General features: G+C 37.8%; 55 protein-coding genes (1 of these 55 running past the window's edge). 14 read left to right on the top strand and 41 right to left on the bottom strand.

Translation table 11 applies throughout. The features are described from left to right. The 6 genes from glgX to EV200_RS20805 form a co-directional block, all read right to left on the bottom strand. Positions 1 to 328, bottom strand: the 5' end (the start) of a protein-coding gene (glgX, locus tag EV200_RS20830) for a glycogen debranching protein GlgX (protein WP_132536242.1). It extends 1,802 nt beyond the left edge of the window; the window shows 328 of its 2,130 coding nt (coding positions 1–328); its start codon is at positions 326 to 328; its stop codon lies beyond the left edge, outside the window. Positions 329 to 530: 202 nt separating this feature from the next. Then, positions 531 to 1,616 carry a serine hydrolase domain-containing protein gene (locus EV200_RS20825; protein ID WP_229676891.1) on the bottom strand — a complete coding sequence of 362 codons (1,086 nt, stop codon included), beginning with the start codon at positions 1,614 to 1,616 and terminating at the stop codon, positions 531 to 533. A gap of 116 nt (positions 1,617 to 1,732) precedes the next feature. Continuing rightward, on the bottom strand, positions 1,733 to 2,125 hold the full coding sequence (locus EV200_RS20820) for a VOC family protein (protein ID WP_132536238.1): 393 nt from the start codon (positions 2,123 to 2,125) through the stop codon (positions 1,733 to 1,735). Between the two features lie 491 nt (positions 2,126 to 2,616). Next, positions 2,617 to 3,447 (bottom strand): aldo/keto reductase, encoded by an 831-nt coding sequence (locus EV200_RS20815; RefSeq protein ID WP_132536236.1) that lies wholly within the window; start codon positions 3,445 to 3,447, stop codon positions 2,617 to 2,619. Between the two features lie 131 nt (positions 3,448 to 3,578). Further along, positions 3,579 to 4,325: a competence protein CoiA gene (locus EV200_RS20810; RefSeq protein ID WP_132536234.1), complete on the bottom strand. Its 747-nt coding sequence runs from the start codon at positions 4,323 to 4,325 to the stop codon at positions 3,579 to 3,581. 8 nt (positions 4,326 to 4,333) lie between these two features. Next, positions 4,334 to 4,648 carry a hypothetical protein gene (locus EV200_RS20805; protein WP_132536232.1) on the bottom strand — a complete coding sequence of 105 codons (315 nt, stop codon included), beginning with the start codon at positions 4,646 to 4,648 and terminating at the stop codon, positions 4,334 to 4,336. 345 nt (positions 4,649 to 4,993) lie between these two features. Here EV200_RS20805 and EV200_RS20800 point away from each other — a divergent pair, with 345 nt between their 5' ends. After that, positions 4,994 to 7,114, top strand: coding sequence for an HRDC domain-containing protein (locus tag EV200_RS20800; RefSeq protein WP_132536230.1), 2,121 nt, complete (start codon positions 4,994 to 4,996; stop codon positions 7,112 to 7,114). Here EV200_RS20800 and EV200_RS20795 read toward each other — a convergent pair. Beyond that, complete coding sequence (locus tag EV200_RS20795) at positions 7,111 to 7,617, bottom strand: hypothetical protein (protein ID WP_132536228.1); 507 nt, start codon at positions 7,615 to 7,617, stop codon at positions 7,111 to 7,113. The two genes, EV200_RS20800 and EV200_RS20795, sit on opposite strands and share 4 nt — an antisense overlap. 192 nt (positions 7,618 to 7,809) lie before the next feature. On the opposite strand from EV200_RS20795, the gene EV200_RS20790 reads away from it, so the two are divergent. Continuing rightward, positions 7,810 to 8,031: a hypothetical protein gene (locus EV200_RS20790; RefSeq protein WP_132536226.1), complete on the top strand. Its 222-nt coding sequence runs from the start codon at positions 7,810 to 7,812 to the stop codon at positions 8,029 to 8,031. Positions 8,032 to 8,116: 85 nt separating this feature from the next. Here EV200_RS20790 and EV200_RS20785 read toward each other — a convergent pair whose 3' ends face one another. The 3 genes from EV200_RS20785 to EV200_RS20775 all read right to left on the bottom strand — a co-directional run bounded on the left by EV200_RS20785 (position 8,117) and on the right by EV200_RS20775 (position 10,712). Then, positions 8,117 to 8,797 (bottom strand): DUF4142 domain-containing protein, encoded by a 681-nt coding sequence (locus EV200_RS20785; RefSeq protein WP_132536224.1) that lies wholly within the window; start codon positions 8,795 to 8,797, stop codon positions 8,117 to 8,119. Positions 8,798 to 8,924: 127 nt separating this feature from the next. Further along, on the bottom strand, positions 8,925 to 9,761 hold the full coding sequence (locus EV200_RS20780; protein WP_229676889.1) for an ion transporter: 837 nt from the start codon (positions 9,759 to 9,761) through the stop codon (positions 8,925 to 8,927). A 99-nt stretch (positions 9,762 to 9,860) separates the two neighbouring features. Further along, a complete protein-coding gene (locus tag EV200_RS20775; RefSeq protein ID WP_132536222.1) occupies positions 9,861 to 10,712 on the bottom strand; it encodes an SDR family oxidoreductase in 852 nt (283 codons plus the stop codon). Between the two features lie 173 nt (positions 10,713 to 10,885). Here EV200_RS20775 and EV200_RS20770 point away from each other — a divergent pair, with 173 nt between their 5' ends. Beyond that, positions 10,886 to 11,575, top strand: a complete 690-nt coding sequence (locus EV200_RS20770) for a DUF481 domain-containing protein (RefSeq protein ID WP_229676888.1) — start codon at positions 10,886 to 10,888, stop codon at positions 11,573 to 11,575. 4 nt (positions 11,576 to 11,579) lie between these two features. Here EV200_RS20770 and EV200_RS20765 read toward each other — a convergent pair whose 3' ends face one another. Further along, the gene (locus EV200_RS20765; protein ID WP_132536218.1) at positions 11,580 to 12,323 is read right to left on the bottom strand and encodes a hypothetical protein; all 744 of its coding nucleotides are present in this window, start codon (positions 12,321 to 12,323) and stop codon (positions 11,580 to 11,582) included. 202 nt (positions 12,324 to 12,525) lie between these two features. Between EV200_RS20765 and EV200_RS20760 the strand changes: the two genes are divergently transcribed. After that, positions 12,526 to 12,732 (top strand): hypothetical protein, encoded by a 207-nt coding sequence (locus EV200_RS20760; RefSeq protein ID WP_132536216.1) that lies wholly within the window; start codon positions 12,526 to 12,528, stop codon positions 12,730 to 12,732. A 758-nt stretch (positions 12,733 to 13,490) separates the two neighbouring features. Here the strand turns inward: EV200_RS20760 and EV200_RS20755 are convergent. The 16 genes from EV200_RS20755 to EV200_RS20680 all read right to left on the bottom strand — a co-directional run bounded on the left by EV200_RS20755 (position 13,491) and on the right by EV200_RS20680 (position 33,395). After that, complete coding sequence (locus tag EV200_RS20755) at positions 13,491 to 14,792, bottom strand: PepSY-associated TM helix domain-containing protein (protein WP_132536214.1); 1,302 nt, start codon at positions 14,790 to 14,792, stop codon at positions 13,491 to 13,493. 31 nt (positions 14,793 to 14,823) lie between these two features. Continuing rightward, a complete protein-coding gene (locus EV200_RS20750; protein ID WP_132536212.1) occupies positions 14,824 to 16,065 on the bottom strand; it encodes a DUF4374 domain-containing protein in 1,242 nt (413 codons plus the stop codon). Positions 16,066 to 16,084: 19 nt separating this feature from the next. Continuing rightward, positions 16,085 to 18,472 carry a TonB-dependent receptor gene (locus tag EV200_RS20745; RefSeq protein ID WP_132536210.1) on the bottom strand — a complete coding sequence of 796 codons (2,388 nt, stop codon included), beginning with the start codon at positions 18,470 to 18,472 and terminating at the stop codon, positions 16,085 to 16,087. A gap of 338 nt (positions 18,473 to 18,810) precedes the next feature. Next, on the bottom strand, positions 18,811 to 19,512 hold the full coding sequence (locus EV200_RS20740) for a sulfite exporter TauE/SafE family protein (protein WP_132536208.1): 702 nt from the start codon (positions 19,510 to 19,512) through the stop codon (positions 18,811 to 18,813). Continuing rightward, positions 19,509 to 19,943 (bottom strand): FixH family protein, encoded by a 435-nt coding sequence (locus tag EV200_RS20735; RefSeq protein WP_132536206.1) that lies wholly within the window; start codon positions 19,941 to 19,943, stop codon positions 19,509 to 19,511. The genes EV200_RS20740 and EV200_RS20735 overlap by 4 nt, the downstream gene beginning before the upstream one ends. Positions 19,944 to 19,956: 13 nt before the next feature. Further along, positions 19,957 to 21,330 (bottom strand): cytochrome c oxidase accessory protein CcoG, encoded by a 1,374-nt coding sequence (ccoG, locus tag EV200_RS20730; protein WP_132536204.1) that lies wholly within the window; start codon positions 21,328 to 21,330, stop codon positions 19,957 to 19,959. Further along, positions 21,317 to 22,285, bottom strand: coding sequence for a cbb3-type cytochrome c oxidase N-terminal domain-containing protein (locus EV200_RS20725; RefSeq protein WP_229676887.1), 969 nt, complete (start codon positions 22,283 to 22,285; stop codon positions 21,317 to 21,319). Before EV200_RS20725 ends, ccoG begins: the two co-directional genes overlap by 14 nt. Then, positions 22,272 to 22,454, bottom strand: a complete 183-nt coding sequence (locus EV200_RS20720; protein WP_132536202.1) for a hypothetical protein — start codon at positions 22,452 to 22,454, stop codon at positions 22,272 to 22,274. Before EV200_RS20720 ends, EV200_RS20725 begins: the two co-directional genes overlap by 14 nt. Positions 22,455 to 22,458: 4 nt before the next feature. Continuing rightward, positions 22,459 to 24,597 carry a cytochrome-c oxidase, cbb3-type subunit I gene (gene ccoN / locus EV200_RS20715; protein WP_132536200.1) on the bottom strand — a complete coding sequence of 713 codons (2,139 nt, stop codon included), beginning with the start codon at positions 24,595 to 24,597 and terminating at the stop codon, positions 22,459 to 22,461. Positions 24,598 to 24,668: 71 nt separating this feature from the next. Beyond that, the gene (gene ccoS / locus EV200_RS20710) at positions 24,669 to 24,848 is read right to left on the bottom strand and encodes a cbb3-type cytochrome oxidase assembly protein CcoS (RefSeq protein ID WP_132536198.1); all 180 of its coding nucleotides are present in this window, start codon (positions 24,846 to 24,848) and stop codon (positions 24,669 to 24,671) included. A gap of 180 nt (positions 24,849 to 25,028) precedes the next feature. Further along, on the bottom strand, positions 25,029 to 27,419 hold the full coding sequence (locus tag EV200_RS20705) for a heavy metal translocating P-type ATPase (RefSeq protein ID WP_132536196.1): 2,391 nt from the start codon (positions 27,417 to 27,419) through the stop codon (positions 25,029 to 25,031). Positions 27,420 to 27,429: 10 nt separating this feature from the next. Then, positions 27,430 to 28,776, bottom strand: a complete 1,347-nt coding sequence (gene hemN, locus EV200_RS20700) for an oxygen-independent coproporphyrinogen III oxidase (protein ID WP_132536194.1) — start codon at positions 28,774 to 28,776, stop codon at positions 27,430 to 27,432. Continuing rightward, on the bottom strand, positions 28,776 to 29,204 hold the full coding sequence (locus EV200_RS20695; protein WP_132536192.1) for a Rossmann-fold NAD(P)-binding domain-containing protein: 429 nt from the start codon (positions 29,202 to 29,204) through the stop codon (positions 28,776 to 28,778). The genes hemN and EV200_RS20695 overlap by 1 nt, the downstream gene beginning before the upstream one ends. Before the next feature lie 109 nt (positions 29,205 to 29,313). Further along, positions 29,314 to 30,345 carry a response regulator gene (locus EV200_RS20690; RefSeq protein WP_188754134.1) on the bottom strand — a complete coding sequence of 344 codons (1,032 nt, stop codon included), beginning with the start codon at positions 30,343 to 30,345 and terminating at the stop codon, positions 29,314 to 29,316. A gap of 30 nt (positions 30,346 to 30,375) precedes the next feature. Further along, complete coding sequence (locus tag EV200_RS20685; protein WP_132536188.1) at positions 30,376 to 31,560, bottom strand: PAS domain-containing sensor histidine kinase; 1,185 nt, start codon at positions 31,558 to 31,560, stop codon at positions 30,376 to 30,378. 56 nt (positions 31,561 to 31,616) lie between these two features. Then, positions 31,617 to 33,395, bottom strand: a complete 1,779-nt coding sequence (locus tag EV200_RS20680) for a hypothetical protein (protein ID WP_132536186.1) — start codon at positions 33,393 to 33,395, stop codon at positions 31,617 to 31,619. A 229-nt stretch (positions 33,396 to 33,624) separates the two neighbouring features. Here EV200_RS20680 and EV200_RS20675 point away from each other — a divergent pair, with 229 nt between their 5' ends. The 3 genes from EV200_RS20675 to EV200_RS20665 all read left to right on the top strand — a co-directional run bounded on the left by EV200_RS20675 (position 33,625) and on the right by EV200_RS20665 (position 34,993). Beyond that, complete coding sequence (locus EV200_RS20675; protein ID WP_132536184.1) at positions 33,625 to 33,825, top strand: YtxH domain-containing protein; 201 nt, start codon at positions 33,625 to 33,627, stop codon at positions 33,823 to 33,825. A gap of 169 nt (positions 33,826 to 33,994) precedes the next feature. Further along, on the top strand, positions 33,995 to 34,687 hold the full coding sequence (locus tag EV200_RS20670; protein ID WP_229676886.1) for a DUF421 domain-containing protein: 693 nt from the start codon (positions 33,995 to 33,997) through the stop codon (positions 34,685 to 34,687). Positions 34,688 to 34,774: 87 nt separating this feature from the next. Further along, on the top strand, positions 34,775 to 34,993 hold the full coding sequence (locus EV200_RS20665; protein ID WP_132536182.1) for a DUF6965 family protein: 219 nt from the start codon (positions 34,775 to 34,777) through the stop codon (positions 34,991 to 34,993). On the opposite strand, the gene EV200_RS20660 is transcribed toward EV200_RS20665, so the two are convergent. Together EV200_RS20660 and EV200_RS20655 are read right to left on the bottom strand one after the other, a co-directional pair. Then, positions 34,990 to 35,358, bottom strand: coding sequence for a hypothetical protein (locus EV200_RS20660; RefSeq protein ID WP_132536180.1), 369 nt, complete (start codon positions 35,356 to 35,358; stop codon positions 34,990 to 34,992). The two genes, EV200_RS20665 and EV200_RS20660, sit on opposite strands and share 4 nt — an antisense overlap. A 94-nt stretch (positions 35,359 to 35,452) precedes the next feature. Beyond that, positions 35,453 to 36,457 carry an LLM class flavin-dependent oxidoreductase gene (locus tag EV200_RS20655; protein WP_132536178.1) on the bottom strand — a complete coding sequence of 335 codons (1,005 nt, stop codon included), beginning with the start codon at positions 36,455 to 36,457 and terminating at the stop codon, positions 35,453 to 35,455. 305 nt (positions 36,458 to 36,762) lie between these two features. Here EV200_RS20655 and pta point away from each other — a divergent pair, with 305 nt between their 5' ends. From pta to EV200_RS20640, 3 genes are all read left to right on the top strand, one after another. After that, positions 36,763 to 38,850: a phosphate acetyltransferase gene (gene pta, locus EV200_RS20650; protein ID WP_132536176.1), complete on the top strand. Its 2,088-nt coding sequence runs from the start codon at positions 36,763 to 36,765 to the stop codon at positions 38,848 to 38,850. Between the two features lie 8 nt (positions 38,851 to 38,858). Beyond that, entirely contained in the window at positions 38,859 to 40,058 is a 1,200-nt protein-coding gene (locus EV200_RS20645; protein WP_132536174.1) for an acetate/propionate family kinase, read from the top strand. Between the two features lie 228 nt (positions 40,059 to 40,286). Further along, positions 40,287 to 41,369 (top strand): aminotransferase class V-fold PLP-dependent enzyme, encoded by a 1,083-nt coding sequence (locus tag EV200_RS20640; protein ID WP_132536172.1) that lies wholly within the window; start codon positions 40,287 to 40,289, stop codon positions 41,367 to 41,369. Between the two features lie 21 nt (positions 41,370 to 41,390). Here EV200_RS20640 and EV200_RS20635 read toward each other — a convergent pair whose 3' ends face one another. The 10 genes from EV200_RS20635 to EV200_RS20590 form a co-directional block, all read right to left on the bottom strand. Further along, positions 41,391 to 42,365: an L-histidine N(alpha)-methyltransferase gene (locus EV200_RS20635; protein ID WP_132536170.1), complete on the bottom strand. Its 975-nt coding sequence runs from the start codon at positions 42,363 to 42,365 to the stop codon at positions 41,391 to 41,393. A 7-nt stretch (positions 42,366 to 42,372) separates the two neighbouring features. Further along, complete coding sequence (gene egtB / locus EV200_RS20630) at positions 42,373 to 43,521, bottom strand: ergothioneine biosynthesis protein EgtB (RefSeq protein WP_132536168.1); 1,149 nt, start codon at positions 43,519 to 43,521, stop codon at positions 42,373 to 42,375. Continuing rightward, complete coding sequence (locus tag EV200_RS20625; protein ID WP_132536166.1) at positions 43,521 to 45,092, bottom strand: ABC transporter permease/substrate-binding protein; 1,572 nt, start codon at positions 45,090 to 45,092, stop codon at positions 43,521 to 43,523. The genes egtB and EV200_RS20625 overlap by 1 nt, the downstream gene beginning before the upstream one ends. Continuing rightward, positions 45,085 to 46,044, bottom strand: a complete 960-nt coding sequence (locus EV200_RS20620) for an ABC transporter ATP-binding protein (RefSeq protein WP_132536164.1) — start codon at positions 46,042 to 46,044, stop codon at positions 45,085 to 45,087. The genes EV200_RS20625 and EV200_RS20620 overlap by 8 nt, the downstream gene beginning before the upstream one ends. 1 nt (position 46,045) lies before the next feature. Further along, positions 46,046 to 47,428 carry a mercuric reductase gene (locus EV200_RS20615; RefSeq protein WP_132536162.1) on the bottom strand — a complete coding sequence of 461 codons (1,383 nt, stop codon included), beginning with the start codon at positions 47,426 to 47,428 and terminating at the stop codon, positions 46,046 to 46,048. Between the two features lie 174 nt (positions 47,429 to 47,602). Then, on the bottom strand, positions 47,603 to 47,881 hold the full coding sequence (locus EV200_RS20610) for a SelT/SelW/SelH family protein (RefSeq protein ID WP_132536160.1): 279 nt from the start codon (positions 47,879 to 47,881) through the stop codon (positions 47,603 to 47,605). Between the two features lie 197 nt (positions 47,882 to 48,078). Continuing rightward, a complete protein-coding gene (locus EV200_RS20605) occupies positions 48,079 to 48,915 on the bottom strand; it encodes an alpha/beta hydrolase (protein WP_132536158.1) in 837 nt (278 codons plus the stop codon). A gap of 81 nt (positions 48,916 to 48,996) precedes the next feature. Then, positions 48,997 to 49,380, bottom strand: coding sequence for a DoxX family protein (locus tag EV200_RS20600; protein ID WP_132536156.1), 384 nt, complete (start codon positions 49,378 to 49,380; stop codon positions 48,997 to 48,999). Positions 49,381 to 49,456: 76 nt separating this feature from the next. Further along, on the bottom strand, positions 49,457 to 51,550 hold the full coding sequence (locus EV200_RS20595; RefSeq protein WP_165877992.1) for an FUSC family protein: 2,094 nt from the start codon (positions 51,548 to 51,550) through the stop codon (positions 49,457 to 49,459). A gap of 132 nt (positions 51,551 to 51,682) precedes the next feature. Continuing rightward, positions 51,683 to 52,045 carry a response regulator transcription factor gene (locus EV200_RS20590; protein ID WP_132536152.1) on the bottom strand — a complete coding sequence of 121 codons (363 nt, stop codon included), beginning with the start codon at positions 52,043 to 52,045 and terminating at the stop codon, positions 51,683 to 51,685. Positions 52,046 to 52,362: 317 nt separating this feature from the next. On the opposite strand from EV200_RS20590, the gene EV200_RS20585 reads away from it, so the two are divergent. From EV200_RS20585 to EV200_RS20575, 3 genes are all read left to right on the top strand, one after another. Continuing rightward, a complete protein-coding gene (locus EV200_RS20585; RefSeq protein ID WP_132536150.1) occupies positions 52,363 to 52,560 on the top strand; it encodes a hypothetical protein in 198 nt (65 codons plus the stop codon). Between the two features lie 380 nt (positions 52,561 to 52,940). Then, positions 52,941 to 53,786, top strand: a complete 846-nt coding sequence (locus EV200_RS20580; RefSeq protein WP_244313041.1) for an endonuclease/exonuclease/phosphatase family protein — start codon at positions 52,941 to 52,943, stop codon at positions 53,784 to 53,786. A 553-nt stretch (positions 53,787 to 54,339) separates the two neighbouring features. Then, positions 54,340 to 54,915 carry a Crp/Fnr family transcriptional regulator gene (locus EV200_RS20575; RefSeq protein WP_132536148.1) on the top strand — a complete coding sequence of 192 codons (576 nt, stop codon included), beginning with the start codon at positions 54,340 to 54,342 and terminating at the stop codon, positions 54,913 to 54,915. Positions 54,916 to 54,975: 60 nt separating this feature from the next. On the opposite strand, the gene EV200_RS20570 is transcribed toward EV200_RS20575, so the two are convergent. Then, on the bottom strand, positions 54,976 to 55,437 hold the full coding sequence (locus EV200_RS20570) for a PA2169 family four-helix-bundle protein (RefSeq protein WP_132536146.1): 462 nt from the start codon (positions 55,435 to 55,437) through the stop codon (positions 54,976 to 54,978). Between the two features lie 236 nt (positions 55,438 to 55,673). Then, on the bottom strand, positions 55,674 to 55,862 hold the full coding sequence (locus tag EV200_RS20565) for a cold-shock protein (protein ID WP_132536144.1): 189 nt from the start codon (positions 55,860 to 55,862) through the stop codon (positions 55,674 to 55,676). A gap of 281 nt (positions 55,863 to 56,143) precedes the next feature. On the opposite strand from EV200_RS20565, the gene map reads away from it, so the two are divergent. Then, positions 56,144 to 56,944: a type I methionyl aminopeptidase gene (gene map, locus EV200_RS20560; protein ID WP_132536142.1), complete on the top strand. Its 801-nt coding sequence runs from the start codon at positions 56,144 to 56,146 to the stop codon at positions 56,942 to 56,944. Positions 56,945 to 57,671: the final 727 nt, after the last annotated feature.

Genomic DNA, 57,671 nt, shown 5'->3' with positions numbered 1-57,671 from the left:
TGATGTTTCCGGCTATTGCTTTGGCATAAGGATCGAGCAGTACTTTATTTGGATTAAACCGACATCCATTTTCCGGTTCATAAGGGCCATGCACACGATAACCATAAAGCTGGCCCGGTTTAATATCCGGAATATAGGCATGCCAAATTTCATGAGACCGCTCCAGAATGGTAATTCTATCTGTTTCTGTCTCTGCGTGTTCGTGATCATAAAAACAGAGCTCAACAGCAGTGGCATTTTCTGCAAAGAGTGCGAAATTTACTCCTTCACCATCCCATGTGGCACCTAATGGATAAGCATCTCCTGGGAATTGTAAAATTTCTGGCATTATATTTTAAATTAGATTGATAAATTTTTAGCAACCGGTAAAATGAGGTTATAATTTTACAGGTATATTTTTCCGACAACCTATTTAAAAGTAATATTTAGCGCTAAAAGTTTTAAAAAAATGAATTTGCGAATGAAAACAATTTGATGATGGATCATTAGCAGTCGATACTGAAGCTTTCAACAAATTGTAGGCAAGCTAATTACTGGATAAAATGACGATATAAATTATTGATAGCCGCCCTGCTGAAATCTGGAAAATCTCCGGTATAGGTAGCATTGATCCCGTTGGTAATGATGACGAAACCAAACTTTTGCTTAGGATTAAAAAACATTGTACTGTACAAGCCATAAGCAGAGCCAGTATGACCAATCAGCTTTACGCCAGGAATCAAATTACCCGCTTGGCGAAGTGCCAATCCGTATTCTTCTTCCTCTGTTATTTTGGTTTGCATGAGCTTTGAATGTTTTTTAGAAATGATTTTCACTCCGTTAACAGTACCATAATTCATATGCATCATCATGTACTTAGCCAAATCAGTTGCCGAAATTTTCATTCCGCCGGTTGGCGAAAAAATTGGCGTACTGTAGCCCATTACATAATCTTTAATTTCTGCTCGCCTTGGTGCGTAGGCAGTAGGTGATGGAGTGAAACTTTTTATATCGGTATGGTATTCGTAAAGCTTCACAAATCTATTGCTATCTAAAGAATCCACACAATAGCCACCGTAAAGCCCCAGCGGTTGGAGGATATGATTTTTGACATACTGATCAAAACGCTCACCAGATTTTTTTTCGATGATCGTTCCAATAAGGTTAAAATTCAGATTACAATACTGATATCCTTTTCCTGGCGCATAATCATTGTAGCATTTGGCATAATCCGGATTTTTGTCCGGGTTGATTAAATCCAGGTTTAAATATCCCTGACTGTCATTTAAACTGGATGTATGCGAAAGGGCCATTTTGAGCGTAATTTTCTGATCAGGGAATTTCGGATTTCTGATTTTAAAACCTACTAAATCACCAAAATCATCATCCAGAGATAACTTCCCAGCTTCAATCAATTGCATGATTGAGGTTGCAGAAAAAGATTTTGAAATGGATGCAATTCGGAAAATATCCTGATCTGTTAATGGCGTTTTATTCTCCAGATCCTTTAAACCAAAAGAATGGGTATAGATGATCTTCCCCTCTTTCACCACCGCAACCGAAGCACCAATGGCATTAAATCTGTTCATTACCTGTTCAAAATCTGCTTCAGCACTTTCATATTGGGCACTAGCCATGCTAAATTGAAAAAGCAAGACCATTATCATTAACAGTTTTGAAAAAAAAGATTGAATCATATTTCGAACTAAATGAGGTATTTATCAGTGAATTATTCCGTCAGCTTTTGGCCTTATTATTTAGCATCATTTGTTTCCAGCCAATGCCCGTCCGGATCTTTAAAATAAACCTGTTTTACACCATCAACCCTTACCGTAACTGCTCCAGCCTTACCTGGCCAATCTTCAAACGGGATGTTTTTAGCAGATAATGTTTTAATAAATATATCAATTGAAGCTACGCTGAAACAAAGGTGTCCGTTTTTATCAAAAATCTGATCATTTTTCGCTCCCTGAATCAAATGTAGTGCACCGGCATTGCCTAATGAAAACCAGGTATGTTTACCATCTTTAAACGGTTCTGGAATCTCTTTTAGATTAAATACACTACCATAAAAAGCAGTTGATTTACTTAAATCAGATACATAAACAGCAATATGATTTAATACTGCAGGGGATTGCTGTGCCATGGATTTTTGAAAAAAGAGAAATGAAAACAATAAAAGCGGAGGGAAGATAATTTTTCTCATTGTTAAATATCTGATTTTATCAATCAATTCTATTGAAAAATTTCTGTTTTTTATGGAACTCAATTACAAAGTTACATTTAATGATTGCAGTGCTCAATAATTATACTGCTCCGCACTCCTGCTGGCCTTTATCTGTATATCTTAAAACGGAAAGTATTTCAAAATTATCCCACTTTCCGTAAGAATTAAAAAGTGGGATAATTATTTAAAAATCTGAGCAATGTTAATACTAACCTGAATTTGATAATTATTAATTGAATTTAACACCCCGGTCTGCGACCACCCTCCGATACATCGGAGGGAATAGCAATTGTAATTCCCTCCGATGTATCGGAAGGTGCCCAAAAGGCGTGGTGGTTAAAAATATAAATAACCTTTTCAGATTGTATTGTATGACATATTATTAATCGAACTTAGTTTACTATCGACTACTATTGATTGGATAGTGTTTCAAATTCCTCTTCAGATAAATTAATTTCAACTGCTTTCAGGTTTTCTTCCAGATGGGTTACGGATTTGGTACCGGGAATAAGCAGAATGTTTTCAGAACGTTTAAGTAACCAGGCCAAAGCAATTTGAGCCGTAGTGGCCTGATGTGCTGCTGCAATGGCTTTAATTTTATCTTCTAATTTAGCTGGTCCTGAAGCTAAGGGAAACCATGGAATGAAAGCTAAACCTTGTTCAGCTGTATAATCCAGTACGTCTTCCCATTTCCGGTCAACCAGGTTATACATATTTTGAACGGACGCAATTGGTAGTAAATTTTGTACGTGTTTAATTTGATCTATACTAACCTCAGATAAACCAACCTGTTTAATTTTACCTGCTTTAACGGCTTCAATTACCGGAGCTAATGTTTTTTCAACATCCGTACTTGGATCAATGCGGTGCAATTGCCACAAATCGATCTGGCTTATCTGAAGTCTTTCCAAACTTCCCTCAATATCAGCCTTAATTTTTTCCGGACTTCCGTTTGGAATCCATTTATTAGGTCCTGTTCTGTCAAAACCACCTTTAGTGGCAATCAACAATCCTGATGCGTATGGGTGTAGCGCCTCAGCAATGAGTAACTCATTAAATTTCGGGCCATATGCTTCTGCGGTATCAATAAAATTTACGCCATTGGCTACGGCTGCCTGTAAAACTTTCTTTGCATTTTCACGGTCTTCTACTTCACCAAAAACGCCTTGTCCGGTTAATTGCATGGCACCATAACCCACACGGTTAATTTCAATATCGCCAATTTTGAATGTTAAATTCATATTTGTCATTTCTAAAGTTTTAATTAAAAAAAGATGCTATGGCTGATTAACTTAAAAATGATTCTTAATGTTTGTTGTGACAAAAATTATGATAATGCTGCAACAATGTAATTTCTATTTTTTTTATGAAATTAATCTGTGGCATATTTTGCTAAAAAAGATTGCTTACTTATAAGCTGCAAATAGTTATAATTTCCAGAAATCTGATATCTTGTTCTCAAACGGTATAAAAAATGTCCGCCAAAATCGATAAAAACGGGGCATGAGACCTGCATCCAGGCCTGATGCGGATTTCGCCAACTGAAAGCATAAAATTTAGTACTTATTGGAATTGATTTTAAATCCTTATGGTAAAAATTAAGCACCTCAGGATTCGGGTTTTGAGCGAGTGCATCCATTTTGCGGATCATAGAAAGATGCTCTGTATGACAAAATTCAAAATGATTCAACGCCACGTGATGCGGTTCTGGAAGTGCTTTTAAGATTTTAAAACTCTTAAACTTCAAACCATTTACTACCCAAATTAATTTAGGATAAAAGGCTTCACGCGACTGTAACTCTTTTAATGAGATGGGTGAGTTTTGAAGTTCAATGGTGATTCCGGCAGCGGTATGAATATCCGCCCGGTGAAACTCCTGGAGTTGATTATCGAAAAAGTTTACTTCACGAAAACTAACGGGGAAGTGTTCCTTCCATTCGCGGTGCCAGATGGTTTCATTTTCCCACCAGGAATCACATTTTGCAGCAACAGCATGTGCCCAGTGCTTGATTTTTATAGTACCACATTTAGCAATCACCTTTTGCCCACAGCCAATACAATAGGCATTTGCACCCTTTACTGCTTCGGCTTTAATTCCGTTTAACAGGGCATATTGCATTTAAAGAATTATTCGTTTCCTTTGAAAACATTCATCACAGCTGTTTTCCATTGAATATAGCCTAATCCTCCACATACACGACCTACAAATTGTTCTACTTCTTCTGGTACATCATTTACAATGCGCCAGCGAATTTTATATTTTGGATTATAACTGATGTAAACCACCAGATCATCACTGCGCTGACCGATCGCTTCCATGGCTTGTAAATGTATATCACGTAAGTCATCCGCAGCAACTTTAAGCCGCTCATTCATAATTTTACCCAGTGAAAGATCTGGTCGAAAATCTGTTTCTAATATTGCTAAAACTGTAACAGTCATATTATTCCCTATTCTTCGAAAACAGAAAAACTGCCTTCTACGCTAAATCATCTATAATCTCCTATGTGAGAAAAACAAATTTATACTAAAATATTTAGCAAACAAATATATTTGGTGATATTTTCTTTAGTTGAATGTCATTTTGAAAAATGCTGCTGTGCCTCAATAGGATAGCTAATTTAGTTTACAGGTAAACATTCTTCTAATCTTTTATAATTAACAAATTAACATTCCATTAGCGAGCATTTTGTGCATAACATCTGCATTAAACAGCATCAGGATCAACTCAATTCTGTGCATATTTGCAGAATTAGCAAAACGCTTTCAGGAGATCAGTAAGTAAAGATGGATAACAATCACAGTTTAGAAAATTCGAATCAAGATCAACAGCTCATCCTCGATTTTATTAAATTTACGAACCAGCCCATATTTTTAACGGGTAAGGCGGGAACCGGAAAAACGACACTCCTTCGTAAAATCAAAGAAACCACCACTAAAAATTTTGCCGTGGTTGCGCCTACTGTAGTTGCCGCCATAAATGCTGGGGGTGTTACCATCCATTCATTTTTCCAAATGCCCTTTGGACCAATTATTCCAATTCAGCAGGGCGAGCCAGCAAAGGAGCTTAAATATGCGGAAGATAAAATTAAATTACTCAAGTGTCTTGAAATTCTGGTGATTGATGAAATCAGTATGGTGAGGGCCGATATGCTTGACTTTATCGATCAGACGCTTAGAACCGTAAAGGCATCCAATTTACCATTTGGCGGCACACAGGTTTTAATGATCGGTGATCTTTATCAACTCTCGCCAATTGCGCACGATGCCTGGCATATCCTGAAAGATTATTATTTAAGTCCTTACTTTTTTGATAGCTTAATTTTAAAGCGGATTTCACTGGTTACCTTCGAGCTTCAAAAAGTTTATCGCCAGTCTGATCCCTTATTTTTAGATATTTTAAACCGGATCAGAGAAAATACACTTACTCCTGCCCTTTTAAATCAGCTGAACGAACATTATGATCCCACATTGGCTGATGCATGGAAAGAAGATTATATTACTTTAACTACCCATAACAACCTGGTTGGCCAGATTAATACAGAATGCCTTGAAAAACTGGAAGGTGAAACCCATGCATTTGCAGCCAAAGTAACGGGCGATTTCCCTAAAGATGCCTATCCGGTTGATGACGTGCTCCATTTAAAGGTGGGTGCGCAGGTGATGTTTATCAAAAATGACTCTTCTGGAAAAAAACTTTATTACAATGGTAAGGCAGCTAAAGTTGTCGGCATAGGAAATGATAGTATTCGTGTGCAATTTTTGGATGATAGCCAGGCATTTGAAGTGGAACGTGAAGAATGGCAAAATGTTAAATATGCGCTAGATCAGGAGGAAAATAAAATCAATGAAACCAATACCGGTTCATTTGCACAGTATCCTTTTAAACTGGCCTGGGCAATCACCATCCATAAAAGTCAGGGCTTAACTTTTGAAAAAGCCATTGTAGATATCAGCGCTTCATTTACACACGGCCAGGCTTATGTGGCATTAAGCAGGTGTAAAAGTCTTGATGGCCTGTTGCTTAAATCTCCTGTTAAGATGGAAAACATCATGACAGATAAAAGAATTATTGCTTTTACAGCCCAGGCGGTAAGCAAAAAACCTTCCTTAAATGATTTAAGTACTTTCCAAAAGCAATATGCCTGGAACCTGATTGATGATTTATTTGATTTTAGCGCCATTCAGGGTTATTGGGAGATCTTGAAAACTTCAAAATTCAGGGCTAATGATGAAAATGCTGCCCTAGATAACCTCAGGAATGCTGTTGGTGATGTTTTAGAAAAAGACCTTATTCGAATTGCTAGAAAATTTAAGGATCAGGAATTTGCTAAAGTTGCTAAAGATTCAAACCTGGAAAACGATGAATCCTTTTTAGCGCGACTCACAAAGGCAGCTCAATATTTTATTCCGAAACTGGAAACGGTGACCAATGAAATGAGCAAATTTGCTACTCTGAATATTTATCTGGATGAACAATCTGAAAAGATTTTGGCCACACTAAGTTTCTGTGCCAATGCATTAAATGTTAAACTTGCACTCTTTAATTTTTCATGGAGTCCTTTTTCGCTTGAAGACTATACAAAAATTTATCTTGGAGCAGCCAACAAATTTGATCAACGACCAAAAAAAACAACCCAGGTAAAAACTGAATTGCCTAAAGAAGTAATCAATAAAAAACTATACCAAAGCCTAATCGATTGGAGAAAAAACCTGAGTCAGCAGCGAAACGTACCTGCTCATTCAATTTTATCTGATCTGGCGTTGTTAAACATTGCAGCCAAGCCACCAAGATCTGCCGATCAACTGGCGGCTATAAAAGGTGTAGGTATTGGAAATGCAGTAGATTTGGGGAAAGAAATTTTAAAGATCGTGAATGACTTTTTAGGCGCAAGTACGTTATTTTAAGCCGCTTGAAAAATTTTAAAATAAGCATAAGTAATTAATATACCTGCTAAAAAGAATAAAACCCTAACCAGCCACTTTTCTAAAATATTCTTTCCTTGCTGCGTAAGGCTAGCTTCTAATCCCTTCAGCAACTGATCTTGTTTGGTCACTTTTTCTTTTAAATCCAGATTCTCATTCTGTAAATCAAAAATGCTTTTACCAGTATCCTGCTCCAGTTTGTTTAATGCATATCGACGTTTAAAACCACCTTCACTAATAAACATGTCAACACCTGCCTGTTTCCCCACCATGGCGGGTAGTGGCACACCATCTACCTGACCTACAAGAATGACCAGATTCATCTGAACGAGGAAATCTAAATAATCAGACGCCAGTGTCCCATTACCTCTGAAAATTTTAAGCACACGATCAGACTTGATGTAAACTTCTTCATCAAATTCATTCAGGATGTTATCCAAAAGCTCACATTTAGCTGGAGTTAAACTTATGGAGGGATTCTTCATTTGTGGGAACGTTGGTAATATCGGCAATAAAGCAAAAATATATTTAACCTAATAGTTTTCCAACTAAATAAGTACGCATTTTTAGACTAAACCAATAAAAAAACCTAAAACGATTTTTAGATGACTTTCAGTTTTGCAAAAACTGAAACTTATGCCTGTCTAAAACTGTTATCTAAATAAAAATATAAAGTTATGAGAGACCAGGAAGATCAACCTAAAGACGAGAAAAAAATTGAGGATTCTGACCAGTTTCAGACGGACAATTCAGGTGGAAATGCCGGAGCAGGTCACTCACCCAAAAAGGAAAAGGACGATTCAGAATACACCGAAGAAGAAATTCCTTTTGCCGATGGCGCTGGAACCAAACTAGATGAACTGATAGATGACGAGGAAGAAGAAAAAACAGAAGAATAAAAAAAGAGCGATCAGTAATGGTCGCTCTTTTGGGTTTACTGGAATAGAAAATAGCCTACCAGGAATTTATATCTAGCTAACTTATTTATGATTTATTAAGTGCAGAAACTTGTTTTAAATGTGCTTTCAAATGGGGCAAGTGTTTGGAAGCAAACTTTCTGATTGCACTATCTTTAGATTTAGCGCCTTCTTCAAATAAAGCAATTGCTTTCTGGTGGTCGCTAATCATTACATCTACATAAGCCTGATCAAGAGAAACACCTTTCATTTTCTTTAAGTCTTCAACAGACTTTAATATATCGGCTTCGGTATCTCCATCGCGATAAGGTGTGACAGAACTTTTCATATTTCCAGCTGCTTCAGCCACATTTTGGTTTCTGGTGGTATCTTTCAAATTCTCAAGTTCAGAATCAATTCGACCATCAGGCCTCATTCCACCAGGAAGTTTACTCATCGGTAAACTGACACCCTTAGCCTTCGCCAACAATTTTAATTCCTCATTCACTTTGCTATGGTCATTAATCATCATCCTGGCAAAAGCTTTTATTTTTGGATCGGAAGATTGCTCAATGGCTACACCACTTAATTGCACTTCCTTCATGCCAGATAACATTGCCTGCCTCACAAATGCCTCTACGGGCATATCAATCAGTTCGCTGTAAACCACTAAAGGTTGATGATTATGGGCTGATGCCAGTTGATTAAAACTGGAAAGGGATAGTAAAACAACAGCTGTTTTTGCCAGGGCGGAGAAGATATTTTTCATATTTAGTTCTTTATCTAAAATAAGAACCTAAGAATGTAAAAAAGGTTTCATTATTATCACCCTGAAATCAGTTAAATCACTGAAAGATAGCAGCGAAGTTAATAATACGCAGCAATTAATTTTACTATCAATACAAGGAAGAGCCACAAAATTTGCAGAATAGTGCATCGCTGTCATGGCCTTCTCGGCTACAGTTGGGACAAGATTCTGGCAGTTCTTTTTTCTGTCTGGCTGCAATCGCTATATCATGGGTAATGATTCCTGTAGGAACCGCAATAATGGCATAACCAATGAGCATTACTATTGATGCAACTAATTTGCCCATCGGTGTAATGGGAGAAATATCACCATAACCAACGGTTGTGATGGTTACAATGGCCCAATAAATACTTTCAGGAATGTTGGAAAAACCATTCTCCCGCTTTTCAACCAGGTACATAATCGAACCTAGAATAATGGTAATTGTGAGCACGGTAAGCAGAAAAATACTGATTTTTCTTAAGCTGCCTTTTAATGCCTGGGTTAAAAAATTAATCTCAGATAAAAATCTTCCAAGTTTAAATATCCTAAACACCCGCAGCAACCTTAAAGCCCTGAAAACTAGCAATGACTGTGCACCGATAAAAAAGATGCTTAAATAAGATGGAAGCAAGGCAATAAGATCAATAATTCCCAGTGGACTTAGCACAAACAAAATTGGTTTTCGCACACTGATCAGTCTTAAAATATACTCTACTGTAAATAGTGCGGCAAAGATCCATTCTAAAATATTAAATAAGGCACCATATTGCTGATGAATACTGATAACACTATCCAGCATTACGACCATAATGCTGGTAAATATGGCGATGAGCAAACCGATATCAAAAGCTTTTCCGGCAGGCGTATTCGATTCATAGATCACTTCGTGCAGCTTAAAGCGCCAGTCTGTTTTGTTACTTGGCTTAATATCTTCGTATTTCAATTGGCTTTAAAAATTAATTTTCAGCAGGATTTAAAAGGAAAAATAAACTGATCAATTTTCTCCCCTGCATATAATAGTAGTGATTTTTTATTAATTAAACTAGCCGTTCACCACCTCGCCACCATTTACATGAATAACCTGACCGGTTATGAAAGAGGCATCTTCACTGGCTAGAAACACATAAGCTGGTCCAACTTCTGAGGGTTGCCCTGCCCTTTCCATGGCTGTTTCGGCACCAAAAGATTTAATTTTTTCTTCGTCGAAGGTTGAAACAATCAATGGTGTCCACACCGGGCCGGGTGCTACGGCATTTACCCGAATCCCTGTTTTAGCCAGGTTGGTAGCCAGTGAACGTGTAAATGAGGTAATGGCCCCTTTGGTGGAAGAATAATCGATCAGGTTTGGCGAAGAACGGTAAGCGGTAACGGACGTGGTATTGATGATGCAATCACCTGCCTTAAAATGCTCCAGTACCTCATGAGCAAAATAGAAGTAACCAAAAATGTTTGTCCGGAAAGTATCTTCAAGCTGCTGATCATCAATTTTTTTGGGGTCTTTTTGAGGAACCTGCATCCCTGCATTATTAACTAAAATATTAATCTGACCAAATGTTTTAACAGTTTTTTGAACCGCTTTTCTGCAGAAATCGGATTTTTTAACATCTCCTTTAATCAATAAACATTTACGGCCTTCCTCTTCGATCATTTGCTTCGTTTGATCGGCATCAATATCCTCATTTAAATATACAATAGCAATATCAGCACCTTCTCTCGCAAAATGCACGGCGACTGCACGTCCAATACCACTATCACCGCCCGTAATCAGCGCAACTTTATCATTTAGTTTTTCAGAACCGCGATAACTTGCTTTGATTACTTCGGGAGCTGGATTCATTTCGGCTTCGATTCCTGGCTGCTGATCTTGTTTGGCTGGTGTCTTTTGCTTTTTCATATCATCGGTTTTATATTATTCTGATTATAAAACAACATGAAAACCGAAGGCATAGTTTTAGCTTTAATAAGCTAGTATGGTCTTAAAAGCCAATCAATTTTTAAAAAAGCCAAACATCAAAAGCGAATTGCTGTTAACTTTACATGCGGCTAACTTTACTCTTAATTGTAGGCATGCTTTTAAATATTGAACTTAAAGCACAATACAGCGATTCCACATCATACCATATCATGCTCTCTTCTACCGGATCCGTTAACCGCACCAATGAAGATAAAGCTTACCTACTGAATAATGCCTTGAATTTAGGGATGAAAAAGCAGCATTTCGTTTTAAACTCATCATCCAGCTGGCTTTACGGCAAGCAAAATAACAGTTTGAGCAATAATGATTTCTCCAGTACTTTAAACTTTAACCTCTACAAAACCTTTCCTCATTTTTACTATTGGGGATTACTAAATTACAACACCAGTTATTCCTTAAAACTTAAAAACCAATTGCTTGCCGGTGGCGGAATTGCCTATAGTTTTTTAGACAGACCAAATGCCTATGTGAATTTAAGTGATGGCGTTTTATTTGACCAAAGTAGCCTGATTGTTGGAGAAAGCTACAATACCTATCGCAACTCCCTACGTTTGCAATATCACTTTGCAATCAAGGAAATCATCGTTATTGATGGTAGTCACTTCCTTCAAAATTCCTTTAGCCGAAAAGGAGATTATATTATCAGATCGGTGACTTCTGTTGGTTTGAAACTGAGAAAATGGATTAGCCTGACTACTGCATTGAATTACAACAAATTAAATATTACCGGCCGTGAAAACTTTAACCTCACCTATGGTTTAAGTATTGACCAGTATTTTTAAGGCACTAGATGTGCAATTCAAGTCCTTTTTTATTTAAAGGATAACGTTGTGATTGAAAATTTTCCATAGCAGCACATAACATGGGATAAAAGTCGTTTTTACTTAGCCCCTCCAAAAGCTGGGCATGACTAATGCTCTCCATGCTTTTGTTTTCAGCTAAAAATTCTGCAACAAAGATCACAGCCTCCCAAACGCCATCCATTAAGAAAAAATCAAAGGCTTTTAAAATAGTGTTCCACTGTGTATGCATGGGCCTAAGCAGAAAGTGCCGGGATACCGGAAGCAAATGTTTGCTGAAAAGCACATAGTCTTCTCCACAACCTTTAGTAACCATCATAGCGGCATCTGATGGAAAATTAGACTTTTCAATCTTAATGATCTCTTTGCCATATTGATGAATAGTGGCCGCACATACGGATGAAATATCAATCAGCGCCAAATGATCATAAATTTTAGGATGCATGGTCTTTTTAGCATCTCTGATAAATTTAAGTCCGGCTATGCCCTCTTTACCTTCAGGCTTGGAATTAAGATCAATGTACAACAAATCAAATTCCTGCTGAAAATTAAGCGCCATCACATAATGTGCGGCCTCCGCAATAAAATGCTGAAAATCGAGCACTGGAGCTTGATGCCCTTCCTGAAAAGATAAAATAGACAGTTGCAAAATAATATTGTTCGGTTTCCTTTTGCCTGCGGATTCACATACAAAGGCAAGGTGTAAATTTAGCGTTTTGGCTTCATCCATCAATGATCTGCAATTAGATTTTTGCTGATTGATTGCTTACAGACTGGCTAACAGGTAAAAAAAATATGCACATGCCTAGAGATAAAAATGTTGAAAAATCTTCTCTAAGCTAAACAACTGAAAAACAGCAGATAAAGAAAATTATTTAAATAATGTTTACAAAAGCATTATTCATTTAATATTCAAATGATAATTTTGTGTTATGGCAAATATAAACGTGAGGAAATCTATACAAACGAAGATAGAATCTTTAACCAAAGAAATTGAAAATCTTCAGTCAGAATTAGTTAAATGGGAAAAAATTGCATCAGAATATGAAGTAAATTCTGAAAGCATCGATTTAATTTTATCGATTCAACAACCAGAAAAAACAGAAGGTGGACGTGCAAAAAAGATTAAACAGGCCTAGGAGTTTGTTTTTTAAAATAGAAAGGCCGTAAGACGATTTAAATATGTTTTGCGGCTTTTTTTTGCATTTAGAGAACCCCTATCCGCTTGATGGTACCTTTCACCTGGAAAGGAAAGGGCGTTTAATATGAATTTTCGCAGTTGGTGATTGAAAAAGAGTTCGGGCTTAGCTGAAGGTAGTGGTTAGAAACGCGGGGATTCTTCGCTGCGCTCTGAATGACAGAACAATATGTAAAGACGTAAAGCCCCCATCCGCATAGCGACACCTTTACCCTGAAATGGAAAGGGCGTGTAATAAAAATTTTCGCAGTTGGTGATTGAAAAAGAGTTAGAGCCTGGCAGATGGAAGTGGTTAGAAACGCGGGGATTCTTCGCTGCGCTCTAAATGACAAAACGATATGTAAAGCCCCTATCCGCCTAGCGGCACCTTTCCCCTGGATGGGAAAGGGCGTGTAATAAGACTTTTCGCAGCTAGCGATTGAAAAAGAGTTGGAGCTTGGAAGATGGAAGTGGTTAAAAACGCAGGGATTCTTCGCTGCGCTCTGAATGACAGAATAATATGTAAAGGCGTAAAGCCTCTATCCGCCTTGCGGCACCTTTCCCCTGAAAGGAAAGGGCGTGTAATAAGAATTTTCGCAGCTGGTGATTGAAAAAGAGTTAGAGCGTGGCAGATGAAAGTGGTTAGAAACGCGGGGATTCTTCGCTGCGCTCTGAATGACAGAACGATCGTAAATATTACAATCTTTATATCAAAATAGCCTAACCTATTGCATCTTCCAATTTTCGGGATGGAATTTTAGCACGGGGTTTGCTATTTGGATTCTTAAGGGCACCATCAATTTTTACAGGTTCTTTAGACTTGTTTTTTTTCTTAAACTTTCGGCCATACCAAATAAGGAAACCGGTGATTGGTAAGCTTGCACCAATTAAAGAGGCAAGAAAAGCCATTACCTTCCCGGGAAACCCCAGGATACTTCCTACATGAATATCGTAGTTCATTTTTCTTAATTTTCCACCAAAACCCGAAGCTTCATACGGAATGGCATAAACGCCTTTCCCTTTAAGTTCCTGAAGGGTATGCTGATCAAAAGTATAGCTTAGGTTATTGTAAAATTGTCCTTTATTAGGATAAACCGTAATATTAATGGTTGCTTTTGCTTTTGAAGTATCAGGGAAATTATAATAAAAACCTTCAGATTTTGGGTGTTTTTTAATCACTGCATTCCAGGCGAGATCCATTGCTTTTTCAGGCGTATAAAACTTACCTGTCTGCAAGGAATCAGATTCTAACCGATCAAATTCACCTAATTTATCACCTCCACTGGTTACCCAATACAAGCCTTCGCTATACCATTTGATGCCGTAAACCATTCCAGTAAGGGCAATAAAAAGCAAAAAGATGAGCGAATAAAAACCCAATACATTATGCAGATCCAGATTAACACGTTTGAATGATGCACCCCATTTTATTTTGAAACTCTTATCGCGGGTGGATTTATTCCATTTTTTAGGATACCACCAAATTAAACCTGTAATCAGCAGGACTACAAAAATAAGTGTTCCATAATTTACAATCGGACGGCCAATGGCGTACGGTAGCCAAAGAAAGCGATGACCATTCAGGATAAACCTGAAAAAATCTACCTCTCCTTTTTTGTGCACGACTTTACTAATTACTTCACCTGTGTAGGGATTAATATTCAAGGTGGTTCCCCCGCCCCTGCGTCCTTCCTCTTTTGCACCTTTCAGATTCAGGTTGATGGCCCTGCCCTGCTGATAATTGGCATATGACACTTTTTTATCAGGAAAAAGATTTGCAGCAATTGCTGTAAGTTGTGATGGGGTAATCACTGGTTTATCTTGTTTCGCTATTTTAGTTTCGGGCTGAAGGATTCCGGTAATTTCCTCATTAAAAACCCAGATGCAACCTGTTAGGCATACCACCAAAACAATAAGGCCAGATACCAGCCCCAACCAAAGGTGAAGCCATTTATTAACTCTGGTAAATGTTGAATCTTTCATCTTTTTCTTTGCAGGATTGTTTTGGTTTGCTGTTGCCATGGTCTAAGTATTGGAAATGAAAAATCCTGAATTAATATTGAAGTGCATTAATGGCCGTGATGGTTCCACCGACTACATTTAAGCCTTTTTTCGCCACTGCGATACTGGCATCAAAAACATATACATAACTGCCCTCGCTGGCTGTTGTAATGCCGATGTATCCGGTTCTGCCATCTTTCGGCGCATAATTATTAATGGTAGTGGTTCTGGTAATATCAGTCGGCACACCAGTTACCCACTTAAATGTTTTGTTAATCACATCTACAATGGCAAACTTTCTGGCCACACCAGCAAGAGAATTTGGTTGGGCATACATTTGCACTACAAATTTGCCCATTCCCAAATAGCTTTGTCCTGCCATGTGGTAACCACCTGAAAGCTCTTCCACATTAAAGAAATAACTTTTATCAAATTCGGTTGTGCCTTTATTGATCCGGATAACTGCAGATGGATTTTTTGAACTTGGTGTTCCGGAATTGGTTGCAGAAGCATATGAAAAAGCATAAGCATCGCCATTTTCAATTTCCACTAAACCATTTACAAAATAGGCACCGATATAGCTGGTTCTATTGTCTTTAATCACTTTTTCCAGGGTTAAATCTGGATAGCTGTAAACTGCCACCCATGAACTATCTGGGTAGGCCGTGCCAAATACATCAGGTGCAGCACCCTTAATGCTCATGTAAGGTGCGAAAAGCTTATCGCCTACTTGTGTGGCCCAGGTGAAATGCGCTCGTTCGCCATTTCCGGCAAGCTTTACAATATTGACTTGTTTTTCACCAACAATCTGGTATTTACGGGCATCAATGCGATAGAAACTGGAAAATTCATTTCCGGATCTTGGAATTTTAGCAATAAAGATATCATCCTTTACGGGAGCGAAAAGCTGAACAGTCTCGGTTTGAAAGTTGGTGAGTTTATTTAATTTACCTGTAGCATCCAATCGGTAGGTCGTTACCGCACCTGGATTTCCCTGCCCATATAGTAAACTGAAAAATCTGTTTTTATGGGTTAAATAATAGCGGTAAGAACCATCCTGCTCAATTCCATTGCCTTGCGTAGTCACCATTCCGGAGTCGAGGCTATTGGTGGTTAATAAGTAATCGGCAATTCCGGTGGTACCAATTGGTGTTGCAGAAATAATATATTTAGTAGCACCGGTAAGTTCTGTATCAACATCATCAATTTCAGATGAATCGAGTTCCTTATCGCAACCAGCAAATAAAGCGACCAAAGAAAGGCTTAAAAATGGAAGTAAATATCTTGTTTTCATATTTGTAATTCTTAAAATTTTATGATCTGTTTTTGCTAAAAAAGTATCTTACCTTGGCATAGAAAGCCCTGCCTGGTTTTTGTAAAGAGAAATTATCGTAGATGCGGTTGTTCACCAGATTTTTACATTCCAGGCCGATATTGTATTTTCCGCCACCTAAGGTATAAACAGCATTCACATCCTGCATCCACTGTCTTGGGATGTCATATTTGGTATCTGAAGTGCCCTGACTTGGCCACGATAAATAATAAGCATGAACATAAAGGACATTATAACCCAGTGTTAAGGTGTTTCCTTTTTTACCTACATTATTGAAGAAAAGTGAAGCATCTGCATTACCAAATAGATAAGGCATATTGGGGATACGATCTTTATACAAAGGACTTTCCATCGTTTGCCCCTGCTCAAAACGAGTATTATTTCTCAAATTCTGATAAGTCATGTTTACGCCTGCGGTAAATAATTGCTTATAAGAATACCGTACTTCCGATTCGAAACCTAGATTGGTTACATCCGCAAGGTTGCCCATCACTTGTTTAGTTTGGTTATTATTTAGTTGCGGGCGGATGAAATCTTTCGCATCGCGGTACATCACATTACCATCAAAGCTAAAACGGTGAATTTGGTTGACTTGTGCCTGATAGCTAAATCCTAAATTATAATTATTGCTTTGTTCTGGTTTAAGACTGATGTTGCCTTCGAGATTTAGAAGATCGCCAAATAGCTCATCGGTTTCCGGTAATCTGTAACTTTTCTCGTAAGAAGCCTTTAACTGAAAATTAGGAACGATAAAATAGGTTGTCGCAATACCATAACCAGTTTTACTGTAGCTGTTTTCCTGCTGCAAATAAGCAACGTCTCCCCAGTTGCCGCTGGGATTATAACTTTGAGCATATTTGTTTGATTGATAAAACTGTTTGGCAAAAACAGAGGTATTCCATTTTTCTGAAGCGCTGAATTTATAGCCCAATCCTAAAACATTTTTGCTGTTTTTACGGGGTTGCTCATAATTTTGGTTTTGCGGAAAGAGTTCATCAGAACCTTTTCTGTTAAACGAATTGTAAACATTGTTTAACGAAAGCGAATGTCGCTCATTAATGGTATACGTTAAGTTGGCAGTAGCCAAGCCGTTATTGTTCCGGAATTTATACATGGAGCGTTCCCGCTCGCTTCCGGCACCCGGATATTCTTTATATTCCTGAAACCAGTTATAACGACGATATACCGTATCAATATTCTGTTCGGTACCGAAATTAAAGTTACCATTTATGCGAAGATCCAATCCTTTGGTAAATAAATCCTTTTTCTGGTATTTTACAGTTGGCATTAAAATGCTTCCTCTTCTATGCCAATCGCCAAAAACACTAACCATTCTGGCACCCGTTTGTACTTCTGCATAGTTTTTTCCAGCGGTTAAACCAAACATCAGCTGATCTGCAAATGATTTATTAATCAAGCCCGCACTTACAATTATAGTTTCGTTATGGTAGGTATCATTGAAGCGTTTCACTACCTGATTTCTAAAATAACGTCCATCAAAAGAAGCCACATCAGTAGTTACTTTATAATCGTTATCGGAATAATTCTGAAAAGCATTTAACTGCACCTTAAATCCTGATGGTGAAGTATACCCCACGTTAATAGCTGTTTTATGCGTATTGAATGAGCCATATGAATAAGATATATCCGCATAACTCTTTGTGGTATTATCGGTAACGATATTGATGGCACCACCTAATGCATCAGATCCCAGCCATACAGGAACCACTCCTTTATACACCTCGACACGCTGAGCCAGGTTAATTGGAATATTATTAATTTGAAAGGAGGAGCCAAAATTATCCATGGGCACACCATCAATAAAAAACTTTACCTGCCTGCCAGTGAATCCATTTAATGAAAAATCCATTCGCGATCCCAATCCGCCAGCCTCTCTCACCCGAACGCCAGATACACGATCTAGCGCATGAGAAATATCCAATGTACTGTTATGCAATTTCTTAGCATCGATGGAAGTAACATTGAAGGCTTGCCTGTTTACTTGTTGATTGGCTGTTCTACCGATTACATTTACCGTTTCCATATCTTCAGAAGAAGCATTCAGGCTAAAATTCAATTTACTTTCCTGATTTTCTGATACGGTTATTTCTTTTTTAATGGTCACGAAACCAATGGCGGTAACCTGAATATGGTAATTTCCAGCTTTAATATTGGTGATTCTAAAGTTTCCATTCTCATCGGAGAAGGTACCAGAGGTTGTCTTCTGAATTTTAATGGTCGCCCCAGGAATGGGTTCGCCCGTAGCACTTTTGATTTGCCCGGAGACACCGGATAGCCGGTTTTGGGCGGAGGTAAAAATTACGCAGGCACATAATATGCCCAATAGCAAAATTTTCTTAATTTGCATGACTTTTAATGGAGATTAAAGGTGAGCCGATTTTCCGGTTAGCCACACGGGTCTGAACCGTGTGGCATTTTTATATGCCGCAAATATAGCCCCTATTTAGATCAAGTCCAAATAAGATTTGGGTTTTATTTAGCTTATTTGGCTTCCTAACCAAGAATAACCCTGTTAAACAGGCTATTTAGCTAAAACGTTACAATTACATTTGTTTGAATATTTGCCTTAGCATTTATACAGCATATCCTTCCACCTGATTATAATACCTCAAGAAATTTTAGTTCGGCACATCAAACAAAAAACATCAATTCAAGAAAAATCAGTGGAAAGCTATTTGGAATGATTTATTTACAGTCTACCGCTTGACCATACCTACCAGTTGGTGCAGGAGATAGAAAAGGGATGCCCAGGTTGGCGGAACGTACAATTAATAAAAATCCCATCATCAACATTAACCAAGGGATGAGCCTTTGTGTATTAAACGGGATATATTGTTTAATAAAAATGCCCCCCAATGAAATCATCAGCATCAACGGTGTGGTGCCGATACCAAATAAAAGCATAAAAATACCGCCAGCTTTAAAACTCCCGGTATTCAGGGCAGTTGCAAGCGCCAGGTAAACCATTCCGCAAGGAATGATGCCATTGAGTGCGCCAGCAAAAAATCCCCAGAGCGGCAACTTGAATACGTAGCCCATTAATTTACTGATAGGACGTAGTAAATGGTTTTGTAATGCGGCGAAACGCTTTACGTAATGGGGAACAAGTTGCAATAAAGTAAAAAAAATCAGCAGCGTGCCAATAATAGTACTTAGTATTTGCTGATTGCTAAAAACGGCAATACTGCCACCAAGTGCGCCTGCGCACAGGCCTAAAACCACATAAACAGAGATTCTTCCAAGCTGATATAACAGCAATTGTGAGGCAGAAGCTAAAAAATGCTGTTTCTGAAAAGGCATACCCAGCATAATTGGTCCGCACATTACTGCACAGTGTAAACTGCCAAGCAGGCCCATTAAAAAAGCAAGCGGCAGGAAATCCGTCATAGGGTAAGGTTAGTTTTATATAGATAATCTTTCCCGTTGCTGCGCCATTGAATATTCAAAAACCACATTCCCTTTGGTAAATGCGTCCGGCTCACCAAAATCAGGTGATCAGGTTCGATGGTTTTACCTTCAAACTTTAAATCTTCCGCTTTATTTGATGGCCGCATCAATACGACACGGTAGCTGGCGCTATCTTTTAAGCTGATGACCAATTGCTTTTGATCAATCACAATTTTCGGCTGCGCATCGGCATTCAGCATGTTTTGCTCTGCGTTATAAGTCGTATTATAAGTAATTCCTTTCTCATAATAATCATCTTCCACTAAAGCATCGCCATCATGCTTGGCAAACATATAACTTACCATTGCGATGATGAAAAGCATGAAACAGCCCATCCCCAATAAAATTTTAGTACCCCAGTTCATAGTCATCCTTTAGTTATTGTTATTGGTTATCAGGCTGTGCAAAAAAACTTGTGCTTGCCTGGCTTAAAACTTTTCCATCTACCACCACTTCAAATTCGGCATCAGATTTATATTCCTTAATCTGGTTGTTATTTCTGATGAGAAAGAAGGTAATTTGTGCAGATCCGTCTTTTGGAAGCACATTTGCCGCTTGTATAAATTCTATCTTATCGTGTTGATCTTTCGCCCTGAATTCAAACTTTACCGTTTTATTGGTTTTATTAATCAATTCTGCATTATACAGATTACTAGTTTGATTTGTCCCTCTATTTTGATAAAGCGTACCACTCGCACGTAACACCGTGGTTTCAATAGATGATCTTTTATAAATGAGTGAAGAAAAAACCATTAAAACCACCAATAAAACGGCTGCATATCCATATGCTTTGGCACCTATTTTAAATGGTTTCTGTTGGCTGATGTAATCCTGATTGTAAAATCCAATTAACCGCTCTGGTTTATTGATTTTCAGCATCACTTCATCACATGCATCAATACAGGCCGTACAGTTTACACATTCCAGCTGCGTCCCTTTTCTAATATCTATACCTGTAGGGCAAACCTGTACGCATAATCCACAGTCTACACAATCACCTTTAGTTTCATCTACATTTTGCTTCTGAATCTTTCCTCTGGGTTCTCCACGATTAACATCATAGGCTACAATCAGGCTCTGGTTATCCAGCAATACACCCTGCAACCTACCATAAGGACAAATCACCGTACAAACCACTTCGCGTACATAGGCGAAAACCACGTAAAACAAAATGGTAAAAATCCAGATGGAAATAAAACCTGAAACATGTTGACGAACCGGTTCTGTGATGATGCTGAATAGTTTTTCGGAACCAATTAGATAGGCTAAAAAGGTATTCGCGATGGCAAATGAAATCACTAAAAAGATAAAATGTTTAGCCGATTTTTTAAAAATCTTCTCCCTATTCCAGGGCTGAGCATTTAGCTTCCTTTGCTTCTGATTATCGCCTTCAATCCAGAATTCTATTCTCCGGAACACCATTTCCATAAAAATGGTTTGCGGACAGGCCCAACCGCACCAAAGCCTGCCCAAAACCACTGTAAAACAGACAATAAAAATGATGAATATGAGCATCGCCAAAGCGAAAAGATAGAAATCCTGTGGAGTAAAAATGAGTCCAAAGAATACAAATTTTCTTTCGATGAAATTTAATAACACCCACTGCTCACCATTGAGTTTTAAAAAAGGGCAAGAGAATAAAAGCAGGAGCAACACATAGCTTACCCATTTTCGGTAAGTATATAATCTTCCGGATGGCTTTTTAGGATATAGAAAATCCCTGCCCTTGCTTTCCTTATTCTTATTATTTTGTGGCATTTGTTGTTTTCAAACTATCTGCGGGTTCTTTCATGGCATTATCCTGTGGATCTTTTTCTTCATAATTCTCTCCCTGAGCAGCCTTAGCCCCTGCTGGATTTGTACCCGACAGCGATAAAATGTAGTTGGCTACGGCACTGATTTGTTTCGGATTCAGGTTTTTCTCCCAGCTAATCATACCTTTTTCAGGCACACCGTATTTAATGGTTTTGAAGACGTTGTTAATGCCCCCACCGTGTAACCAATATTCATCTGTTAAATTTGGACCGATAATTCCCTGCCCTTTATCGCCGTGACATACCTTACAGTTTCCATCGAAAATATTCTTTCCATCAGCTAAAACAGTTTCAGTAATATCAACTTTCACTGTATTTTCGTCAATTGCATTTGCTGATTTTTGCAGGTAGGCCGCTTTTTCAACCTGCGCCTGTGCCATTTCATTTTTATATTCCTGATCCTGGAGATCACCATAGCCACCAATGTGGTAATAGAACAGGTAACCTGCCGCAATAATCATGGTACCGAAAAACAAGAAGTTAAACCAGGCTGGAACCGGGTTATTCAGTTCTTTGATACCATCGTAAGCATGATCAATTTCCAGATCTTTTTCTTGCTCAATTGGTTTTAAACTCAATAATTTCTCCCAGATGGAGTAGCCTTTTTTACGGCTCTTTAACCAATCATCATAGTTTAATTGTTCGGCTTTCTCTGGTGAAAGATAAGGTGTTGGATTGAGCTGTTCCTTATACATCACCTTGAAAGCGTTGAGTAAGGTAAGCGACACAAATACCAGTACAACAGCAAAAAGTAATAAAATAACGATCAATAATTCTGATTGCGTAAGGCCAAGTGAAGGTGCTGAAGGCTTTACGTTTTCGGCAATTGTTTTTTCATCTGCTGCGAATGCCAACACCTGACTAAACAGCAGCGAAATAAATAAGCTAATTTTCTTCATACCCTTTAGATTGATTTTCTTTAATTGGCAATTCGCTCATGACTTCGATATGCTTTTTATTTAATTTAAGGAGGTAAATGCCTACGATAATGAAAAATACCATAAACATGATCAGTGAACTGATGAGATAAAGTTCTCCTCCGGCCAGGTCTTTTATTTGATTAAACATAATTTTAGTTGGTTGGAATTTCTGTTTTATTGGCTTTAATATCAGTACCTAAGCGTTGCAGATAGGCTATAATGGCCACAATCTCCCGATCACTTTTTACCTTAATGTTGTTTTGTTTTAATTCAGCGGCAATCTGATCAGCCTGAATTTTAAGATCATCATTAGCCTTTTGGTCATAACCGACTGCATAAGGCACACCCAATGTTTGCATCGCTTTGATCTTACTCGCCGTGGTGGTAATATCAAGTTGCTGATTCACCAACCATGGGTAAGGCGGCATAATACTGCCCGGCGACATTGAAGTAGGATCTACCAGGTGATTATAATGCCATGCATCTGAATATTTTCCGCCAATGCGATGCAAATCTGGTCCGGTTCTTTTACTTCCCCATAAAAAAGGGTGATCGTAAACAAACTCACCGGCCTTGCTATATTCGCCATAACGCTCTGTTTCTGAACGGAAAGGCCTAACTGTTTGGGAGTGGCAGTTTACACAACCTTCACGGATATAAAGATCTCTTCCTTGCAGTTCTAAGGCAGAATAAGGTTTAACACTTGCAATAGTGGGCACGTTAGACTGAATGGTAAAAGTTGGCATCATCTCCACCATTCCACCTATCAGAATGATAATCAAGGATAAAACCATGAACTTCATTGGCTTACGCTCTAAAACCCTGTGCCACGCTTTATCTGCAGCAGAATGATCTACAATTTCTTTTGACAAAGGCATTGCTTCTGCAGGTTCATTAGCAACCAGTTTAGCACTTCTCATGGTTTTGGCCAGGTTATAAGTCATCACAATTACACCTGCCAGATACATTGCACCACCTATTGATCGCAATACATGCATGGGAATTATCTGTAGCGTGGTGGCCAGGAAGTTTGGATACTTCAGTAAACCTTCGTTGGTAAACTCTTTCCACATTAAACCTTGGGTAAAACCTGCCCAGTACATCGGGATAGCATAAAAAAGAATTCCGAGCGTGCCTATCCAAAAGTGAAAGCCTGCGAGTTTTTTAGAATATAGTTCCGTTTTATAAATTCTTGGAATCAACCAGTACAGCACACCAAAAGTTAAAAAGCCATTCCATCCTAAGGCACCAACGTGTACGTGAGCTACAATCCAATCGGTAAAGTGGGCTACACCATTAATTTGCTTTAAAGATAACATTGGCCCTTCGAAGGTTGCCATACCGTAAGCCGTTAAAGCCACTACCATAAATTTCAGGGTAACATCTTCCCGGACTTTGTCCCAGGCACCCCGAAGTGTAAGTAAACCATTAATCATTCCGCCCCAGCTTGGAGCAATCAGCATAATGGAAAAAGCAACGCCTAAAGATTGTGCCCAGCCTGGCAAAGAGGTATAAAGTAAATGATGCGGACCGGCCCAGATGTAAATAAAAATCAGCGACCAAAAGTGTAAAATACTTAGTTTATAAGAATATACTGGTCTTCCAGCCATTTTTGGCAGAAAGTAATACATCATACCTAAATAAGGTGTGGTTAAAAAGAAAGCTACCGCATTGTGTCCGTACCACCATTGTACAAGCGCATCCTGAACGCCTGCATACACATAATAACTCTTCATAAAAGAGATAGGCAACTCAAATGAGTTAACAATATGCAACACTGCTATCGTTACAAAGGTGGCAATGTAGAACCAAATGGCTACGTATAAATGCCGTTCTCTTCTTTTAATAATGGTACCAAACATGTTAACTCCAAACACCACCCAAATGATGGTGATGGCAATATCTATTGGCCATTCCAGTTCGGCATATTCATGCGAGGTGGTAAAACCAAGTGGAAGGGTAATCACTGCTGATACGATGATAAGCTGCCAGCCCCAGAAATGAATTTTACTTAAAATATCACTAAACATTCTGGCTTTAAGCAGACGCTGTAAAGAATAATACACACCCATAAAAATGGCGTTGCCGACAAAGGCAAAAATCACCGCATTGGTATGCAAGGGCCTGATTCTACCGAAGGTGGTATATTGGTTTCCTAAATTCATTGCAGGTTTGAAAAGCTGCATCGCTGCCAGCAAACCTACCGTCATCCCAATAATCCCCCAAACGAGGGTGGCAATGCCGAAGTTTCTGACAATCTTGTTATCGTAAGTAAATCGCTCTAATTGCATAAACAGAAATGTTTTGTTTGTATTGATAGGTCAAAGGTATCCCGCATGGAGCGGGTAAAAGATGATGTGGCTTAGCTGGAAAAGTGATCTTCTTCACTTTTTTCTTCTTCCGGTTCATCATCAAAAAGAATGCGCACCCCCGGGGTGTAAACGTCGTCGTTTTGCCCTGTTTTGGCAGCCCAGATAAACGCACCCAGAAAAATGAGTGCCATTAAAACGCTGCAGCCAACCAGAAAATAGAGAATATTCATAACAGCATGTTTTCGTTAATAATATGTATTAGAATACCGTTAAAACAGTTTATTTTGTTTTTAACTACCCCGCCCTTTGGGCACCCTCCGATACATCGGAGGGAATGGCGATCCTAATTCCCCTCTTTCAGAGGGGTGGTCGCAGACCGGGGTGTAAATAGCAGTAAATATTAATCGAACTCAGGTAAATAGTTTATTTTTACGGGCAAGAATCCGGGTAGCGAAGGTGGTAAAGCAAATGATTGTTACGGTGCTTATCGGCATTAGTACCGCAGCAACTAAGGGATAAAGCGTGCCCTGAACGGCATAATAGATTCCGATAAAATTATATGCCGTAGCTATTGCAAAACTTGCTTTGATAATCTTAATTCCATCCTTACTCAGGCCAATAAAATTGGGCAAAAGGCTTAATGAATCTCCCTTCAGGATAGCATCGCATCCGGGGGTAAAATTGTTAATATCATCTGTAATGGCTATGCCGAAATCACTTTGTTTTAAGGCACCTGCATCATTCAACCCATCACCTAACATCATCACTGCCCTTCCGCTGTCTTGCAATGCCGAAATGGCATCAAGCTTTTCATGAGGACTTTGCCTGAATCTGATTTGATTCTTTTCCGGAAAGATGGTTCTCAAATGGCGTTCATCTTTGTTGGTATCGCCAGAAAGCAACTGTACATCAAATGAACGATTTAATTGTGCAATCAGCACGTTTAGTTGAGGTCGCCACTCCTGCTCAATCACAAAATTCCCTATATAAACATCATCAATCACCACATTCACACCGCTGGAAGGCTGATGGCCAACTGCTTTTAATTTAGAAGAAAGGCTTCCGGCATATACATTTAAGCCATTAACGGTTGCAGATAAACCTTTTCCAGGGATTTCCTTATAATTTTTGACCTGAAAAAAGTCGCTTGTTTTTAGTTCCTTTAAAATATGCCTGCTCAATGGATGTGCAGAATTTCTGAACAGTGAAGCCACAATTTTTTTCTCGTGATCATCCATTTCCCCATTGAAATAAACCTGCGCATTCCGGGTGGTCGTCAGTGTTCCTGTTTTATCAAAAACGACGGCATCACATTTTGCCAATTGTTCTACAGCATCCGTATTCTTCACATAGAAACCCTTCTTATCGAATACAGATAAAATGGCTGAAAGTGTAAATGGTGTGCTTAATGCTAAAACACATGGACAAGCCACAATAATTACAGCTGTAAATGCCGACCAGGCTTTATGGCTATCATGTTGCAAGAGCCAGTAAGCTGTTGCTGAAAATGCTATTGTGAATACGGCCAAACTAAAATACTTGGCAATGCTATCGTTAAAGTTCTGCTTTTGAACATTGTTTTTATAGTGATCATGGTTCCATAAACCGGTTAAATAACTTTGAGATACAGGCTTGATCACTTCTAATTCTATAGCCTCTCCTGTTTGGCGGCCACCCGCATAAATAATTTCACCTAAAACCTTATGCACAGGCTCAGATTCGCCTGTTACGAAACTCATATCCATCCAGGCATCACCTTTCATTAAAATCGCATCGGCGGGAAGTAATTCGCCGTTTCTAATCCATAAGCGGTCTCCAATTTTCACATCATTGATGGAAACTGGCTTTTCCAGACCGTTAATCAATGTGGTTACCGCAATCGGGAAATAGGAACGATAATCTCTGTCGAAGGAGATGTGGTTATAGGTTCGTTGTTTCAACCATTTACCCATTAACAGCAGAAAAACCAAACCCGTTAAGGTATCAGCGAATCCTGGTCCGGTGCTAAATATGACTTCAAATGCTGTTCTTGAAAATAATACAGCTATGATTAAAGCCAAAGGTGTATCCAGGTTCACATGTTTATGCTTTAAACTGGTTAATGCAGAAATGAAATAATCCTTACCGCAGTAAAAGGCTGCCGGAATGGAAAAAGCCAGATTAAGCCAGCCAAATAACACTTGAAATTGTTTTTCCAAGCCAGACAAACCAAAATATTCGGGAAAGCTGAAAAGCATCACATTGCCCATTAAAAATCCTGCTACGGCTATTTTCAAAATCAAACCTTTATCCAAAGCCTTTTGGTGTTCTTTCACCACATCCTGAAGGCTGATTAAAGGCTCATATCCAATTTGGATCAGTGTTTCTACCAGTTTCCTCAATGGAATTTCTGTATGGTTGAAAGTGATCGTGACTTGCTTCCTGATGAAATCAATTCGTGAGCTGAAGATGGCTGGATTAATTTTATATAAATGCTCAAGTAGCCAGATACATGAACTACATTGAATTCCTGGAATATAAAAGGTTATGATACTGGATTCCTTGCCAGTATAATCAATCAGCTGGTTAATAATCTGTGGTTCATCCAAGTATTCTAACCTGGTATCGTGATTAAATCGCTGACCTGGATTATGATTATATGCATAATAATTACAGAGGTTATTTTCTGAAAGGATTTGATAAACTCCCTTGCAACCAGCACAACAAAAATCTTTGTCATCCAATCGATGAATATGGTCTGTAACCTCTTCTCCACAATGATAACAGATGGTATAAGTTGTGGTTTGTTGTTGGTTTTTCATGGCATAGAATTTAAATGGCAGCACTAAAAAGCTTAGTTTCCGGTTGCCTGGCCCATAGCTTCTCATCAAAAGCCATGCACACATTTCTTAAAAATGATTTGCCAGTTTGGGTGATATTGATTTCCTTTCCACAAACCTGAATCAGTTGATCTTTAATGAGCGGAGAAAGCCTTTTAACAACTGCTTCGGGTATGGCTTCGGGGTAGCTGGTGTTTTCCCTACACATGATATTTAAAATATGTTGACGGATCTCCAGATCTTCATCAGAGAGCAGATGGCCCTTTTCTACTGGCAATAAATCAGCATTTATTTTATCCAGATAAGCTTCAATGCTTTTAGGGTTTTGTGCAAATGCAGTCCAGCTATCGCTAATGGACGAAACACCTAAACCAATCAGCAAATGCGTGTGCTGATCAGTGTAGCCCATAAAGTTGCGATGCAATTTTTTCTCCGCACTTGCTGTAAATAGGGTATCCGTTTTTAGGGCAAAGTGATCCATTCCTACATCTTCATATCCGGCTTTTATCAGCATTTTTTTACCCATTTGATAAAGCGCAAATTTTTCGCTTCCAGCAGGAAGATCTTCAACCGTATAATGCCTTTGACCAGGTTTTAGCCAGGGCACATGGGCATAACTATAAAATGCTATCCGATCTGGCTTCATCTCAATTACAGCTTCAATTGTTTCTGATAAGCCGCTGATATTCTGTGCTGGTAATCCATAGATCAAATCAAAATTAATCGAATCAAAACCAATCTCTCTGGCTTGACGCATGACGGCGGTTACCTGTTGTGGTGTCTGAAATCTATTGATCATCACCTGCACTTTTGGATCAAAATCCTGAATACCCAGACTCAATCGTTTAAAACCTAAATGATGTAAAGTTCGCAGATGTGCTTCGGTGGTATTTGCCGGATGCGCTTCAAATGAAAATGTAGCATCAGGCGAAACTTCAACCCCTGCGAGGATGCCTTCAATTAATATTTTCAGGTTTTCAGGTTTAAAAAAAGTAGGCGTTCCACCGCCCAGATGCAGCTCTTTTATATTTGGCGTACTTCCCAGCAGATTTTGATACATTTTCCATTCTGCTAAAACGGCATTGATGTAAGGCAATTCTACCGCATGGTTTTTAGTGATTCGGGTATTGCAACCACAATAAGTACATAAGCTTTCGCAATAAGGCAGATGGATATAAAGGCTGATTCCTTCATCTTTATGATCAGCATAAATGGATTGAACAGCGCTTATCCATTTTTCCGGACTAAATGTAGTTGGGTCCCAATATGGAACGGTGGGATAACTGGTGTATCGTGGCGCAGCAACGTTGTATTTTTGAAGTAGTGCAGCTGTTTCCATTATTTTAAAGCTTTAGCTACACCACAATTATTCTGACAGCAACAGGCCTTTCCCACACATTTACCCGCAGCCCACTGATCCAGATTTTTGATAACCTGCTCCATGCGTAATTTTGGGTCTTGATTTTCATCCAGCAAGGGTACGTTGGCTACCTTCATTCCTGCGCGTCCTGCAGCCAGTAAATCCAGGTGCCCTGTTTCAACAGATGATGTTGCGATATATCGAATACCCAATGACTTTAACCCATCAATCAATCGGGCATCTAGGTCATCGTGATTAAAAACCAATAACACTTCTTTACCTGCAGAAAAAGACAAAGTATCGATAGTTAAACTATTGGCTATGATGGTAATATCATGTTTCTTATAATTCGCGAGAACTAGCCATTCTTTTTCGACAGGCTTAATATTATAGGCTATTGCTTTCATGTACAATTTTTAAGTACACAAAAATAAAGCAGCCATCACTTGGAGAGGATGAGGCTGCTTAGACTAAAAAGTGACATTAATTACTTTTCGAAAGAAATGTATAAATCGACTATTGCTTTACATTTTTAAGATTTTTCAATGATAATATATTGATGGCATTACCTGTTTTATCAATCAATTTTTCATCCTTAAAGTCTGCCAGCATACGACTAACGGTTTCACTTGCTGTCCCCACCAACGCAGCAAGATCGTCTCTGGAAATTTTGATGGTACAACTGTCATTGTCACCATTACCAAATTTCTCAGCTACCTGTACCAATGCTTCAGCAACACGCTTTCTTACCGATGAATAAGCCAACTGCAGCATTTGTTTCCCTTTATCCTGTATATTTTCGGACAATAGGTTAATGAACTTCTTGGATACAGACTGATGGTTGAGTAAATATTCCATAAAATCTGTTTTAGGAATCTGCATAATTTCAGATGGAGCGAGTGTAGCAGCATTTTCAGCATAAGGAACCCCGTTACAAAGACTTTCATAACCGAAGAAATCTCCATCATGAAATAAGCCAGAAGATAGCTCCCGGCCATCTTTAAAACGTTTATACGTTTTAACCTGTCCTTTAACAATATAGTAAAGATGCAAAGGTTCATCATCCTCTACATAAATAATCTGCTTATTTGATACTGATCTGGTTTTGCCTTTTGCTTTAAGTTCTTCAAAAACGGCATCACTACTTACAGCGGATGTACCAATGGTTTTTGATTGCTGCTTCTTTTTAAAACGACTTTCAATCGCCTTAAACAATTCTAAATCATCAAAGGGCTTCGTTAAATAGTCATCTGCGCCCATCTCCATTCCCTTTCTCATATCTGCCCGTTCGGTTTTAGCGGTAATGAAGATAAATGGAATATTAGCCGTTTGCGGATTTTTATTAATCAGATATAACACTCCATAACCATCCAGTTCAGGCATCATGATGTCGCAAAGAATTACATCCGGCATGTGCTTTATAGCCATATCTACACCAATTTTACCATGCTTGGCAGTAAAGGTTTCATAGCCAGCTAAATCCAATACCTCCGCAGTTCCTTCACGGATATCGTCGTTATCTTCTATTATTAAAACTTTTTTACTCATCAGAGAATTGAATAGGAATTTTTGATTTATTTAGATTGGGAACGTCAAGGTAAATAACGTACCCGTATTCTGCTCACTTTTACAAGATACCGTGCCGTTCATTAAACCGACATAACGCCTTACAATATTTAAACCTAAACCTGTACCAGGAATATCACCTGTATTATGTGCCCTAAAAAAAGGCTCGAAAAGGTTATGTTGATCAATTTCTGGTATCCCAATGCCATTATCCTTCACTTCCAGAATCAGTTCATTTTCTTTAAGAATGCTATTGAATTGGATTAAGGTATCTTCTCCAGAATATTTAATGGCATTAGATATTAAGTTGATTATGCAATTCTTAAGCAAATTAGGATCAAGTAATACATTAGCTTTAGTACCCGTATGCTCATAAATGATATGCTGGTTCTGTTTGGTAATCAATTGCATTTCTTCCGTAATTTCTTCCGCAAAGCTAATGATATTGAATACCTGCTCAGTAGCTTGTACTTTACCCGCCTCCAGTTTTTCCAATGACAAAAAATCATTTAAAATGGTGGTGAGGTTATTAATCGAATTTTTGATTTTTGCCGTATGTTTCTCTACGTTTACTGCGTCTTGCTTAACCGTATACTTATCTATTAATGAGGCTGATAACTGCATTGAACTTAAGGGCGTTCTAAACTCATGCGAAGCCATAGAAACAAAACGTGTTTTAAGCTGATTCAGTTCTTTCTCTTTTTGAAAAAGTGCGCTCATATTTTCCTTTGCCGCTTCCAGCTCCGAAACCAGTTTAATTAAATCGCGTGTGCGTTCCTTAATTTTACTTTCCAACTTCTCGGTATAGGATTTAATCTGCTCCTCGTTTGCCTTTTCTTTTGACAGATCATGAATAAAACCGGTATAAATTTTACGATCGCTGAATTTAACTTCACTTACGCCCAATCGGAATGGAAAAGTAGAACCGTCTTTCTTTTGGCCCCGCACCTCTCTTCCAATCCCAATGATGTGTTTCTTGCCCGTTTCATTATAATTCTGAATATAGCCATCATGCTTGATTTTATCAGGTGCTGGCATTAAAACAGATACATTTTTACCGACCAGTTCAGACCGTTCAAAACCAAAAAGCCTCAATGCAGCTGGGTTTAAATGCTCAATAATGCCTTTATCATCAATGGTTATAATACCATCAATCGCATTTTCTATAATTGCATCCAGGAATTTCGATCTGTCCATTTTATCTGCTTTGCTGAGACCGTAAAGATAAATTTAATTGAGACCACTTTTTACTATTAATCAATTTGCAGCTGATCTAATCTGTTTTTTGAAATATTCAATTGTGTTTGCACCGAATGTAAGTGAGCGTCTGCCCCATCAGCGATTTCATTAAATAGTTGTTTATAATATGAAATCCCTTCTGATAGCTGTAATTTAAAATGAAGCAGTTGTTTCTTCTTTTTATCAGTAAAATGATTGCATAATTGTCGTAACTCTCCTTGGAAATAATCGATATACAAGCCAAGCTCTTTAACAAAAATGTGTGGACGTTCAATTTTCTCCAGCAAGTTTAAGCGCCCGTAAATATGACCCACCATATCATCCAAAGCATAAATACCTGAAAAATAAGCCAGATTAGGTCCTGGACAAATGGCTACCGCCTTGCTTTCTTTAGGTTTAAGGATGTTATATTTTAAATAGGTAGATGCACACAAACCTTCACAGAGACAAATTTTTTCCGTTACAGCATCAAACTGTTGTTGAAATTCATTTGCTGGCAGTACTTGTGATTTCAATTGTTTGATTTTTAAATGTTGATATTCTCTGGATGCCGTGCAAATGGGCTGTTCGGTAAACTCGGTGTTGTTGCACAAATATTTTTTGGTACAGGCGCTTCCGGGACGATTTTTATCTATCCTCCCTAAGCGCTGAGCATCAATGGTGCTGTTTTTAAAATTATTAAACTGAATACCCAATGGTGAGGAATGGCTCAGGTAATAATCATCTTCTTTTGAATGGGCCAAAATATCCAGGGTTTCATTATCCACATTCGTTACTTCCGGAACCAAAAGAAACGGACTTCCCCAGCCCGTGGCATCCAATCCATAATGATGAATTAAAAACTGGTTTTCTTCAGCGGTACCGATTCCGCCTTGCACACTAATTCGTTGTGAAGGGGCAGCATTAATATTCACATTTCTTTGGTTAAGTGCTGGCTCATAAAGGGCAAATAGCTCTGCGTGCATGTCATTTCTTTTGGTTTTAAATTCTTCCAAAATTGGCCCGAGCAAATAACCTTCCGTTGCAAAGGCATGGCCACCGCAGTTTAATCCAGATTCAACCCGAAACTCGGCCACCCATAATCCTTTTTTGGCCAAGAATTTAGCCTGAATTAATGCTGACCTAAAATCACTTACTTTCAACACAATCTTTTTATTGATATGTCCATTTTTATCAGGAAAAAAATCTTCAAACTGAGTTAAATAACTATATAATCGCGGATTCATTCCGGCAGATAAAATAACTGAGGATGACAGTTTGCTTAGTGCAAAACCACGTAAGGCTGCAAGGGCATCAGAATTTTCATCGCTAGTAAATTCAGCATCAATATTCATCTTATCAACCTTGGCCATAATATTCACATCAATTGCTCCAGGTTTAATTTCGTTCCGCAGCACTCGTTGAAATATTTCTTTCTGTGGGCCTTCAGGATAATCCATCATCAGTTCATATCCGTTTTTTAAGCTGGAACCTTCTGGTAATAATTCAAAATACCGACAAATATCGCTTCCAGCTTCAAAAGCCTGCCTTTTAAGTTGTGCAACCTGATTTGAAATGGCATCTGCCAGAAAATTTAAATAAGCGGTAATTCTTTTTGCCCTGCTGTCTGATGCAGATTTTAGTATTGGTGAAAATTCCAGTTCCATCTGGCGTGAATGGTATTCCCTCATGCGCTCTATCAGTTCATCATCTACAATGGACAATACGGATGAAATGCCATAACGGGCAATTTTTAATGGCGTGTCTATAGAATATCCAAGTCCTAAAACAGGGATATGAAAAGTATGTGGCATAATATATTTCTTTAAAGCACAAACCTATTTAATGTACTTAATGCTGTGGCAGATATGCGTTACCTTATAAAATGATGTAAATCACTTTTATCGCAATTAAACCTTATAGGTTTTAAAACTATAAGGTTTGATCGTTATATTTTTAAAAACCGATCAGGTTTGATAAATGTATTTTTTTTTCTAAAACCTTTAGCTTACAGTACTGTTTTTAAATAAAAAGAAAAGATATATGGGACTTTTAAAAACCGCAATTATTGGCGCTGCAGTTTATGCAGGCTTCAAATACATCACCAAAAAGGATCCGATTACCGGAAGATCGGTAGTAGATGATTTAAAAGATAAGGCACCTGAATGGAAAGAAAAAGCAAAGGAATACCAAAGAGAATTTGAAACTAAGTTTCAAAATGTAGAAAATGATATCACCAGATGAATATCTGATTACAGAAATCGTGATCTGCCGACAGATCAGTACTTGTTTCTGTAGGTATACTAATGAAAGATTACATTAATTTCTATTTAGCTGGCAAAGGATTGAGAAATACACATTTCTATAATCTTTGCCAGTTTTTATATTCCCCTAACACTTTAAAATAGACAACTTGCTGGCAATAGACTGGAAACAATTTTTAATTGGTGAAGAGAATTTCGAATTCTTACTGGAGATCGCCCTCCGTACGTTCATCATGTATTTCATCATACTCGTTGGATTAAGGTTACTTGGCAAACGAGGAGTACGTCAGCTTTCGGTATTTGAACTGGTGGTAATTATCAGTCTCGGTTCTGCCGCCGGTGATCCTATGTTTTATAAAGAAATTGGCCTGCTTATCCCTATTGTTATCTTTTTAGTTATAGTTGGCGCCTATCGCTTCACTACTTATTTAACAGCTAAAAATGATAAAATAGATGATTTGATAGAAGGTAAATGTGTTTATCTTGTTCGTGATGGCGTGTTTAACATCAATGATTTTAAAAAAGAGGCACTAGCTAAAGATGAATTTTTTGCTGACTTGCGTCAACAAGGGATCTCACATCTTGGACAAATTGAAATTACCATTTTAGAAACTTCCGGTTCACTTAGCGTATACCTTTATCCTGATGAAGCTGTAAAATTTGGCCTGCCCATTCTTCCAGATCTTTTTGAGAAAAAGATTAAGCTAATTGCTATTGAAGATTACTATGCCTGCTCTTTTTGTGGTGTGGTGGAAGAAATTCACATAATGGGTAAGCATAGCTGTAAGCGTTGCAAAAATGAAGAATGGGTAAAAGCAATTGATCGATGCAGGGTTCGCTAATTAACTTACCAAGTTGAGCATCACGAAAATAAAAAATAGATGCTGTTTTGCTGTGATTTCATCGCCTATGAATCGTAAATTTGTAGCATGACATTACAAGAATTACAGGCCCTTGAAGATTTTTTTGCTCAAGCTGGCAAGCAGCAGGTTCCTATATATCTTAACGAAGCCACTGTAATTACTGATTATGACTATTTCCTGGAAAGCCATTTCTTACCCCTAAAATTAAATCCAGATTCTAAAGTAAGCCAGCCGCTACTTCACCGCTTAAAAATGCTGAAGCTTCTGGTAGAAGCCAATGCTTAATGAACCCTCCGCCTAACCACCTTCGAACTGCTATTTGCAGTTGCCAGACTTACCGTTAACAATGCTGCCCCTAAAAAAACGCCTTGAATAAGTAAAGATTTCTTTTTACGTTCGATGCCTCTCAAAAAAGTATACAAGGCAATTCCTCCAATTCCAGCGAGTTCTATCACCCTTTTGTTCTTGGCGGCTGATGTCTTCCGGGACGAAAATGCAATCCGCAATAAGCCATCCACCAATCGCATATTTTTTGCAACAGTTTTTTTTATAACAGGTTTGGTGGAATGAATACCTAAACCATGCCCAACGGCTTTCATACCATCGAGCACAATCCCTTTTTGAATTTGATCACTTGTTTTTGTCGTCATTATAGAATCTTTTAAAATTCAACAATAAAAAAAGTGATTAGGTTTTGGATAGTTTTATTTCATATACATTCCTGTTAGAAACGAAATTATTGAACTATTCGAATACTTCTGAAAATAGCTTGTTAGAATGAAGTTTAGCTTGTTGATCGTAAATATGAGAGGTACTCATCACCTCATTTACACCATATTTTTCTACAAACTCTTCTAAATTTCGTTTGATGGTTTCTTTACTTCCAATAAAAGAATAATAAAGCATTTGCTCAACCGCTTCTTTTTCCATTCGATCCCAATAACCATTAATATTATCAAAAGCAGGCTTTAACAATTCGCGCTTTCCGGTTATTACGCCCAGAAACATTCTTTTGACCGAGCTGGATAAAAATTCAGCCTGCTCCTCAGTATCTGCTGCCACCACGTTAACGCATGCCATTACATAAGGTTCCTGTAAAAATGCAGATGGCTTAAAGTTATTTCTATAAATGGCTATAGCCTGTTCAAAATAGGTAGGTGCAAAATGGCTGGCAAAAGCATACGGCAATCCCTTTTCAGCTGCTAACCTCGCACTATCGGTACTCGAGCCCAGCACCCAAATTGGAATATCAAGCCCCTCACCAGGAAAAGCCCTTACATTTGAACCCCGGTTATCACTTGAAAAAAATTGCTGAAGGCGTTCAATATCCCTTGGGAAATAATGTGGGGAATTAAAATTTTCACCTCTGATGGCCATAGCTGTAACCTGGTCTGTTCCGGGCGCTCGGCCCAACCCCAGGTCAATTCTGTTTGGATATAAGGAAGCGAGCGTTCCGAATTGCTCGGCCACAATTAAAGGTGAATGGTTGGGAAGCATAATACCACCCGAACCCACCCGAATAGTTTTGGTTCCACCAGCAATAAAGCCAATTAAAACCGCGGTTGCCGAACTGGCTACACCTGCCATATTATGGTGTTCTGCAAACCAGTAACGGTGGTAACCCAAACGTTCTGATTGTTGGGCAATTTCTAAACTTGTTTTAAAAGTATCAGCAGCAGTATGTCCTTCAAGTACCGTTGCCAAATCGAGTACAGAATAGGGTATATTTTTAAGGGAATGATGATTCATGGTATTGGTTTTCTTAATCTGACTACAAAAATATCCGATAAAAAATCAACCAACCGCATCTCAAAACATAAATGACTTATTCGTGATTGGCAAAGCGGTTTTATTATTTTCAGTTAACAAATACTCATCTAATGTGTTAAAATCGAATGCATCGCAACAAAAATCAGAATCCTTTGAAGTTCAGAGACCTGTCTTGTAAAACATTTCCCTTTGAGTAAAAACTAAATAAGTATTTTATTTATTTAAAAATTTCCAACTATATTGGCACGAGTTCGTTAATTATTCAGATCCTTCTTTTCTTATATATGACTAAAAATATCTTTATTGCATCTGCCGAGCCCTACACCGGGAAATCTGTTATTGCATTTGGCATGATCAACATGCTCCTGGCCAAAACACAAAAGGTGGGTTATTTCAAGCCTATCATTGCTCAGGAAGATCCTGATAAGCGGGATGAGCATGTAGAAGCCATGCTGGATTATTTTTCGCTTCCGGTGAAATATGAAGATGCCTTTGCTTTTACCAGACAGGATATGCTTCAACAGTCGGATGATAGTGGAACGATGATCAATACCATTATCAGCAAGTATAAGAAACTGGAAGACAATTACGATTTTACCGTAATTGAAGGCAGTGATTTTTTAGGCGAAGGGAGTGCTTTTGAGTTTGAATCCAACGCCTTAATGGCTAAAAATCTGGGTGCTCCTGTTCTGGTTGTGGTATCAGGCAAAGGAAAATCAGCCAGCCAGTTGTTCAAGTCGGCCATAAATATTTATAAAAACTTTTTACTGCGTGATGTTCAGGTGCTGGGTGTGGTGGCCAATATGGTTAATCCAGAAGAGGCGGAACGTATTAAACAGGCACTAACCAACCAATTACCTGCTGAATTATTAATTGCCGTTATTCCGGTAGAAAGTGGCTTGCAGAGCCCCACCATGAAGGAAATTACGACGGCATTGAATGCGGAGGTATTATTTGGAGCAGATCTACTGGATAACCAGGTAGACAATTTTGTTACCGGTGCAATGATGCTTCCAAATTTTTTAAGACACATTAAAGATAACCTACTAATTGTAACACCCGGCGATCGTGGGGATATTATTATTGGTTCGCTGCAGGCCAACCTTTCGGCCAATTACCCCAAAATTGCCGGGATTGTGCTCACTGCAGGCAGCTTGCCTGATGAGCCGATGATTAGGTTAATTGAAGGTTTACAGACCATCATCCCAATTATTTCAGTACAGAAAGGCACTTTTGAAACCACCACTGCCATAGGCTCCATCCATTCAAAAATCACCATTGATAATAAAAAGAAAATTGCCTTGGCGATTGATATTTTTGAAAGACACGTAGACCTTAAAGCACTTGATGATAAAATCATCACCTTTAGTTATCAAGGCATTACTCCACACATGTTTCAATATCAGCTGGTGAAATGGGCCAAGAGAGAGAAAAAGCACATCGTTCTTCCAGAAGGAAATGATGAACGCATTTTAAAAGCGGTAGAAAAATTAATTGCACAGGATATTGTAGAAATTACTTTACTCGGCGATCCGCTGGAGATTGGAAATTCCATTAAACGCCTGGGTTTAAACCTCGACCCAAATGCAATTCACATCCATAATCCGGCACATTCTGAACATTACGATCATTATGTGGAAACACTGCACGAGTTACGAAAAGCTAAAAACGTAAACCTGGAAATGGCAAGAGATATGATGACAGATGTATCCTATTTCGGCACCATGATGGTATATAAAGGTGATGCTGATGGAATGGTTTCAGGCGCAGTGCACACCACTCAACATACTATCCGTCCGGCTTTGCAATTTGTAAAAACCCGTCCAGGCGTTTCAGTGGTATCTTCTATCTTTTTCATGTGCCTGCCTGAGCGGGTAGCTATTTTTGGTGATTGTGCGGTGAATCCTAACCCAACTGCACAACAACTGGCAGAAATTGCCATTTCATCTGCAGAAAGTAGTGCTAAATTTGGAATCGAACCTCGGATTGCCATGCTATCCTACTCTTCCGGAACATCGGGTGAAGGCGAAGATGTAGAACGGGTACGTGAAGCTACAGCCATTGTGAGAGCAAGATATCCTGAATTAAAAATAGAAGGGCCAATTCAATATGATGCCGCAGTAGATCCGAAGGTGGGTAAACAAAAAATGCCCAACTCTGAAGTAGCCGGAAGGGCAAGTGTGCTCATTTTCCCGGATTTAAATACGGGTAATAACACTTACAAAGCAGTACAGCGTGAAACAGGTGCTTTGGCTATTGGACCAATGCTTCAAGGGTTAAATAAACCAATTAATGATTTAAGCCGCGGCTGTACGGTAGATGACATTTTTAATACTGTAGTAATTACAGCTATTCAGTGCCAGGACATTTAAAAGAAAACATGAACATTTTAGTTATCAATTCAGGAAGTAGTTCCCTTAAATATCAACTCTTTAACATGCCAGTTCCGTCACCAATTTCCAGCGGATTGGTGGAACGTATTGGCATTGAAGGTTCATACATTAAACATATCGTTTTCAAAGGAACCGAAAAATTTATTATAGAAAAAACTGCTTTTATTGCAGATCATGGTGAAGGCTTGAAGCAAGTGCTCGCTTTATTAAGCGAAGGAGAACTTGCCGTAATTGCTACCCCAGATGATATTAATGCCGTAGGTCACCGGGTGGTACATGGCGGAGAAAATTTTTCTGGTCCCACCTTAATTACAGCGGAAGTGAAAGATCAGATTAAAAAACTTTTTTCGCTAGCGCCGCTTCATAATCCGGTAAATTTAAAATGTATTGAAGTTGCTGAGGAAACCTTTACGAAAGCCAGCCAGGTAGCCATCTTTGATACTGCATTTCACCAAAGCATTCCGCAGCAGGCTTTTCGATATGCCATTCCAGAGCAATACTACAAGGAAGAAGGAATCAGGGTATACGGTTTTCATGGTACCAGTCATAAATATGTGAGTGAACAAGCTGTTCAATGGTTAGATAAAAAAGAATCGAAACTTATCAGCATTCACTTGGGCAATGGCTGCAGCATCACTGCCATCAGAAATGGAAAGTCTGTTGATACCAGCATGGGCTTTGGTCCTTTAAGTGGTTTAATGATGGGTACCAGATCAGGCGACATTGATCCTTCCGTTATTTTTCATTTAATAGAACATGCCGGATACAGTCTGAATCAATTGAGCACTTTATTCAATAAAGAATCAGGGTTGTTAGGTGTTGGAGGCTCCAGCGACATGCGGGATATTAGAAAACTGGCAGCATCTGGAGATGAGCAGGCTATTCTTGCCCTGGAACTTTATGCCTACCGCATTAAGAAATTTATCGGCGCTTATGCAGCTATTCTCAATGGAATGGATGCGATTATATTCACAGCAGGTGTTGGCGAAAATGACCGCGATATGCGTGAGACCGTTTGCGATGAATTGGCTTATTTAGGTATTGAAATGGATAAGGAAGCAAACCAAAAATATAACGGTGGAATAATGGATGTGAGTGTAAGCAATTCAAAAGTTAAAATCCTTATCATCCCCACAAATGAAGAGTATGAAATTGCCAGTCAGTGTTATCGCTTAATGCAAATGTAGAAAATTAAGCCCTATCCGCCTATCGGCACCTTTCCCCTGAAAAGGAAAGGGCGATGGAAAAAAAATATTTATTGAAGCTTGCCTATATTCTATTTTAAACTGACGAAGTTTTCCTTCGCACAGGCCGGCGAAACTTCGTAAGTTATTTTTACGTCATTCATGATATGGTTTAAGAAAAAAGAAATTGCAGGCATGTTTATAAACTAAATATTTCTATTATTTTTGAACATGAACCTATCCTCTTCCTTTCCGATCCTTTCAAAGTATACTTATCTAAACACCGCTAATTCCGGCATCTTATCAACAGAGTTGGCGAAATGGAGAACAGCACACGATCAGCAGTTTGTAGAAGGTGGTAGTGAATTCAAAATGGCACATTCGCCTCTTTTAGAAACCTTAAGAACCAACATTGCAGACTTTTTCAAAGCTGAAGTATCAAATGTTTTTCTTACACAAAATTTTTCACTTGGTTTTAATACCCTACTTGATGGGTTGCCGAAAACCGAACACTTTCTTTTGCTTAACGATGAATATCCGTCAGTGGCATACCCGATAACCAGCCGCGGCTTTAAACATAGTTACGTAGATATAGATGAAAACCTGGAAGATAATATTCTGGCAGCAATAGAAAAGAATAAGCCAACGGTTTTTGCTTTTAGCATCGTGCAATACATCAGTGGATATCGGATGAATCCAGAATTCATTAAAAAACTTAAACAAACATACCCGGATTTACTGCTGATTGCAGACGGCACGCAGTTTTGTGGCACCACAGATTTTAGTTTTGAAGATTCAGGGTTAGACGCCCTGTGTACCAGTGGCTATAAATGGTTACTGGCAGGCTACGGAAATGGCTTCATTCTATTATCAGATCAATTGAAAAATCATCTTTATGAAGATAGAAAACTGGCCCAGCTTCCTTCTGCCCCTTTTGTTAAAGGTAAAAAACCTTTAGCCTTTTGTTTTGAACCAGGTCACCTGGATACCCTGAATTTTGGATCTTTAAATGAAAGTTTAAATATGATCCGAAATGTTGGCATTTCCACCATTGAGCAGACTACACAGGCCCTCAGTCAGCTAGCCAGGACTCAACTTCATCACCGTGGACTTATACCAGATTATCTAGCTAAACAAAAATATGAATCTACGATAATGAGTTTACCGTTGAATCAGCATATGGTTGATCAACTTGCCGAAGCTAAAATTTTGTGTTCGCCAAGAGGTACGGGAACCCGGATTTCATTCCACTTTTACAATACAGAAGAAGACTTACAAAAATTGTTAGCTGTTTTGGATGGGAAGAAAATTTAAATGATGGCTAAAAGCCATTTATTAATTTACTTTCCAAATGGCATCTACAAAATATTGATGTTGATCGAAAAAATGAGCCACTGGTATAAATCCACTTGAGGCAGCTATTTCGCTTACTTCAGGTAACGAATATTTCTGAGAAATTTCCATGTAGATGTGTTCATTTGCGTGGAAACGAATGGTTTCGTCTCCAATATTAACCAATTGATCACTTAAACTGATCAGGTAACTTTTGCAGGCCCCTGATTCTGGATCATAGCTGGCATAATGATCAAATTTACTGATGTCAAAATCACCGCCAAGTTCGCGGTTAATCCGGCTTAATAAATTCAGATTAAATGATTTTGTTATACCAGCAGCATCGTCATAGGCAGCCAAAATCTGACGTGGGTTTTTCTTTAAATCGAACCCAATAATTAACAAATCTTCTGCAGATAACTCATTTCTCAATGCCTTACAGAATTCTTCAGCTTCGGCTACATTCATGTTTCCGATATTCGCACCCATAAACAAAAGCACTTTACGACGGCTGGATAGTGTTTTTGCCTTTTTTACCATAGCAAAATAATCGCCATTTAAACCTTCAACCTTTAAAGTAGGAAGCTTCTTAGGAAGATTTTCTTCCAGGTCTTCAATAACATGCCTGGATATATCAATGGGTAAATAAGTAAATTCAAGCTGGCGATTAATTAATGACTGCAACAAATGAACCGATTTAGTAGCGTCTCCGGCACCCAATTCAATCAGGTCAAAAGCACTGGGATCAGCAGCAATAACATCAGCAATTTGTTCTGTTTGATGTTGCAGAATTTCCATTTCGGCATTGGTCAGGTAATAATCTTCCATCTCCATGATTTGTTGAAAGATATGATCTCCAATTTCATCATAAAAATATTTAGAGCTTAATGACTTACGTTCAGCCGTTAAACCTGCTAGAACATCATTTAAAAAGGTTGACCCCACAGGGATATTTTGTTTTGAAATAATCGTACTCATGTAAATTTTATTTTGCTAATCGAATCCCTGTAAACTGCCATCTTAAGTGCGGATGAAAAAAATTCCTGTAGGTGATGCGTCCATGATCTTTTGGTGTGGCTACAGATGCACCACGAAGTACTTTTTGATTCACCATAAACTTGCCATTGTATTCGCCAATAGCACCGGGTGCTTTGCTAAATCCAGGATAGGGTAAGTATGCACTTTCGGTCCATTCCCATCTTTTACCCCAGCCAAATTGCTTTGCAGCAACTTCCCATTCAAATTCAGTAGGCAACCGCATGCCTTTCCAACTGGCAAAGGCATATGCTTCGTAATAGCTAATGTGCGTTACCGGATGCAGCATATTTAAAGGCAATAAACCGGCATAAGTATAATTAAACCAGGCGCCATCTATGTCATGCCAATACATTGGTGCTTTAATACCATTTTTCTTTACCCAATCCCAGCCTTCAGCATGCCAATAATTAAAATCACTATAGCCACCTGCCTTTATAAAATCCAGATAAGTGCCATTGGTTTCTAGAGTAGCATTAATTTCGAAATCATTTAGATAAACTTTATGGCGGTTTAATTCATTGTCAAAACAAAAATCACTTCCGGCATAACCAATTTCATATACCCCTTCGGCTACGGCTATTCTATCTGGCTGTATTTGGATTTCTTCATGCTCTATCCAATCACTGGAATACACTGGAAAAAGCGGATTGTTACCTAAAATATATTTAATATCCGTAAGTAAAAGTTCCTGATGCTGCTGCTCGTGATTAAATCCGAGAATCAGAAGTTCCATCACTTCATCAGTAATTGTTTCACTAAGCAGACTGCTCATGGCCTCATCTACATAATGTCGGTATTGATAAATCTCATTCACACTCGGACGGCTTAAATTACCGCGATCTGTACGAATAACCCTTGCTCCCACTGTTTCATAATAGCTGTTGAATACAAAATTATAATCCGGATTATATTCCTGATAATTTACTCCATGCGGTTTTAAGATAAAGGTTTCGAAAAACCAGGTGGTATGGCCGAGATGCCATTTAGGTGGACTTACATCCTCAATAGGCTGAACCACATAATCTTCCGTTTGCAGCGGCTCGCAAATCGATTCAGTATACTTCCTGATGGTCAGGAATTGATCAACTAAGCTCATTAATTTTTATCTAGATATTTTTGTAATGTTGTTATACTATAAACATCAAGATCTTTTGATTGTTTTTGCCGCATCATTAATGCGTACGAATTATTAAAACCTATTGGTTTAAGCCATTTAATATTAAATTTTTGCGAGAATTGCCTGCTCACGTACTGATAAGTGCTATCTCGATCATGAGCCATTTTTTTGGAAACCCTCGGATCAGGTTTTAGCAGAACAAGTAAACCAGTACCCGTATATTCAGGATAAAAATCGATCTGGTCGTTCATCAAAGCGTCGAAACATATTTTAGTACCACCTAATCCAGTTTTAGTCGCCACTTCATAGTCTGTATTTCCCTGAATAAGCATCCGGTACATTTCTGCCAGTATGTATTGCTCGCCAAAAATTTTGGAGCCAATTCTGATCACACCTTTTTTGCCACCTCTTGCACTTTTATACAAGCCACATCCAATTAAAAAGTCTTTGGCCACCCGTTCAGGCGTTTGGTGTAGGTAATCTGTTCGGTAATTCAACTCTGTCATAATGGAGTCGGTGATTTTTCCAGATAATAGATTCAATACACCTTCTAACTCAGGAAATTGCTTTAAAGATGCCTGCCTTACAATTGGGGCAGCGTAATATGGTGGAAAGATTCCTTTATCATCTTTTAAAATCGTAAGCTTAAAAGCTTTTAAACGGCCATCTGTAGAATATCCGCTAATAATATCGAGTTCTTTTTCATATGCAGCCTGATACATCACCGCATCACTGATCACAATCGTATGAATTTTTAGGCCGTATACTGATTTTAGCCCTAAGTCACCATCCTGTCTGCCCATAAACTCTGGCGTAAACCCAGCTGTTAACGAACTGCCATAGGCTTTAGGGAGCAAGTAAAAACCACCCAATACGAGAAATATTATCGGAAAAATGTACAGCATCTTCCTGAACTTTTTGACATTCATTTTTTGAATAGCAGCGAGGATAGCATCAAGAATAATGGCCAGTAATGCAGCCGGAATAGCACCCGCCAAAATCATATTGGTGTTATTGAGCGAGATTCCACCGAAAATAAATTCGCCTAAACCTCCGGCAGCGATATAAGATGCCAGTGTGGCCACGCCGACGTTAATTACTGTTGCCGTACGAACACCCGCCAAAATAACTGGCATGGCTAAAGGAAGCTCTACTTTAAACAAAACCTGCATTTTACTCATTCCCATGGCTATTGCAGCTTCTTTAACTTCTGCACTTATTCCTACTATGCCAGTGTAAGTGTTTCTGATAATTGGCAACAAAGCGTAAATCAATAAAGCTACGATGGCTGGTTTAGCACCAATCCCTAGTATCGGGATCATAAACCCTAATAATGCAATGCTCGGAATGGTTTGTAAAACCCCAGCCACAGCCAAAACAGAACCAGAAAGCTTTCGTTTCCTGGCAATGAATATGCCCAATGGTAAACCGACCGCCACGGCAAGAAAAAGGGAAATGAATGTTAAACCTAAATGCTGAAAGGTTTGATTTAGCAATTTATCAGACTCCCCTGACATGAATTGCCATAAATTTTGCTGCGGCTCATTCATGTTGATATCGTATTTGATAACGATTAAAAGCTAAGGTTAAATCATTTATATCAATTGATCTTCCTTCTGCCGTTTCATCTTTAGAAAAAGCAATTTCCTGAACACCTGAGCGAAAACAATTTAGCGCATCCCATACACTGAGATCCGAACTAACCAGTATGGCATTTGATGAATTTTTTTCTGGTAAATCATGCCATAAATCATAAAGTGTAGTTACCCGAAACTCAAGTGAGAGGCGTTCACTTTCCATAAATTTGATCACAAAATCACTTGATGGTTGATACAGTAATTCCTTTGTAGTTCCGATTTGGATGATTTCACCTTTATCCATTAAACAAATGCGATCTGCAAGTTCAAATGCTTCCTGAATATCGTGTGTTACCATTACAATGGTCTTACGCTTTAATTCTTCAAGCCCCTTAAATTCTTTTCGGATACTGGCCCTCGTCACATTATCCAAAGCACCAAAAGGTTCATCCATCAGCAAAACTGCGGGATCGGCTACCAAAGCCCTCGCTAAACCCACGCGCTGTTGTTGCCCACCACTAAGTTCATGCGGAAACATATTGATATATTCATCTGGAAGATGAAGTTTTGCCATGAGTTCTTTTGTTCTGTCGAAGGTTTTCTTTTGATCCCATTTAAGCAGTTGTGGAACAATCGCTATGTTTTCCCCAACGGTATAATGAGGAAATAAGCCGTTATTTTGCATCACATAACCTATTCCTCTTCTTAATAGTTCAGGATTTTCTTGAGCAATGTTTTTCCCGTTAATGATCACTTCTCCAGCATCTGGTGTTATCAGACGATTGATCATTTTTAGCGTGGTAGTTTTGCCACAGCCACTGGTACCTAAAAGAATGAGATTTTCACCTTCTTTCACCTCGAATGAAACCGTTTTAACAGCGAGTGTGTCATGGAAGGATTTGCTAACCTTTTCCAGCTTAATCATATTATTGATGAATCTTCATGAACAGGTTATTCAATGATTCGGTATACGTTGGATGCGCAAATATCCCATACCTGATTTGCTCGGAAGTAATGCCTCCTTGCATCGCCATCTGCAATACCGACATAATTTCACCCCCTTCAGAAGCGAGAATGGTTGCGCCTAAAATCTTGTCGGTTTTTGCATCAACAATTGCCTTCATCAATCCAGATGTTTCATTGGTTTCAATACCCCTGGCAACATTTTTCATCGGCAAAACAGCCACCTGATAATCCAATTTTTGTGCCTTTGCTTCTCGTTCAGAAAGCCCAATTCTAGCCAGTTGCGGATCGGTAAACATACAATATGGAACAGGTCGGTCTGCGGTAGATAAATTTGTATTTTCAATCAGGTTTCGGTAAACGATTGTATAATCATTATAAGCAATATGCGTAAAGGCTGGTCCACCTTTAACATCTCCTAAAGCATAAATCCCTTTAACATTGGTTTCCAGTTTATCATTCACTAGGATGTGACCATGTTCGTCTGTTTCTACTCCACAATTTTCCAGATGTAAATGTTGGGTTTGTGGAGCTCTGCCCACAGCTATTAATAAATGAGTTGCGGTAATTTTCTTATCTTTTTTACCTGATGTAATGGTTGTTTCAATCCGATCACCCTTCCATCCAATGTGGTTAATCTTAACATCCGTATTGATATCAATCTTTTCAGCTGCCAGGAATTCAGTTACTGCCTTGGATATATCATCATCTTCCTTTGATAAAATAACAGGTGATTGCTCCAAAATGGTTACCTGACTACCAAAGCGACTAAACATCTGCCCGAATTCCAGTCCGATATAATTGCCACCAACAATCACCAAATGTTCCGGAATCTCTTCCAGATCAAGGATTGAGGTAGAAGTAAGATAGTCGATTTCTTCAATTCCATCAATTTCAGGGATGATGGTTTTCGCACCGATATTGATGAAGATCAAATCAGCAGTCAATGTTTCTGTCGTCCCATCCTTTCCCTTAACCACAATTTCCTTCTCACTGGCAAAACTTGCCTCACCCATGTATAATTTTAAGCCTTTGGTTTCTTCAATGCCATCTTCAGCGCTTCCTTTAAACATTTTAACAATGCTGTCGGCTCTTTTTTTAACCTTTTTTAAATCAACATTAACATCGCTGATGATGATGCCAAGTTCTGATGCCTTTCTTGCCTGATAAGCAGCCTTGGCAGAAGCAATCATAGCTTTAGTTGGTGTACAACCGTCATTTATACAAGTACCACCTACCAATCTCTTTTCAATTATCGCTGTTTTTTTTCCGGCTTCAGCCATTTTTTTTGCAAGCGGAACCCCTGCCTGCCCTGCGCCAATGATGATAGCATCGTAATGTTTCATATCTGTTTGTTTTGCGTAAACGATCAACTCGCTTCAATAAAAGCAGCGAGATGACACAGGTATAACTTTAAAATAAGTTCATTGTTTTTAGTAAACTGAATCATTTTATGAATGAACAGGAAATCCTGACATAAGATTTTAGTTAATGTTGAAGTAGAAATTACTGTTATTAAATTACCGATCGGTATGTCCTAGATTCATTTCCGGATCAATTTTATCCCGAACCAACTTTTTCAATTCCTTAATTTCCGGGAAACGTCCAGCCTCCTTCCGATCAAATATGATCTCATCATTTATAGCAATCTGAAATGTTCCACTCACTTCGCTTGGCAATAAAGTTACCCCTTTAAGTTGTTCGGAAAATGTAGTAAGTAATTCTTGCGCCATGTATGCTGACCTGAGCATCCAGCCACAACGCGGACAGTATTCAATTGAAATTAAAGGCTTTACCATTTATTTATTTTATAAAAACATAGAATTAATCCGTGTAAATGCGCCTTCAAAAAAATGAAGAAAACATGAAGAAATATTAAAAGTTATCATTTCGTTTGGAAAGTAACCACAAAACTTCTACTTTCGTCTTGAGAGCGTTAATTTAGATACGGGCCGGGGGTAGTTTTACCTTTGGCCCGTTCTTTTTTAAGGGCATTTTACAGATGATTTCTTTCAAAATACTTACTGAAGAAAAGCATTTGATAATGAATCGCATTTCCCCAGTAAGCCCAATTGTGTACACCTGGACGAATAATAAAATCATGTGGAATATTTCGATCTAGCAACTTATCATGTAAGGCAACATTTACCTTATAAAAAAAATCGCCATCACCACAATCAATCATCATAGCAAGTTTATTTGGAACCAGAAGGTGTGTTAAATTCACTACACTGTTGCCCTCCCAACGATCTGGATTTTCACTATAAGGGCCTAATCTTTTAGAAATATTCCAGTTTTCAGGAAAGGGACGAAGATCTACGCCACCACTCATGCTTCCACAGGCACCAAAAACATCCTGATGGCGAAAAGCCAGGTATAAAGCACCATGACCACCCATGCTTAAACCAGTAATTGCCCGACCTGATCGATCTTTTATAGTGGCGTAATGCTGATCAATGTAATTCACTAACTCATTAGATACATAGGTTTCATATTGGTAAGTTTTATCTATCGGACTATCAAAATACCAGCTGGTTACGCCTCCATCCGGGCAAACTACCACCATCGAAAATAGATCACTTAAGTTTTCCACTGTTTCACGATCTGGTGTCTGCTTTACCCAATCGGCATAATTACCTCCAGCACCATGCAACAAATATAAGGTAGGGTATTTTTTAGAAGCTGAATAAGTGTTTGGCTTCACTACAACAGCCTTAATTTCTTTATTCATCACCTTACTATAGGTGTTAACCGTATCTACACTTGCTGCAAATGAAACAACTGGAAATAGGCTGGTAAAAATAAAATATTTTAAAATTTGAAGAAGTTTCATGTTGAGTAGGTTTATACATCAAATATAATGAATTGCTAAACCACGATTAACTATTTTAAATTAATCCTTATTAAAGGAGGGTTACTTCCGCGTACTCCCCCATGCCCACAAAACCAATACTGGCTGAAAAAATAGCCTGGTCATTCTTTTACGATCGGTATCCAATCCAAAGCCATCCCTCCTATTTACATATTGTGATACATTGCCAGGAAAGACACCTACAAAAAGTGAAGCTGCTAATAAGCCAACTGTCGATCTGTATTTTTTCGGTGCAACCACCAAAGCCGTACCTTGTGCTATCTCTACTAAACCAGAATAAATAACCGTATCATCTTTTTTTAATGGAACCCAATCCGGAACCTGTGCCTGAAATTCTTTTCTCGAAAAGGTTAAATGACCGATTCCGGCTACAATTAAGCCAGCACCCAGTAATATCCGTGCAGTATTTTTGATTTGCTTATCCATAATAATATTTTATTGTGATGGTGCAAATATTATTCCATTGATCAAATCAATGATCTTAAAAGAATGATGAGCAATACTATTCAAAATAAGCTCTCAAACGGTAAGTTAAAGAACTAAGTAATTTAGATGCATAGATGGTGTTTGGTTTCGGGCCAGTTAATGAAGTTAAATCTGCCGACGGTGCATTTGCAATGCAAAAATCAAGGTTATTTAAACAGTCATCAAATTCATGATCATCCATCACATCATCTACCTCCTTTGCTAAAGATAGGGCTGCAATTGCACCGTTTAACTGGTAATTTAATACCTGAATATCTTCTAGTCCAACTAAATCGATATTATTTGCTAGCGGTTCTTTTCTGATAGATTGCAAAGCTTCACTCAAAAAAGAAAAACTGATATAAGCATCTTTCCTCGCTAATTTAGTGCGGTAATAATAGTGTTGAAATCCTTTTCTCTCTGTCGCAACACAAAATAAATAATGCCGGCTTGCAGCAAGGCCATTTAAAATAAGTGCACTGATGCGTGGTGTTTCCCAGATGGGAAAAATAAAAATCGAAAGATAGGATAATCCACAACCGATTAATGTAAACAACAATCGATCACTAATAATTTGCGATACATGCCCGTGATATACATTCAAGGCTAAAACAACCATTACCGTTACACTGGCTACCCCCCACATATAATGCGTTCGATTGAAGAGAAAAAAACCTAACAATCCAAATGCGGCCAATCCCAATTGTACCGGAACTGAAGCAAAAGCAAGTAATAGCCCAATCACTAAACCAATCAGTGTCCCCCATAAACGTTCCATATTTCTTTTTCGGGTTAAACCAAAACTAGGTCTATTTACAATCACAACAGTAAGTAGCAGCCAATAGCTGTAACGCTGATCTGGAAAAAGTAAGGTTGGCATGACGGCAATTAAGCAAAGTAAGCTCAGGCGAAGTGCAAATCGAAACACGGGTGCACGTAGAGAAAACTGAGTCATTATATTTTCCCAACTGACTGATGTTTCAGGGATAAAATCCTTGTAAACCTCTGTTTCGATGATGACTGTATCAGGTAATTCCAATTGATAACTCATAGATAGGCGTTCTACTATTTTTGAGATATCTTTCAGATTTTTAGTTATTCCAATGAGCAAGTTTTTCCCCTCTGCTGGTATTGTAACTGAAAGTGCCAGTAATTGATTAATTTTTTCTTCGATATTACTATTATCTACGCCACCAGGATTAACCTTTTTGGAGATTGAAAATTGTACTGCGCTATGTTCCAGTAAATCAGTAAGCTGTGAAATGACTTCCTGTATTTTAGTAAGGGCACCCGTGGGTGCTAATGCCTGCCTGATTTCTCCATAATCATTATGAATGGCTGTAACTTGCTCATAAAGATCAATAATATCCAGTGCAGCTGCAAGTAACTTTTTTCCTGTCGGGTTATCTGGCGACATCGCAATTCGGTCTCGAAGCAATAAACTCCTTATTAACTCCTGCCTAGCATTTAATTTCAAATGAAGAGAAATATTCTGTGCGTTAAAATCCCGAAGATCAAATCCCTCGTTATACGCGCTTGCACGCAATCGCATTAAGGCAGCCGTTCCCTGAATGGCTTCAAAAATAGCATGATGCAAAGAGCGATAGGGCCTTAAATAAATTTGAGTAAGACTGATCAATGCATACCAGGCGGCACCAATTATAATATAAGTGCTAAAAACTAAAGGCTGTTTTGGATGAAGGCCAAGTGTGAAAGCGATTAGTGTTGTGCCAATCAACCCAATGAGTGATAAACGATTTCCAAATACCGAAAGCATCGAAAATATAAAGGTTATAATGACTACGCTAGTAGCTACATAGTATGGATGAGGTAAGCTAATGGCTATTATAAAAGAAGTAAGAGCAAGAGAAGAAATTGCTATGATTGATCCAATTAATTTGTCTCTCCTATTGCCAGGAATATCACAAAGACTCATAAAAAGCGTACCGATGCTAATACTAATACCAGCGATAATCTGTCCGAAATAAGTAAATGCGATAAGTGGGATGATGATGGCAAATGTACTTCTAAGGGCATCAGTTAAGTATTCACTATAACGTATCCGAATGGCAAAATCCTTTAATTTTTGAGAATATACCATTAAAAAGCTTTCGTTCTGTTCTCTTTTCATCAATTTCTGCCGCAAACTTAGCGACATTTATTTGATTATCACACCTATTTTAGGCTTTAGCCAAAATCAGATATAATATGTAGATACTATTAATGTGATTAAGAAATTTATAAAATATAATTAGCTGAATTATTAATGAATCTGCGCAGAAATGCGTTTTACGAAATCATCAATTTCGAATGGTTTATGGATGTAATCCTGTGCAAAACAACGTTTATACATACCATCTTTTGAAAAGTTAGCGGACATCATTACCACAGGTCTATCTGCAGTAACTGGAGAAGCTTTTAATTCACAACAATAATCAATACCATTGCCATCAGGCAACATTACATCCAGCAAAAATAAATCAGCAGGCTTACCTTTAGCAATGCCAGATCGAAAGGAAGCAATATTGGGATAAGCAAATACCTCATACTGTTCTTCTTCAAGTAGCATTGAAACGATTTCTCTTATATCATCATTATCTTCTAACACATAGATGCGCTTTTCCATAGTATCTTACATTTCCCTCATTGTTAACCAATATGATAGGTAGTTAGTTTTAACGAATGTGATTATTTAGAGAAAACTGATAAAATATTAGCATTAAAGAATTTCCTGGTGATTAGAATTAATGCGTTTCTAAAACCAATCCTTTGGAGAACACAGTTGGATACTTTACCCACAACTCCAAAAGTTCAAGAAATAGTAATACGCATTCTTTCCTATTTACAAGTACTAATTTAATCTGCGATAGAAATTATTTCAAATTAAAAACTTTTCAATTACCAGTATGTTATATAGCTGAATTTACCGCATCAACAATATAAATGAACGAAATCAATAATCACGAAAGTTACCGTGAAGTTATCTCTAAGATTAAAACATTATCTGCAACACAGCAAGACACCATCTTCAATTTTGAGGAATTAGCTCGGTTACAAGCCATGGCAATAGCATATGAATTAAAAAGATATGATTTTACTATTGGGTCAACTGATACCAGGCGATTCTCAATGGCTGTCTAAACCCAATCAACTGATCTCTAAATTATTGCCTTTTCATTTCTTTTAACCTTAATTTTTTTAATGTGATAGAAAAATTGTGCAGTGCTATGCTTTGTATTTTCTGATACCTAATCACGGAAACATTTTTGTAGGTTGCTTGTTTAGCTCTTACATTTAAAAAGAACGCTTTGATACACGATATCCTTTTCTATATTAGTTTACTTGTTATCCTATCAACCATTATTCCCTTTATTCGCCATGATTTCTGGATTTTTAGGATTTTTGAGTACCCTAGATTGCAAAAATTAACTTTAAATATTTTATTAATTGCTATTATCCTTTGCTTTTCATTTCCTGTACAAACAAAGGATTGGTTGGTATTTGCTGGCCTATTCATCAATATGTTTTATCTATCATACCTCATCTTTCCCTTTACAGTATTAGGTAAAAAGCAAATCATTACCAGTATAAGAATAGATGCAGATGGTAGGCATAACCTTAAAATTTTAATTGCCAATGTTTATCAGGAAAACCGCCAATCCGGCGACTATCATAAACTCATTGCATTATGCGATCCTGATGTGATTTTGATGGTAGAAACCAATAAATGGTGGCAAGAAGAAATGGATTCGATTCAGAATATTTATACCCATCAATTAAAGGCACCTTTAGAAAATACTTATGGGATGCTATTGTATTCTAAACTTTCGCTAAGTGATGCAAAAGTAAACTACCTCGTGAAGTCTGATATCCCATCTATGGAGGCTATAGTGGAATTAAGATCCGGTCAAAAAGTAAAATTATTTTGCTTACATCCAGAGCCACCCGTTCCTCAGGAAAACCCAAGAAGCACAGAAAGAGATAAAGAAATATTAATCGTAGGTGCTAAAGCAAAAGAAAGCAACATCCCTGTAATTGTAATGGGTGATTTGAACGATGTCGCCTGGAGTTATACCACTGAACTTTTCGGCAAGGTTAGCGGGTTGCTTGATCCACGTCGAGGCAGAGGTTTTTTCAATAGTTTTAATGCCAAATATTGGTTGCTTCGATTTCCATTAGATCATATTTTCTGTTCAACCGATTTTACACTGAGCTCCATTAAGCGATTAGCCAGTTGTGGCTCAGATCACTTCCCGATGTGTGTTGATTTAAAGTACAACCCATCTGCCGAAATGGAAAATGAGCAACTTGAAGTTTCAAAAGAAGACTTTACAATAGCCAAAGAAAAAATATCAGCAGATATTTAATAAAATCCATGCGTATGATGATGTAGACAAATGAAGTGCTTTGTATATTAATAATGTATTAATAAATCCACTAAATAAATACATGTCAATAAATATTAAAATTTATAGTATTATTATTTTTAGTCCTAGTATCTATCATTATATCATCTCAGTTTTTTCCATATTAAAAACAATTGACTCATAAATTAAAAAATGGAATAATAATATCCCATTTTTTAGGTGATTAGAAAGCTAATAGGCAATATTATTGAATACAGATTAATAGTAGCAAATTAGTTCAAATTGATCACAATAATTAATTCATTATTTACTTTTCATCACTTTTTAATTTTAATATAATCCAATATAACCTCAATCTTGTAAATTTCCGATGATAACCCCGTCTTTGTGTTTTTCAGATCTATAATTCAGTTTAAATAAAAAATAGTTTCTTTCCACTTAGATCAAATCGAGTGGTTTATCCCTAAGCACTTTTTTAAAGGTTTACACCTTAAAATTTGATTAAAAGGTATAGATTTGCACCGCGCACTCACAAAAAATATTAAAGTGCAACATGAATTTTAATCCGATAATTAACTTTTTTAGTGCGTTAGAGCCTGTATCAGATGATCTTATTGAGCAACTTCGAGAACATGCCACAATAATATCAGTTTGTAAAAATTCCAGATTATATCCAGATGGAATTGCGGATAACAATGCTTTGTTTATTTCCTGCGGAACGCTAAGAAAATATACCATTATAGACAAAAAACAAATTACGCTTTCTCTTTATGGCGAAAATGAATTGATTGGATATACTGAAATTTCTCATTATATGGATGATGAAGGTTTGGAAGCCATTTGTGATTCTGAACTCATTGTGTTACCAAAGGATTTTGTAGAAGAGTTATACGTTAAATTCCCTGAAGTCGATAAAATGGTGAGAAAAATTTTTTCATTGAAATATCAGAAAATAGTACATGAATCCAGGCTTTGCCGACTTCCATCTGCGGTTCATCGCTATAGTGTTTTTAGCAAGGCAAGTGATAGATACAATTTACCAGCAAGAATTTTGGCCAGCTACCTATTAATGAGAGAAGAAACTTTTAGCAGGTTAAAAACCAAACATAAAAAAAGTAGTTGCTTATAATATAGACAAAAAGGCCGCTGAATATATATTCAGCGGCCTTTTTATTTAATTACCTTTTAGTTATAATGCTTTATGAGCATCTCTTAATGCTTTAATTGCATCATGACTAATATTAATACCTTCTTGTTGCTTCAATAGAACAGATCTAACATTCTCACCTAGTTCATTTTCTTGCAATGCATCTTTATATGCTTTTTTAATAGCATCTTCACCACGCTCACATTCGGCTAAAATACTGTGACGATCATCACCACCAAAACTAGCTTTAATGTCAATCCATGCACGGTGCAAGGTACCAAGAACAGTATTGCCACTATCTGGATTTTCACCGCTTCTTCCTACTAAACCTGCAAGTTCAATTACATTTTGTCTGCTATCAGATGATAGCTTATCAAAAGTAGCTTTTAAGTCAATATTCTCATCACTTAAATCACTTGATGCTTTATCAAAACCATCTGCTCTGTCATTGTTAATTTCAATAAGGTCATTTAATACCTCAACTGTTTTTTCTTGATTTTCCATAGTAAATTATAATCTTATAATTGGTAGATGGTATAATAACAAGTGGAAAGAATTAAAGTTTGAACTTTCAAATAAAGAATTTCAATGGTGAATATATAGTTTATTAAAAAAATGAAAGTAAGTGAGCCTGTATTATAAATTCAAATCAAAGACTAGACAAATAAAAGAATCAATAGTAAAAATAGAAGGATAAAAAAAACAGGCAATTGCCTGTTTATAATTTTAAAATTTATTTCTTAAACAAGTCTGACTTTAACTGCATTTAAACCTTTTTTGCCTTCCTGCACTTCATACTTTACATTGTCATTTTCACTAACTTTATCAATAAGTCCGCTTACGTGAACGAAGATTTCCGAGCCATTTTCTTCCTTAATAAATCCGAATCCCTTTTCTGTGTTAAAAAATTTTACTGTACCGTTTTTCATGTTGTAGATTGTTATTTTAATTTTATTAAATAAAAATAGTGTTAAAATCCAAAAAAACAAAGATGTAACCAATATAATTTATTCTACAAGCTGCTTAGAAATAATCTATATTTCGAATAGATAGTGAATCACAACCTATAAATACGTCCTTTCAATAATCACTTAACATACAATACGACAGCATAAATTTATTTTACAAATCCATTCAATCCGTTCATTAATAATATACAAACCGATTCACTTTGAAATGCGCTTAAATGGATATTAACTATATTTGCACTATGATTATTTATAAGACAAACGAAGAAGTAGAGTTGATGAAAATCAGTGCGCAATTGGTGAGTAATACTTTAGCTGAAATCGCTAAAGTATTGAAACCAGGGATGACAACACTTGAGATTGATCATTTAGCAAATACTTTTATCCTTGATCATGGTGCAGTCCCTTCATTTTATAATTACAATGGTTTTCCATTTCATATTATTACTTCTGTGAATGATGTAGTGGTACATGGTTTCCCTACTAATCAGGAATTAAGAGATGGTGATATTATTTCTGTAGATGTTGGCACCATAAAAAATGGCTTTCATGGTGATCATGCTTATACATTTATAATAGGTGATGTTTCTGCAGAAATATTAAAGCTGGTAAAAACTACCAAAGATTCATTATACTTGGGTATTGAACAGGCTGTTGCTGGAAAGAGAATGGGCGATATTGGTTATGCAATTCAATCCCATAATGAAAATCAAGGATATGGTGTAGTTCGTGATTTAGTAGGTCATGGCCTTGGTAAAGATATGCATGAAGACCCTCAGGTACCCAACTATGGTCGAAAAGGCTCCGGTTCATTATTAAAAGAAAATCTGGTTTTAGCTATAGAGCCCATGATTAACTTGGGTAAAAAAGAAGTTTTTCTTGATGAAGATGGCTGGACAATTAGAACTGCTGATGGTAAACCGTCAGTTCATTTCGAACATGACGTTTGTGTAAAGAAAGGTAAGGCATTAATCTTATCTGATTATGCTCCAATTGAAAAAGCAGAGAAAGCAAATATTAATCTTAATAGTACATATTATTAAGGAGAAATGAGTCGATCATTTCTCCTTTATCCATTTTATGAATCTAACCAATCATACGTATTAAAACAATTTCTAAAAATAAAATAGAATCTATTTATTAGCAAAGGAAAGCCAGGATCATTTGGCTGTATCAGTCCTGCTGTACACTGCAGTCTTTTGGTTGGGTGAATCTTGAATTGGAATTTTCGTTTAATAAAAAGGATTTTCGTTCCCATCAGGTTTATTGAAGACAAGTTAGTGCATATATTTAAAGCCTGCCCCCGAGTCACTGTCATGCTGAGGCACGAAGCATCTTCAGGCTATGGAAACCTGTCTGTTAATTACCCTACAAACTGATATCAAGTATTTAACTATTCATGCAATGTTTTTGGTATTGATCCAATACTATGCAAAAGATCATGAATCAAGTTCAGCAGGAAGATCGAGAGTATTTTCGGTAAATAATAAATCTGATCTGATTACTGTCATGCTGAGGCACGAAACATCTCCAGTCTATGGAAACCTGTCCGTTAATAACCGAATAAAATAATATCCAGTATCTTCATCTTTTAATAACCACCCCGCCCTGCGGCCACCTCTCCAGTGGAGAGGAATGGTATTACGCCATAAAAGATTCTACGCCATGCAGGCCACTTTAGTCTTTCAGCTTTAGTCTTTGGTCTTTCTTTAAACGAAGAAACCCCTGCAGTTGTTACTGCAAGGGTTCTTGTTAAACGCCTCCTGGGCT

The sequence above is a fragment of the Pedobacter psychrotolerans genome, from assembly GCF_004340665.1.
GTDB classification, from domain to species: domain Bacteria; phylum Bacteroidota; class Bacteroidia; order Sphingobacteriales; family Sphingobacteriaceae; genus Pedobacter; species Pedobacter psychrotolerans.
Note: the sequence above shows the minus strand (reverse complement) of the source record. Positions and strands in the feature narration are given on the sequence as shown.

What these genes read in the sequence shown, in the direction of transcription:
- EV200_RS20770 (WP_229676888.1), top strand. Translation starts at nt 10,886, where the DNA reads ATGCTTTTAAATATTGAACTTAAAGCACAATACAGCGATTCCACATCA.
- EV200_RS20785 (WP_132536224.1), bottom strand. Translation starts at nt 8,797, where the DNA reads ATGAAAAATATCTTCTCCGCCCTGGCAAAAACAGCTGTTGTTTTACTA.
- EV200_RS20795 (WP_132536228.1), bottom strand. Translation starts at nt 7,617, where the DNA reads ATGAAGAATCCCTCCATAAGTTTAACTCCAGCTAAATGTGAGCTTTTG.
- EV200_RS20740 (WP_132536208.1), bottom strand. Translation starts at nt 19,512, where the DNA reads ATGACGGATTTCCTGCCGCTTGCTTTTTTAATGGGCCTGCTTGGCAGT.
- EV200_RS20660 (WP_132536180.1), bottom strand. Translation starts at nt 35,358, where the DNA reads ATGACGACAAAAACAAGTGATCAAATTCAAAAAGGGATTGTGCTCGAT.
- EV200_RS20605 (WP_132536158.1), bottom strand. Translation starts at nt 48,915, where the DNA reads ATGAAACTTCTTCAAATTTTAAAATATTTTATTTTTACCAGCCTATTT.
- EV200_RS20760 (WP_132536216.1), top strand. Translation starts at nt 12,526, where the DNA reads ATGGCAAATATAAACGTGAGGAAATCTATACAAACGAAGATAGAATCT.
- EV200_RS20580 (WP_244313041.1), top strand. Translation starts at nt 52,941, where the DNA reads ATGTTTTATCTATCATACCTCATCTTTCCCTTTACAGTATTAGGTAAA.
- EV200_RS20685 (WP_132536188.1), bottom strand. Translation starts at nt 31,560, where the DNA reads ATGGACAGATCGAAATTCCTGGATGCAATTATAGAAAATGCGATTGAT.
- pta (WP_132536176.1), top strand. Translation starts at nt 36,763, where the DNA reads ATGACTAAAAATATCTTTATTGCATCTGCCGAGCCCTACACCGGGAAA.
- EV200_RS20820 (WP_132536238.1), bottom strand. Translation starts at nt 2,125, where the DNA reads ATGGCACAGCAATCCCCTGCAGTATTAAATCATATTGCTGTTTATGTA.
- ccoN (WP_132536200.1), bottom strand. Translation starts at nt 24,597, where the DNA reads ATGCAATTAGAGCGATTTACTTACGATAACAAGATTGTCAGAAACTTC.
- EV200_RS20635 (WP_132536170.1), bottom strand. Translation starts at nt 42,365, where the DNA reads ATGAGTACGATTATTTCAAAACAAAATATCCCTGTGGGGTCAACCTTT.
- EV200_RS20735 (WP_132536206.1), bottom strand. Translation starts at nt 19,943, where the DNA reads ATGACTATGAACTGGGGTACTAAAATTTTATTGGGGATGGGCTGTTTC.
- EV200_RS20655 (WP_132536178.1), bottom strand. Translation starts at nt 36,457, where the DNA reads ATGAATCATCATTCCCTTAAAAATATACCCTATTCTGTACTCGATTTG.
- ccoS (WP_132536198.1), bottom strand. Translation starts at nt 24,848, where the DNA reads ATGAATATTCTCTATTTTCTGGTTGGCTGCAGCGTTTTAATGGCACTC.
- EV200_RS20815 (WP_132536236.1), bottom strand. Translation starts at nt 3,447, where the DNA reads ATGAATTTAACATTCAAAATTGGCGATATTGAAATTAACCGTGTGGGT.
- EV200_RS20570 (WP_132536146.1), bottom strand. Translation starts at nt 55,437, where the DNA reads ATGGAAAATCAAGAAAAAACAGTTGAGGTATTAAATGACCTTATTGAA.
- EV200_RS20765 (WP_132536218.1), bottom strand. Translation starts at nt 12,323, where the DNA reads ATGGATGAAGCCAAAACGCTAAATTTACACCTTGCCTTTGTATGTGAA.
- egtB (WP_132536168.1), bottom strand. Translation starts at nt 43,521, where the DNA reads ATGAGCTTAGTTGATCAATTCCTGACCATCAGGAAGTATACTGAATCG.
- EV200_RS20575 (WP_132536148.1), top strand. Translation starts at nt 54,340, where the DNA reads ATGAATTTTAATCCGATAATTAACTTTTTTAGTGCGTTAGAGCCTGTA.
- EV200_RS20680 (WP_132536186.1), bottom strand. Translation starts at nt 33,395, where the DNA reads ATGCCACATACTTTTCATATCCCTGTTTTAGGACTTGGATATTCTATA.
- EV200_RS20585 (WP_132536150.1), top strand. Translation starts at nt 52,363, where the DNA reads ATGAACGAAATCAATAATCACGAAAGTTACCGTGAAGTTATCTCTAAG.
- EV200_RS20810 (WP_132536234.1), bottom strand. Translation starts at nt 4,325, where the DNA reads ATGCAATATGCCCTGTTAAACGGAATTAAAGCCGAAGCAGTAAAGGGT.
- EV200_RS20720 (WP_132536202.1), bottom strand. Translation starts at nt 22,454, where the DNA reads ATGTTTAATCAAATAAAAGACCTGGCCGGAGGAGAACTTTATCTCATC.
- EV200_RS20750 (WP_132536212.1), bottom strand. Translation starts at nt 16,065, where the DNA reads ATGAAAACAAGATATTTACTTCCATTTTTAAGCCTTTCTTTGGTCGCT.
- EV200_RS20565 (WP_132536144.1), bottom strand. Translation starts at nt 55,862, where the DNA reads ATGAAAAACGGTACAGTAAAATTTTTTAACACAGAAAAGGGATTCGGA.
- EV200_RS20705 (WP_132536196.1), bottom strand. Translation starts at nt 27,419, where the DNA reads ATGAAAAACCAACAACAAACCACAACTTATACCATCTGTTATCATTGT.
- EV200_RS20800 (WP_132536230.1), top strand. Translation starts at nt 4,994, where the DNA reads ATGGATAACAATCACAGTTTAGAAAATTCGAATCAAGATCAACAGCTC.
- EV200_RS20595 (WP_165877992.1), bottom strand. Translation starts at nt 51,550, where the DNA reads ATGAAAAGAGAACAGAACGAAAGCTTTTTAATGGTATATTCTCAAAAA.
- hemN (WP_132536194.1), bottom strand. Translation starts at nt 28,776, where the DNA reads ATGGAAACAGCTGCACTACTTCAAAAATACAACGTTGCTGCGCCACGA.
- EV200_RS20665 (WP_132536182.1), top strand. Translation starts at nt 34,775, where the DNA reads ATGACATTACAAGAATTACAGGCCCTTGAAGATTTTTTTGCTCAAGCT.
- EV200_RS20695 (WP_132536192.1), bottom strand. Translation starts at nt 29,204, where the DNA reads ATGAAAGCAATAGCCTATAATATTAAGCCTGTCGAAAAAGAATGGCTA.
- EV200_RS20755 (WP_132536214.1), bottom strand. Translation starts at nt 14,792, where the DNA reads ATGGCAACAGCAAACCAAAACAATCCTGCAAAGAAAAAGATGAAAGAT.
- EV200_RS20805 (WP_132536232.1), bottom strand. Translation starts at nt 4,648, where the DNA reads ATGACTGTTACAGTTTTAGCAATATTAGAAACAGATTTTCGACCAGAT.
- EV200_RS20675 (WP_132536184.1), top strand. Translation starts at nt 33,625, where the DNA reads ATGGGACTTTTAAAAACCGCAATTATTGGCGCTGCAGTTTATGCAGGC.
- EV200_RS20690 (WP_188754134.1), bottom strand. Translation starts at nt 30,345, where the DNA reads ATGAGTAAAAAAGTTTTAATAATAGAAGATAACGACGATATCCGTGAA.
- EV200_RS20825 (WP_229676891.1), bottom strand. Translation starts at nt 1,616, where the DNA reads ATGGCTAGTGCCCAATATGAAAGTGCTGAAGCAGATTTTGAACAGGTA.
- map (WP_132536142.1), top strand. Translation starts at nt 56,144, where the DNA reads ATGATTATTTATAAGACAAACGAAGAAGTAGAGTTGATGAAAATCAGT.
- EV200_RS20645 (WP_132536174.1), top strand. Translation starts at nt 38,859, where the DNA reads ATGAACATTTTAGTTATCAATTCAGGAAGTAGTTCCCTTAAATATCAA.
- EV200_RS20615 (WP_132536162.1), bottom strand. Translation starts at nt 47,428, where the DNA reads ATGAAACATTACGATGCTATCATCATTGGCGCAGGGCAGGCAGGGGTT.
- ccoG (WP_132536204.1), bottom strand. Translation starts at nt 21,330, where the DNA reads ATGCCACAAAATAATAAGAATAAGGAAAGCAAGGGCAGGGATTTTCTA.
- EV200_RS20625 (WP_132536166.1), bottom strand. Translation starts at nt 45,092, where the DNA reads ATGAATGAGCCGCAGCAAAATTTATGGCAATTCATGTCAGGGGAGTCT.
- EV200_RS20640 (WP_132536172.1), top strand. Translation starts at nt 40,287, where the DNA reads ATGAACCTATCCTCTTCCTTTCCGATCCTTTCAAAGTATACTTATCTA.
- EV200_RS20620 (WP_132536164.1), bottom strand. Translation starts at nt 46,044, where the DNA reads ATGATTAAGCTGGAAAAGGTTAGCAAATCCTTCCATGACACACTCGCT.
- EV200_RS20790 (WP_132536226.1), top strand. Translation starts at nt 7,810, where the DNA reads ATGAGAGACCAGGAAGATCAACCTAAAGACGAGAAAAAAATTGAGGAT.
- EV200_RS20600 (WP_132536156.1), bottom strand. Translation starts at nt 49,380, where the DNA reads ATGGATAAGCAAATCAAAAATACTGCACGGATATTACTGGGTGCTGGC.
- EV200_RS20725 (WP_229676887.1), bottom strand. Translation starts at nt 22,285, where the DNA reads ATGAAGAAAATTAGCTTATTTATTTCGCTGCTGTTTAGTCAGGTGTTG.
- EV200_RS20610 (WP_132536160.1), bottom strand. Translation starts at nt 47,881, where the DNA reads ATGGTAAAGCCTTTAATTTCAATTGAATACTGTCCGCGTTGTGGCTGG.
- EV200_RS20775 (WP_132536222.1), bottom strand. Translation starts at nt 10,712, where the DNA reads ATGAAAAAGCAAAAGACACCAGCCAAACAAGATCAGCAGCCAGGAATC.
- EV200_RS20590 (WP_132536152.1), bottom strand. Translation starts at nt 52,045, where the DNA reads ATGGAAAAGCGCATCTATGTGTTAGAAGATAATGATGATATAAGAGAA.
- EV200_RS20745 (WP_132536210.1), bottom strand. Translation starts at nt 18,472, where the DNA reads ATGCAAATTAAGAAAATTTTGCTATTGGGCATATTATGTGCCTGCGTA.